Origin of the sequence: Paenibacillus algorifonticola (assembly GCF_050481745.1) — a bacterium.
In the GTDB taxonomy this organism is placed as follows: Bacteria; Bacillota; Bacilli; order Paenibacillales; family Paenibacillaceae; genus Pristimantibacillus; species Pristimantibacillus algorifonticola_A.
In genome coordinates, this window is the sequence record NZ_JBCNGR010000059.1 from 1 (window position 1) to 51,168 (window position 51,168).

Consider the following 51,168-nt stretch of genomic DNA (forward strand, 5'->3'; position numbering starts at 1 on the left):
GTTCTCAGACACGCCCTAGAGTAAAACAAGCATCACCTAGGTCAACTGCGGCAGACCATCCAGCTGCTGCTTGAGCGCCTCCACTTCCCCAGCGCTAAGATCAAGCTGCGGCGCTCGCATAAAGCCGGCATCTATGCCGCGAAGCTTGAGCGCCTCCTTGAAAAAGGACATATTCGCGCCGCTTCTCAGTACCTCGCAATATTGAATCGCGACGCGCTGCCATTCGCGTGCTTTATCCAAATCTTTCGCCTGGTAAGCGTTGTATACCGCCACAAACGGCTCCGGGTATACACACGACACACCGGATATTACACCGTCACAGCCCATAGCAAGCGCCGGCAGGAACAAACGATCAGCTCCTTGCATCACGGAGAAATCGCCGCCTTTTATGGACAGGTATTCATTCGTTCGCAGAAAATCCGGATAGCTGTATTTAACGCCGACTACGTTGCCGCAGCGCTCTGCTACTCTCTTTGCAACCTCCGTTTTGAGATCATTGGATGCGCATTGCGGAATATTGTACAAGTAGACGGGGAAATCAGCGGGCAAACTGGACGCCACCGTCACATAATATTGCTCCAGCTCTGCATCGTTTGCTCCAAGGAAAAACGGTGTGACTACACCAACACCGTCAGCCCCAATCTGATGGGCATGCTGTGCCAGCAAGATCGTATCAGCCTGCGTTGCCGCACCTGCATGAATAAATACGGTAACTCTTCCCCCCGCTGTCTTCACTACCGTTTCCGCAACTGCATTCCGCTCGTCAACCGACAGCCGCACCATTTCTCCGGTCGTCCCCAGCGGGAACAGGCAGTGCACGCCTTTGGAAATCAGAAACTCGGTCAGCGCTTCTACCTTCGCTAAATCGACATGTCCTTCTTTAGTGAATGGCGTCACCATCGCGGTCGTCACACCGTACAAACGTTTCATCGTGCCAATCCCTCTTTCTAATTATGGTTTAGTTAAGGCTGCAAGTTAACGAAGCAAATGAACAGGATCCTTGCCTGCAAAAATATCCAGCAGCGCTTGCGCCGTATCCAGGCCAACCCGATAATACGTCTCTGTCGTTTCCGCTGCGGTATGAGGCGTTGCAATCAGCTTCTCCAGCTCAAAAAGCTTATTGTCCGCCGCTACCGGCTCCTGCTCGTACACGTCGATTGCTGCTCCAGCGATGCTGCCCTTTTTCAATGCCTTGTACAGCGCCTGCTCATCTACGAGAGCCCCCCGCGCCGTATTGACGAAATAGGCAGCCGGCTTCATCCGTTCAAATTGCTGGTCGCTCATCATATGATACGTTTCCTTCAAACTAGGCAGATGCATGCTGACGACATCGCTCTGAGCGAGTACTTCATCGGAGGAAACAAGCTTGACCCCGAGCGCCTTCGCCTTCCCTTCATTCGGATATTTGTCGTAAGCGATGATCTCTACATCGAAGCCCTGCAGCTTCTTCGCTACCATCTGGGCAATGTTGCCGAAGCCAAGCAGCCCGACGGTACGCTCCGCCAGCTCTAAGCCGACGGTACGGTCCCAGTACCCGCGTCTTGCCGATCGCTCAAGCGTCGGAATGTTGCGCAGCATCGACAAAATCAGCCCAATCGTCAGCTCTGCAACCGCATTGGCGTTGCCGCCAGGCACATTCGCCACCTTGACACCGTATTCCTTCGCCTTCACCAGATCAATATTGTCAACGCCAACGCCGAAGCGGGCAATGCCCTTGAGCTTTGGCGCCAGCTTAAAAATCGCTTCGTCCCATGTATCTACGCCAGCCACGACTCCGTCGATATCTGCAACAAGCGGAGCCAGCTCCTCAAATGTATGGGGACGGCCAAGCTTGTTCTCGATAACTTCGCAGCCTGCCTCCTCAAGCATCTGTTTCGCATCGGCGCATAGCAGCGAATAGTTCGTCGCTGTCACTAGAACTTTATGCTTTGTGCTCATTATTTGACTCCTCCAACGGTCATCCCGCTAACCATATATTTTGATGTAAACAAATACATAATAATGACTGGAATGGAAGCGATAATCGAGCCGCCCATCAGCGGTCCCCAAGCGAATACATCGCCAACGATCATATCTGACAGACCAAGCGTAATCGTCTTGTCGCTCGATTTCGTCACAATGACGAGAGCATATAAATATTCACTCCAGCAAAGCGTGAAAGCAAAGATGAAGGTTGCAGCAAGCCCCGGGGCAGCAAGGGGAAAAATAACGCTCCACATCGTACGCGCCCGGCTGCAGCCGTCGATCATCGCCGCTTCCTCAATCTCACCCGGAATCGATTTAAAATAGGAGACGAGCATCCAAGTTGCATATGGAATTGTAATCGTAGGATATATAAGCATGAGGCCATAAATCGAATTGCTCAGCCCAATCGCATTCACCAGCATATAAAGCGGAATAAACAGCACCGCTCGCGGCATCAAGTAGGCGTACAAGATTCCTCTGGATATAAAGCCGCGGCCCTTGAACTGCAATTTGGAAATGGCATAAGCAGCCAGCATGCTGAACAAAATCGATAGAAAAGAAACGATCAGCGATACGTATAGACTATTTTTAATATTCGATAAAAATCCCTTCTCCGTAAGCAGCTTCTCATAAGCGGACCAACTGAACACTTGCGGCCAGAAGGACGGCGTCATATTATAGATTTCCCCCTGCGACTTGAAGGACGTATTCAGCATCCAATACAGGGGGAACAAAGCAAAAATCAATAAACACGCTAACGTTCCATAGACGAGAACCTGTTTGCCGATAGATTTATTTTCCATCCTTTATCACCTAATCTCTGGATGAAAGCGAGCGCTTCGTCACGTAGTTGATCAGCAGGATCAATGGCGGCATCGTCATAATGGCGATGGCAATCGCTTTCCCAAGGCTCATATTCAAAAATCCGATCGTATAGCTTAGCGTAGAAAGCACCTGTGTCGCATTGGCTGGGCCTCCACGCGTCAGCAGCCAAATAATTTCGAAATCGTTCAAGGTCCAAATCGTAGTCATCACTGCAGCAAGTATCGTTACTTCCTTCACCGATGGCAGCGTCATATGCCAGAAACGCTTGACCGCGCCAGCCCCGTCCAGCATAGCTGCTTCATACATTTCCTTCGATACGGTCTGAAGCCCAGCTAGTATTGCGATGCCCATAAAGGGGATGCCCCGCCATACGTTAACCAGAATGACCGAGAACATTGCAAGATCCGGCCTTGCCAGCCAGCCAAGCGGTTGATCGATCAGATGGACTTTCAATAGCAGGAAATTCAGCACTCCGCCAACATCGGAGTAAATCCACTGCCAGGTAAATACCGATACGATAGTCGGGATCGTCCAAGGTAAAAATAAGAGGACACGGAACGTATTGCGGAAAATGATCTTTTCATTAAGCACCAGCGCCATAATCATGCCGAATACTGTTTTGAATAACACGGCTACGCCGGTAAAAACAACGGTATTCCACGTCGCTTTCCAGAATGCCGAATCCTGCAGCAGCTCCAAATAATTGCCGAGCCCGATAAAAACCGCATCCGCTCCTACGACTTTATTCGTAAAGCTTAGATAAAGCGCCCAGCCAAATGGCAGCACCATAACCGCAAGCAGATAAATCAATACCGGGCTCATGAGGAAATAAGCCAGTTTATTGTTTTGGTTTGTATTCAAGCCTCATCCCGCCTTACTTAAAGGCATTGGAGGGCCAGATACTCTGGCCGTCCGCCGCCGAATTAATAACAGCTTACTTTACAAAAGCTTATTTGCTGTAAACCTCTTGAATTTTAGCCTGCATATCTGTGATAGCCGCTTCCGGCGTGTAGCTCGTTTCAAGCAGCAGCTTCTGGAACGTATCGTTGACGATGCGAAGATTGAACACTTCCCCCGCCTTCGCATTGTACTCGCCAGGATAGCCGAGGAAATTAAAGCCAGCAACGGATTCAACAAAGGCTTTGTTTTTCTCGTCTTGCCATACCGCTTCCTTCGCCAGCTCGTCATATACGGGAGCCGTCAGTGGAGCACCCTTCTCAATCCATGATTTATACCAGTCTTTATCCAGCATGTAGGAGATGAATTTTTTAGCCAAATCCTTGTTTTTCGAATCTTTGAAAATGCCGAGATTGTTGCTGATGCCTGGAATAAAGGTGCCTTTAGGACCGGCCGGATAAGGCGCGATACCGGTTTTTTCATACAAGTCCGGGTTGTCCTTCTTGATCGTCGCGAGCACGCTGCCCGTGTTAAAAATCATCGCTGCTTGTCCGCTCAAATAAGCTTTATTGTTGCCTGCATCATCCCAGCCGATTGCACTTGGCGGCGTGCTTTTATCCGTTAAGAAAATATCACGGATAAACGAAGCGGCCTGTACCGTTTCCGGCGAATCCGCAATGACCGTTTTGCCGTCCTGCGTATCGACAGATCCGCCGTAGGACCAAATAATGCCGCGAGTCAGAAACTCGGCGTCGGAGTTTCCTTTGCCATAGCCCATCCCGATGCCATATAGGCCTTTACTCGTATCTGTCAGCTTTTTGCCCATTTCCCTAAGCTCGTCCCATGTTTTTGGAGGCTCCGTATAGCCTGCATTAGCGAGCAAATCCTTGCGATAGTAAAGCACCTGCGTCTCGGTCCAGAAGGGCACACCATATTGCTTGCCGCTGAACGTTATCGCTTTTTTCGCATTTTCATTAATGGCGCTTTTGCCTTGCAGGCTGGCAACCACATCACTTACATCCTCCAAAACGTCTTTTCCGTAAAACTGGCCAATTTCCTGATAGCCGAAAAAGGATACATCCGGTACCGATTTGGATTCAATGGCCGCCGTCCACTTAGGATAAAAATCCTCGTAGGCAATCAGCTCCACATTTACATTCACATTGTTTTCTTCTCCAAATTGCTTAGCACGCTCTGTAATTAACGTGTTTTGATCATCAAACAGCTGCTTCTTCATCCAAAAGGTCAATGTAGGCTTCTCGCCGCTGCCCGATTGCGCCGTCGAACCGCTGTTATTCGCCGTTCCCTGATTGCCCGCATTACCGCAGCCTGCCACGACAACTGTCAATAATGAAACCGCCACTGCTTTTTTCAATCCGTTTTTCATAGAAATGCTGACCTCCCGTTTCGCTTTTTTTCACGTACAGCATCATCTTAGTTGAAGCGCTTTCATGCTTCTGTCCCTATCTTAATTCGAATGGTTAAAAGATAATATGACAACAATTTAATCGAATGATACAAAATTAACACGATTCCACTAAAGCCTTTTTACGGGGAAAAATAGTACAAAAAAACAGCACCGCTCCATCGCTCGGATTACGGCGCCGCTGTTATGGCATTCTCTATTTCGGCTACTTGCCGCCCTCCAGCCTTTGCCGGAACTCCTGGGGCGTCAGAGAATAATATTTTTTGAACACCTTATTGAAATAATTCGGGTTCTGATAACCAAGCTGGAGCGCGATTTCATAGCTTTTCAGGCTTGGGTTTGCCAGCATCGACGCTGCCAGCTCCATCTTGAGCCGCAGCACATAATCGCTCACATTTTCGCCCGTCGCAAGCTTGAAAATCCGCGATACATGAACCGGATGCATAAACAGATAATCGGCGATCGCTTGCAGCGTCACATCGGTGACGAGATTTTTCTCAATGTAGCTGCGGATTTTGCCTACCGTTATTTCACGGTCATTTCTCGTATCATTTTCCATGCTTTGCCGCAGCAGCCGGAAAGCGCCGTCTATCCAGCTTTTTAATGCCGTAATGGAGCGGCTTGGCAGCAGCCCGCTCATATCCGATAAACCGGAGCCGATCATCTCCGCCAGCTCCTGCCCGTTTTTGTGTGCGAAGGAGCTGAACGAGGAATAGATGGAGAAAAACACTTCCATCAGATGCTCCGGAGAATCCGGCCAGCCTTGGTTCAGCTCACTCCAGATGCCGCTGAGCTTCTGCTCAGCCATGTCCCAGCTGCCCGATTCCATTAAATGAATGAGCATCGGCGGCTCGTAAAGCCGCTGGAGTGAATGAACCGGCAACTGACGGGCGATATCGCTGGCGACATGGATAAACAGGCCGCTTTGGCTGCCAATCTGCCGACGCAGCGCCAGCAAGGCATCCTCATACCGCTGCTTGACATCATCCGGGAACAGTCCCCATTGGCTGACGAGTACAGAAACCTCACCTCTTAAATAATGATTGACGCTGAGCTGAAGCTGCGAGGCTTTGAGCTGGAGCTCTTCATCAAGAGCTTTGCCATCTTCTGATAAGCCGGACAGCGGCTCCCCATTCTCCTCTTGCTTTTCCCCAATAGGCGGCTCGTCAGTGCTTTCTGAAATTTCCGTAACGACGCCAACCAAGTAGCCGTGAATGGTTTTGCATGTCCAGAGGCGGAAGCGCTCCTCGAACAGCTCCTCCGCCATATTGCTGACGGCATATTCCATCAGGGACAGACTATAGAAATCCATCTCCGTCAGCTTGCCCTCCAGCCGTACGAGCATCAGCGCAAAGCGTTGTCCCATGGCAACCGGAATTTTGAGCGATTCCAGCTTTTCGGGCAGCCGCTCCGCCGAATATTTACGTCCCTCCAGCAATTCATTCAAGAGCTCGCCCTGAAGCTTCGGCAAATTCTCTTGAAAGGCTCTTGCTACGCGCTGATGGAAGCTCTTCTCGTCCAGCTCTTTTTTTAATGCCTGAACCGCCCCACTCACCTTTTCTAAAATGAGGTCGTCACTAATCGGCTTTAATAAATAGTCATACGTTGCATGGGCAATAGCCTGCTGCGCATAAGCAAACTCGGCATGACCGGACAACAAAATGCATTTAATCCGCTTCCAGCTTCTGCGCACCTGCTGGAGCAGCTCCAATCCGCTGATGCCCGGCATCCGTATATCGGTTATTAGAATATCGATCGTATTCGTATTTAAAATTTCCAGAGCCTCTACGCCGGAATAAGCCTTGAACACAGCCCCGATGCCGATTTGCTCCCATGGAAGCGTATCGGCAAGGCTGTCCACTACGCTCGCCTCATCGTCCACAAGCAATAGTCTAAATGCCAGCTGCTTCTCCATCACACTTCCTCCTTGTCCTCCCAAATGATTTCCGTACGAAAGCCGTCCAGCGGCGAAGGTGAAGCAGAGAACTGCAGTCCCGATTGTCCGCCATATAAATGGGCCAGCCGCTGATGCGTATTCCAGAGGCCGCATCCAGTGTGCTCATCCAACGGGAGAGCGAGCGACATTCGCAGCTTGACCATCTCCTCCTTCGTCAAGCCGCTGCCATTATCATCAATAATGAGCCGGTTCAAGCCGTTCTGGCGCAATCCTTTAATATGAACAATACCAAATTGCAGCTGGCTTTCAATTCCGTGGACAACCGAATTTTCCACAATGGGCTGAATGAGCAGCCGTGGTATTTGCAAATCCATCATCTCCTCAGGAACGTCGATTTCATAGTGCAGACGCTGGATACGGAGCTGCTGAATGATCAAATAGTTTTCCACCAGCTTAAGCTCCTCTCGAACCGTCGTCATGCTATTTTCCATCCGTGTCGTGTAGCGATAGTATTCGCCTAAATTCAGCGACATGGCCACGACTGCCTCCTTATCGCCGAGATTCGCCATATTTTTAATATAGAATAAACAGTTGTATAAAAAATGGGGGTTGATCTGCGATTGAAGCTGCTTCAGCGTCGCTTCCTTGGAGCGCAGCGTCTCCATGTACACCTTGTCGATCAGCTCCTGAATCTGCTCGGCCATCTCATTAAAGCTGCTGAACAGAAACTCAAACTCATTGTTGGGGCGCTGCTTCAGTCGGGTGGAAAATTGCCCGTCCTTGATACGCTGCACTCCCCGCACCAGCAGCACAATCGGACGCTGAACATTGCGGTACAGCAGCAGGGTAGACAGAACGCCGAGCGCCATTAGCAGGGCTATCGAAATATAAAACAGATTGCGGCTCGTATTAATCGGTGCGAATACGCTGGCAAGCGGCACAACATCGACCAAATACCAGCCGAGGCTTGACGATTGGATATAATTCACAATATATTGCTGGCGGTTAATTTCAAGATTGAGACTGCCGCTGCCCGCGAGCTGCAAGCTTTCCAGTTGCTCCATCGCCTGCGTAACAAGCCGGTAGTTGCCGTTAAAGCCCATGATCGGCGCTTCGCCGGGATGATAAAGAAAAGGCTCGCGCGCCTCATCCTGCTGGAGCGAATTGAGCATATTTTTTAAATTGGCATCGGTGAAGCGTACCTCCACATACAAATTCGGCATGTCCGACTGCTGCATGCGGCTGAACAGCATTTCCTTAATGCCGAACGTTGTCGCATATTCATGAACCCATTTGCCCATATCTCTGGCTTCGAGCTTCTGCTCATCATAATGGGCCGAATAATCCGTCGAGATCAGCTCCTTGGTGTCGCGCAAATATAAAATTATTTGGTTCGTCCAGGCACTCGTCGTCGTTTGCATATTCAGCATATCCACTAGGCGCAAGTGGCGCTGGAGCTGGATTAGCTCATCATTTTTCCCCCGGCCCTCCACATACTCCCGAATGCTGTAATCGCGGCTTGCCGAGGTGGAGTGCTTCACAAGCTGGTCTACCATCATATCGAGCTGGCTCATAAAAAAACCAAGACGGTTAAGATTCTGCTCCTTGATCGTCGTCTGCACCACATCTACGCTCACTTGGTTCGAATAGCCGTAAAGCAAAATAATCGGGATGAGCAGCGCAATAATCAAAGCTATCATTTTCCGAAATGTCGTCATCTTCATCGCTTTTCCTCCGCCTTATGTGATAAGTCCAGTCTCCTTGCCTGCTGCGGGTCACGGGAATCAACGCCATTCTACCATCATTTTCGGGTAAAAGAAAACGCTTACCTAATCTTGCATAAATAGAAAGGAAGGTTCACTTGAATAAAATCGCATATAAAAAAGGCATCTTCCGCACAAATAGCTTGTGCAAAAAATGCCTGTTTCCTTATTCATAATAAATGATTGCTGCTTATTATTTTAGCGCCGCTTGGATTTGGTCGAGCACCAAATTAATCGCTACCGGACCATAATAGGCAATCCACAAATTCGTATCCTCTTTGTAAACATGGCCGTTTTGGACGGCTTTCATGCTTTTCCAAATGGCCGAGCTTTCGAATTCCTTCGTCAGCTCCAAATTGCTGCTGTCCTCCATCAGAAAGAGATGGTCGGCCTCCAGCTCAGGAAGCTTCTCGAGCGACAGCGACACACTGCTGTTCTCTGCATCTACCGCCATTGCAGGCGGAGTCAGCCCCAGCTCATTGTACAAAAGCGCGGCTGTACGGTGGGACGTTGTATGCAGCCTCACAATATTGTCACGCGGTCTTAGCAGCGCAAACGTCTGTCCTTTGTATTTTTCGGACAGCTCGGTTTTCAGCCCGGTAATTTTGCTATTGTATTGATCCAGCACCTGCTGCGCTTCCTGCTCCTTGTCCATCATGAGGCCAAACGTCTGCAGCGTTGTCTGCCAATCCTCATTGCGTTCAAAAATAAGCGTCGGCGCGATTTTGGTCAATTGGTCGTATATTTTATCCTGAAACTCCGTACCAATAATAATGTCCGGCTCAAGAGCAATAATCGCTTCCACATTAGGCTCATCCTTCGTGCCGAGCGTAACGACATCTACCAGCTTGCCCGCCATGTAATCCGGAAATTGCGATTTTTCGGATTCTGTCACCACGCTGCCGGAAGGCTGCTCCCCAATGGCAATGAGCTGATCCATGAACTGGGTATCCAGCACAGCAATTCGTTGCGGCGTTTGCTCCAGCTTCAGCTCGCCCTTCATATGAGTAATGGTTCGCGGGGCACTTTCCTTCGAGCCCATGTCGGTTACGTTTGGCGACGCAGTTATGCTATTGGATGGAGCTGACGCTCCTCCTCCTGTGCTCGTGTTCGTGACTGCCGCGCCTGAGCATGCAGCCAGCAGCAAGGTTAGACTAAGCAGCAGACTGACCGTCCATCCTGCTTTAAAGCTTCTGTTTGTGTACATCGTCCCAGCACCCCTAAAATGGTATTGATAATGATTTTCATCACTACCTTTACCACTATACGGACGCCGCTTCCTTGCAGCAATTGCATATCGCGACAACCCGGATGGATTATGACGACTGTCCGCCACAGGCTCACCGGCGATTTTAAAGCTGCTCGGGGAGGAGCCCACATGCTTTTTGAAAATGCGGCTGAAATAATAGCTGTCCGGATAACCAACCGCAGCTGCTATTTCCTTCAATGAAGCATCTGTACCTAAAAGCAGCTCTCTCGCTTTCAGCATCCTCACTTGAATCAAATAATCGATAGGCCCCGCCTGATAGCGGGCTTTAAACAGGCGCTGCAGCTGCCTTGGGCTGCAATGAAGCAGCTCGGACAACAGCGCAAGCGTTACCGCCTCGCCATAATGCTCATCCAAATAACGGCTGGCCTGCACAGCGATATCCGGCACTGCCGCTGCAATCTCTTGGTGATGCAGCTGCCCCAGAAGCTCGCAAATGAGCTGGTAAAACAGCGATTTTGTCCGCAGCTTCTCCAAAGCGCCCGCTTGCTTCCATTCCTGCTCCATGCGGATGATTTTCAAATAAATAGCGGCATGATGCAGCGGCGCAAAGCCATATTGCATGTGAAACGGCTTGCTGCGCTCCAGCAGCTGCATAGACTCCTTACGTACAGGCAGCGGTAACGACGCTTTATAAAATATAAAATAATATTCGAGTGAACCGGAGGTTGGCTCCATATCAAGAAACGCCCCTTGCCTGCATGGCAAAGATAACAGGACTCGGCGCAGTGCTCCACTCCATCAAGCATGATCCGCCCCTGCCCCCGCGCGGTAAAAAGAAAAGCGCTCGCAGGCAGCTGATACGAGCGCAGCTCCTCACCTAGCTCCAGCACCGCATGCCGGATATCAAGCACCTTGAGGGAGGCTTGGTTCCACAAATGTATGTGTTCATTCAAATTCATCGCCTTTGTTCAACTCCTATGGATCAAATCGGTCAGACCGTAAAGCACCTCTCCCCATTATAGTGATAACAATTCTCAGAGTCGAATCTTAGATGTTAGGAATACAGCACAAAAAGCCGTCAAATCACTCATAGATTCGACGGCTTTTTATTAATTGGACGGTTTTTAATGGTTAAAAAAGTTGTTCTTGTTGTTCTTGTTGTTCTCTCTTCTTGTCTTGACTTTTCTTTAACTGCAGGCGGAAGTATGTTTGAGTTGATTGGACTTTTGGTAGTTCAGACGAATGTAACTCAGCCTATGGCTAGTTTACATGAGTGGAACGGACAACGGCCAGGCAACCAAGCATACTGGAGCATCAACCAAACATACTGGAGCATCAACCAATCATACTGTAGCGAATCATACTGCAGCAGCATCCCATTCTTGCTTGAGACCCATAGGCTCCTCTTGGAACAGCCTTGCATCCATCAGCTTGAGCTCCGGTGCAATAAGCGGCTCAAACGCCAGCAAATCAAGAATATCCCGCTGCAAATCGATTCCCGGGGCAATCTCGCAAAGCATCAGACCGCGTGCCGTAAGCTGGAACACCGCTCGCTCCGTAATAAAAATAACTTCCTTGCCATTTTGCGCCGCCTCGGCGCCGTTGAAAGAAATGTCAGCGAGCGCGGGCACGATTTTGCGGAAGCGTCCTTCCTTTGCAATGTCGACCTTGCCGTCATTTACTTGAACAGAGAGGCCGCCAGCGGTAAAGGTACCGCTGAACACGACTTTTTTTGAGTTTTGGGCAATGTCGATAAAACCGCCCACGCCCATAATTTTCCCATTGAACTTATGAACGTTCACATTGCCTGCTTGGTCTATTTCAGCAAAGCTCAGGAAGCTGACATCCAAACCGCCGCCATCATAAAAATCGAACTGGTACGGCTGGTCAAGCACCGCCCGAGGGCTGATCGTCGCGCCAAAAATAATGCCCTTCGCTGGCGTGCCGCCAATCGGACCCAACTCCACCGTAAACGTCAGCGCTTCGCCAACGCCCTCCTCGGCTGCTACATATCCAACACCATCGGAAATGCCGACACCCAGATTGGCTACGGCTCCAGGGAATGCCTCCATGAGCGCTCGCCTTGCGATAATTTTGCGTTCGGTTAGCTGCAGTGGCTCGATGCCACCCTGCGCGGCAAGCAAATCGCCGCTCATATAGCGGTTGCTTTCCGTCTGGTACGTCTGCATTTGCTCTGGAACGACGACGACGGCGTCGACCAGGAAGCCGGGAATTTTAATCGTTTTCGGATGCTGCGAACGAGCTTGAACCATTCGCTGCACTTGTACGATGACGATGCCGCCGCTATTTTTCGTAGCCTGTGCAATGCTGAGCACATCCAGAAATGTCGGTTCATCCTCCATCGTAATATAACCGTCTGTATCGGCCGTCGTGCCGCGAATAATCGCAACATCCGGCTTAATCGACGGATAGAACAGCCATTCCTTGCCGTCGATTTCCATCAGGCGGACAAGCTCCTTCGTCGTGCGCTCGTTAAGCTTGCCGCCTTGCTGGCGAGGGTCAACGAATGAGCCAAGTCCAACATGGCTTATAATACCAGGATGCCCCGCTGCCGTGGAACGGAACAGCTGTGTAATGACACCTTGCGGGAAGCAATACGCTTCAATTTGGTTCCTCTCAGCCAGCTCCGACATCCGCGGCGACTGCCCCCAATGCCCGCCAATCGCTTTGGCGCATAAGCCTGCAATCGCAATCGGGCTCATCCCTCTATCTGCCCGGTCACCGAGACCGGTTGTGTGAAGATAAGTCAGCCCGCTTGGCTGCTGTTCTTTATGATAGCGATCAGCGAGTGCTTCAATAACAGCAGTCGCCTCGACAATTCCGCCGCCGGCGCCGCTAAAGGCGACCGTAGCTCCGTCAGGAATGAGGCGCACGGCCTCATCGGCGGTCAAAATGGGAACCGGACCCGTTCTTTTTTTCAAAGTTGCATTAGACATGATGGAATTCTCCTTCTTCGGCTGCTTTCGTCTGTGCTGCTGTATAGGTCGAGCAAATCAGCGGTTAGAATGTTACACTTTTTGGACTGTATCGGCTGCAAAAACAGGAGGACGCTTCTCGAAGAAGGCCTGCATGCCTTCCTTAAAATCTTCGCTTTCCGCTACCTTTTGCGAAATATCGAGCTGCGTTAAATCAAGCCATGACTGCTCTGGCATAAAAATGCGGGTAATCGCTTCCTTTACAGCGCGTACGGCCGAGCCGGATTTTGCGGCAATTTCCTCTGCCCAGCGATAGGCCAGCTCATAAGCGGTTCCTTCGTTTGCAATCTCGTTGACTACGCCCAAGCTAAGCGCTTCCTGCGCACTCATCGGCTTGGCAAGCAGCATAAACTGCATCGCTCTTCCTGCTCCGATGAGACGAGTGATGCGGTAGGCGCTGCCACTTCCCGGGAATGACCCAATGTTTACCTCTGGTAGTGACAATACAACATGAGGTGCAGCTACCCGCATATCGCAGCTAAGCGCCCAGTCGAAACCGCCGCCATAGGCAGAGCCGTCCAGCGCGGCAATCGTTGGTATCGGAAGGACGGATAGGCGGGTGCGCAGCCGGATCTCGCTTTCCATTTTGTCGCTGACATACGTATCTTTTTCCAAATGCTGCTGTATTTCATTCATGTCCGAGCCCGCCGAGAAAACTTTGCCATTATGGGTAAGCACGACTGCGCGCAGCTCCCCATCCGACTCAATGTCGGCTAAAATCTTCTCAAGCAGGGCAAGCCCGTTATTCGTCCCCAAGTTCAGCGGAGGGTTGTTGAAGCGGATAATTCCGATACGGCCTTCCTTGTGAAATTCAATTCCCGGATTTGCTGACATGACAAAAACCACCTTAATATGAGATTATTAATTATATTTTGCTGTCCATTTGAACAGCTGCCGTTCGTCATTAGATCGATCTAATCTTTCCATTGATTATAAAAAAACGGCATCCCCCCTGTCAACAGCTGGATAGGGAATCTATAGTCATTCCATAAGCTGCGATTATGTACTATAATTTTCACTAATGAAAGAGGTGTGACTGATTGTGGGCGATAAAAAAGAAAAACGCGTAACGCTTCAGGATGTCGCGAAGGATGCAGGCGTATCACGCGCCACGGCATCGCTCGTCGTCCGAGGCAGTACGTCCATTACTGAGCAGACGAAACAGAAGGTTCTTGCATCGATGAATAAGCTCGGTTATGTCTATGATCGCGTCGCAGCAAGCTTTCGCTCCAGACGCTCTTCTACTGTGGGCATCATTATTACGGATATCGGTAATCCCTTCTTCTCTGAGCTGCTCGCCAACTTGCAGGACCGGCTCGATGAACTCGGTTATACAACGCTGCTCGGCATGACCTTTGAGTCGGAAAGCAAGCAGGAGCGCATACTGGAGACGATGCTGGAGCATCATGTTTGCGGCATTATTATGGCTCCCGTTGCGGGGACAAACCCTGCTGTATTTGCCCGGCTGAAGCAACTAAACGTCCCCTGCGTCCTGATCGGCCGTGAAATTTCCGGGGCACGCGTTGATTATATCGGCACCGATTTCCAATGGGGTACGAAGATGGCTGTCCGGCATTTGGCCGACCAAGGGCATAAGCACATTGCTTTGCTTGGCGGTACGCCTCATACATCTGCATATAACGAGCGGCTCGCCGGCTATCTGGAAGGACTTGAGGAGTCACGCATTCCTACCGATCAGCGTCATATTATTCCTGGCCCGCCTACGCGCGAGAGTGGCGCTGTCATTATTAATCAGCTGATCCGGCAGGACAAGCTGCCTACAGCGGCGCTGTGCCATAACGATATTGTCGCGCTTGGCGTCATCGTTGGCCTTAGGGAAAATCGGCTTGTTGCCGGCAAAGACATGGCTCTCGTAGGTTTTGATGATATTAAAGAAGCCGCTACTGCAAATCCCGGCCTGACTACCGTTGCCGTTGGCTCCGGCCAGTGGGGAATCGAGGCAGCGAACCTGCTGCACCAACGAATCAGCAGCGAGACGCAAGCACCGCAGGAGACGGCTAGAATTATTTTGCCGCCAAAGCTTGTTATTCGCGAATCCTCCACACATTTTATGGGCGTGCATTAATCGATGCACCCCTGTCATTTAGCTGGCGAAAAGGTCATTGACATTCAATTTTTAACTTGCTATAATTCCAACAAAACTAATAGGAAATAGACGTTGCGCGTTTATTTGCTAATAGAATCAAGCGCGAACGGTTACGCTGGCTACAGCAACACCCGGACACGTTTGAATGATATTAGATCGATCTACTAAGAGGAGGCTTTTGTCAATATGTTTGGAAAAAAAAGTGTGGTCTTATTATTGCTTGCCATGACGTTAGTACTGGGAGCATGCGGGTCGAAAACGACTAATGATTCTGAAAGCGCTAGCTCCGGCAACAAAGCAGAAAGCAAAGAATTAAATCTGGCTACGTTCGGCGTCAGCATTGGTTTCTCCAAGAAAGACGGAGACAAGCTGGAAGGTTATGATATTGCCGTAGCAGAAGCTGTTGCCAAATATTTGGGCTACACGAAAGTAAACTGGACGACTGCTGATATGGCTGGCATGTTCGGCATGCTGGACGCTGGCAAAATCGACACGATCGCCAACCAAGTGGAAGCTAATGAAAAACGTAAAGAAAAATATATTTTCTCCAGCACTTATATTTATTCCGGAGCACAGCTAATTGTCCGCGCTGATGATGATTCCATCAAATCGCTGGCTGATTTGAAAGGCAAGAAGATCGGTGTTGACGTTGGTACAAGTAAAGAAGCTTACTTGCGCGCCAATGATCCTAACAACGAGCTGAACATTACAACCTATGAAGATCCAAGCGTCATTCTCAACGATGTTGCGCTGAAACGGATCGATGCTTATATTATGGACCGCGCCGGTGCACAGCTGCTAATCGACAACTCAGGCCTTGCTTTGAAAAAAGCGGGAGACCCGGTTTACACTTATGAGGAAGCATTCCCGTTCCCTAACACCGAAGAAGGCAAGAAGCTGCGTGATTCTTTCAATGAAGCGCTTGAGGCTCTTGCAAAAGACGGTACACTGACGAAGCTGTCCAATGAACATTTGAAACAAGACATCAGCAAGGCTAGCTAATCGATGAATTTCGATACAGCGTTTATATTCGAAGCGATACCCAAGCTGCTGAAGTATTTGCCGATGACGCTGATGCTGGCGGTCGGCTCGATGCTTCTCGCTTGTCTTATGGGTATTGTGCTGGCGCTCATTATTAACAATAAAGTTTTTATTTTGTCACCGGTGGCGAAGGTATATATTTCCTTCTTCCGCTCGGTGCCTACTCTTGTTACGTTGTTTATCTTTTATGTGGGAATCCCGCAGATTTTTCCGGAATTCACCTTTATTGATGCGATTACCGCAACGATCATTGCCCTAAGCTTTAAAAATGCCGCCTATTTGGCGGAAGAATTCCGCGGGGCGCTGAATGCGGTCGACAGCGGGCAAATGGAAGCCTGCCTGTCTGTCGGCATGACCAAATGGCAGGGCTTCCGCCGAGTCATTTTGCCGCAAGCGCTGCGGGTTGCCGTTCCGAGTCTAGGCAACTATTTGATTATGCTGGTCAAGGAGTCCTCGCTCGCCTTTACAGTTGGTGTGACCGACATTTTCGCGCAAACGAAAATTTTGGCCAGCAACTCCTTCCGTTTTTTGGAGAGCTATATCGCCGTTGCCCTCATTTATTGGGCCGTAACGATCGTGCTGACCATGCTGCAGGGAAAATTGGAAAAGGCAATGAGCAAGCCTTATCGATAGGAGTTCTGTTATGCTAAAAGTGAGCGGGTTAAGCAAGCATTTCGGTGATAACGAGGTGCTGAAGCAAATCAATCTGGAAGTGAAGCGCCGCGAGGTTGTTGCAATTATTGGACCATCTGGTTCGGGCAAGTCCACGCTGCTTCGCTGCCTCAACCTGCTGGAAACGCCGGATGCCGGCCATATTGAAATCGATGGCTTTGAGGTCGATGCGAGAAGGCTGAAGAAATCGGATGCCTACGCCCTGAGACAAAAATCAGCGATGGTTTTCCAGCATTATAATTTATTCAAAAATAAAACGGCGCTGCAAAACGTCATTGAAGCGCTCATTGTCACCAAAAAGATGAACAAGCCCGATGCCGAAGCACTCGGCCTCAAGCTGCTCGATCAAGTAGGGCTGGCAAGCAAGGCGAACAGCTATCCTGCCATGCTGTCCGGCGGACAGCAGCAGCGCGTAGCGATTGCTCGTGCACTGGCCGTCAATCCTGCGGTGATTTTACTCGATGAGCCAACCTCGGCACTAGACCCCGAGCTTGTAGGGGAAGTTCTGCAGGTCATCCGCTCGATCGTGGATACAGACACAACGATGCTGATTGTGACCCATGAAATGTCCTTCGCTCGGGAAATTGCTGACCGCGTCATCTTTATGGCGGACGGCTCGATAATCGAGGAAGGCGATCCGCAAAGCCTGTTCGGACAACCGCAGCAGGAGCGGACGAAGAAATTTTTAGGAACGGTCTTTTCCAAAAACTGACGACAGGGGAAGAGGCAAATGATGACTCGCACACATAATTTTAGCGTACAGCTCGATCGACGTCATACCGATTCACAAATGCACACTCTATTTCCGGAAGATGTGCTGCCCATGCATCTGGCAGAAACCGATTTTACAACGGCGCAGCCCATTATTGATGCGCTCGCTGCACGGGTAGACCATGGCATGTTTGGCTACGTGGCCGAAAGCGAGGGACTGGCGAATGCTGTCCAGCATTGGATGGCAAGCCGCTTTCAATTTAAGATAGAGCCGAAATGGGTCGAGTATTCTCCCTCTGTTGGCTCTTCCCTCGTATTTGCCGTGCAAGCTTTCACGCAGCCTGGTGACCGGGTATTGATTCAGACACCTGTCTATCATGCTTTCCACAGCTTGATTGATAATAGCGGACGCATTAAAGCGGAAAACAAGCTCAAGCTGCACAATGGACGCTACGAGATCGATTTTGAGGATTTGGAGCGCCAGCTCAGCAACCCACGTACGAAGCTGATGCTGCTTTGCAATCCGCATAATCCGGTCGGACGCTGCTGGACAAAGCTTGAGCTGACCAGAATCGCTGAGCTTTGCCTGCGCTACCATGTATTCGTCATCGCAGACGAAGTACATGCTGATCTGGCTTACGAGGCGTTTACCCACATTCCGCTGCCAGCCATTTCGGAAGATATCGCTCAGCAATGCATGGTCACCGTCAATCCGAGTAAAACGTTCAACCTCGCGGGCATGCGCGCATCTGCCGCTATCATTCCTAATGAGCGCTGGCGTGAAGCTTTCCGCATTGCCCTCATCAACAACAAAGCGATTGACCGTCCCGTGTTCGGCATAGTGGCACTGGAGGCTGCCTATTGGCATGGCGGCTACTATGTAGATCAACTCGTTGCATACCTGGAGGAAAATGTACGGTTTGTAGGGGAATATTTGCGGGAGCACATTCCGCAAATCAAGCTCATTCAGCCGGAAGCCACCTATTTATTATGGCTTGATGCTCGTGAGCTGGGCCTTCCGCCAGAGCAGCTTGCTCCTTATTTTATGCGGGAGGCAAAAATTGCGTTCAGGGATGGCTCCTCCTGCGGCAATGGCGAAGGCTTTCTTCGCATGAGTGTCGGCTTCCCGAAGGCTGTGCTGGAACGAGCGCTTTACCAAATGAAGCTAGCTGTTTCCAAGCTTGGATAACCCCACACTTGTCGGGTATAGGCTGTTCGTGAAGCTGCGCTGTTTGGCTTTCGCGATAGTGTAGTGTTCAGCCTGCACAACACAAGCAAATAGCCGTCCTGCATGGCAGCCACTAGGCTGAGCAGGACGGCTATTTTTGTATTTATTTCCGTATTTAATTCCTTATTTATTCCCTTATTCATATCTTTTCTACACTAATCAGGCGTGCGACCGTGCGATCGTACGACCGTACGATCGCAGCTTACAACTTAAAGCTGCCTACTTTATTTTGCAGCTCGGAAGCAATTTCCGATAGGCCGACTGCCGATGATGAAATGCCCTCCATTGCATCAAGCTGCTGATTGCCAGCTTGCGTCACTTGGCGGAATGATTGTGACGACTCATTCGCAATGCCCGAAACCTCGTGAATCGACGCCGCTACTTCCTCGGCACTTGCCGACATCTCCTCCGTTACCGCCGATACATCATGAATTTGCTGGACAATCAGCCTCGTGGATTGTTCAATGCTTGCCAGCGCCTGCCCCGCTTCCTCCGTTATGCGCAGTCCTCCCCGCATATCCTCGGAAACTTTATATTTCATCATATCGTAAGTAGCTGCAACCAGCTTCGTCATCTGGCCAATCGTCTCCAATATTTGATCGGCTGTCGTCTTCGTCTGGTCTGCCAGCTTCTGCACTTCCTGTGCAACGACAGCAAAGCCTTTGCCGTGATCGCCCGCCCGTGAAGCTTCAATAGCCGCATTAAGCGACAAAAGATTCGTCTGCTTGGCAATGCCTGCAATCGCTGTACTCATCTGCGTCACCTGCGCGCTCAGATCATGCAGCTGCTCAATCTGCTCGGAGGATCGGTCGATCGATTCACCGATCTTTCTCATTTGAACGGTTACTTCCTGTACTTTATCGCTGCCTTCCGCGACATTCTGCTCCGTCTCTTTCGACGATTGCACAATTTCGGACGATGCCTCAGCAATTCTCGTAATGCCGATCGCCATTTCCTCCATCGTTCTGCGCGTTTCGTCCGTCATGCGCGCTTGATTGTCCGCCCCTTGAGCTGCTCCGCCAATAAGTTCCGATACTAGCTCCACCGTCTTCGTATTTTCTGTCGTGCTTGCGCTAAGCTGCTGGCTGGCAGCGGCCAGCTGATTCGACGAATCTGCCACTTCCATTACAATACCGCGCAGTGAATCGACCATCGCGTTGAAATTTCCAGCTAGCTCCCCGATTTCATCCCGGCGCTTCGTCTCGACTTTTTCCTGCAAATAGCCTTCGCTTACCCGTCTAGCTGCACGGTTCAATTGCTCAATAGGCCTTGTAATCGCCCGGATAATAAAGAACAAAATGACGAATGCGGCAACCAGCGATATGACCATGACGAGGAACGAATTAAGCAAAATAGGAAGTGCGGCCTCATTAAACTCCTCGGTTGGCAGAGCGCCGACCAATTTTAATCCGGTATCCTTATTCGTGATGTAGAAAGCTTTGCGTTCCACATTGTTAATCGGATCATTGTAAAAGAGCTCCCCGCTATCTTGCTCCAGAATAGTCTGGATACCTTCGTTACTAATCGGTGTTCCTACTTCAATTGTAGGATGCGCTAAAATAACGCCCTGCTGATCCATCAAATAAACAAAGCCCTCTGAACCGATTTTAACGTTTTGAATTAATTGCCCGATTGCCTCTACGCTCAAAGCAACCGTAACGCCGCCCTGGCCATCGGCAAACGTTTGAGATACGGTAATCGTATACTTATTGGTCGTTGCTGATAAGCCCGGCTGCGATACGACAACTTCTCCTGGGGCCGCCATAATCGCCTTGTACCAAGAGCGCTCCCGCGGATCATAATCCTCCTGCCCCGGATTCGGCGATTTCATCCAGCTGCCATTCGCATTGCCAAGCGTTACAATTTCCACCTCAGGATGGCTTGCGGTAAAATTATCAATAAGCGCCTGAGTAGTGTTCGCTTTTTCGTCTACGGCTGCTGCTGAGAGAAAATAGGCTAATTGCTTCACATTGGCTTTCTCTAGCCCGACGATTTGATCGATCGCCATATTAAGCGAGGATACGGTGGAAGCTGCTGTTTGTCCCATTTTATCTTGAAGCTGAATTTTAGCATTGGTATAAGAAAAGAATGTAGAAACGAGCAGTGAAAAGATCAGCATCAGGGAAATGTAGAGAAGAAGCCTTCCTCTGAGCCTCCTCATATAAAACTTTTGCTTCCATTGCGGTTTTTTCTTCATCTCTCTCTTCTCCTTCATGATGTAATGTCCCCAGCTTGTATTTATTGTATATGTAATATAGTCGACAGACCTCATTTGAAAATTGATAGATTTTTCATTGCAAATGTAACAAATTTTCAACAAAAAAATGAATGTTTCAGTCTGAGCGCTGCTTCATAATATAACAGGATGCTAAATCATTCCATTCTAGAGCGTTATTCCCTTTCTATTCCTTATCACGTAATTAAAATAAAGAAAGAGGAGCAGTATTTGCCCCTCTAACCATTCCATATTCATTCATTCATTTATGTTTGGATCGTTCGCTATAATGGCAGTGCCACGCGCTTGCTGTTATCGCTCATTCCGCACATTAAGGTAAACGCTTCTCATAGCGATGCTTCTCGCCCGTTGGATCGGTAATGACAATGGTCATATCCCATATATCGCCGACCGCAGGCACCGGGGCCTTCGACAAATACGTATATTTGTCAAAGCCTTCATAGCCGTAAGGATCAGGCCCCCCCTTATTAAACGCAAAAGGAATGTCCTGCACCTCTCCCTGCCCACTATCACCTTTCGCCTGTACTTCGATAAGCGTTGGAGCGCCCATGCCAGTTGGCAGCCACACATCAAGCTGATAGGCCTGCTCTTCAGGCTTAATTCGCATGGACATATGGGCTTTATCGCCCATCACATGCCAGTAGACGGGTTCAGCATAGGCTGGCTGCTCTGGCGGCGCGGTGGAAGACAGCATGCCAGCCACGATAAAAGCGGCAAGCGCCAGCAGCGCTTCTATACGCACCGCCTGAACAAATGGACGAGCAAAGCTGCTGTCTGCTGCTCCTTTTCCCATCCCTTGTGCCATACGCGGCATTAGGGCAAAGCGGTGGTAAGCGCCAATGCCGATAACGGCAACCAGCAGCAGTGTTTTTAGCAGAACCAAGCGGCCATAACTGCTGCCTGCAAGCTCCGTCCAAGCGTTAAGCCGCTGCAAGGACAAGATGATGCCTGTAGCTGCCAGCAAAATAATAATCGGCAGCGCGGCCCGCGAAAATCGCTTGATCATCCCGTGCAGCGCCTGCTGCTGTTCCTCGACAATCGGAAAACTATTTTTCAAGGTGGCGCTAATAATGGCCATCAGACCGCCAAACCAAATCGCCGCCGTCCAAATATGCACAATATGCGACAAAACCGCTGCCGAAAACAACGGGGAGGCATTGGCATGGCCCGTTAATGGGTAAAGCACCGTTAGCAGCAAGGCCATGAGCCATTTCAGCGGCGCTACCCAGCGTTCATCGCGCTGCGGCGCATAAGCCAGCAGCAGCATAAGCGCCGCCAATGCCGGCCGCAGCCACGCTGCGCGTCCCACCATCGTCGCGGATAAAATCTTTTGGTACAACGTGCTGCCGCTGCTCATTTCGAATGTGCTTAGCTGCTCCGCCAACAGCCATACGTGGAAAAATCCTGTGGCGCCAAGCGCTATTGCCGCACCTATAAACAAGAGTCGCTCGCTTCGCTTGCTAAGCAGCTTTGGAATCGCTGATTCGTCAGCGCGTGACCAAAGCACATATCTGGCATATAAAAAAGCGACCATGCAAGCTGCTGCAATGACCTCAACAATCCGCAGCAGCGTGTAAATAACCGTCCGCCAATCGCTCTGATGCTCGGCATCGTGGTCGCCCGAATGGCCAATCATATTGCCGTCCGCATCCATTTCCATGTCGGAATCGACTCCATGAACGGCTGATCCATGTTCGCCAGACATGGAATGCTCATGCGATGCATCCGCTGCTTGCACTGTCTTGCCAGAGGTTGAATCCCCTTCCGTCGCAGCAGGCGAATCGGTTGCAGTGTTAGACGATTCAAGACCCGCTGCAGCTTGCTGCTCGCCGTTTGCCGATTCCCCATCGCTATTTTTAGAAGAGCCTGCTACCTCTTCACTTCCTGCGGATGCTTTGCCGCTCCCGGCTCCAGCCGAGCTATTGCCTCCAACTGTACTGCCAGTGCCTGTTTGGCCAGAGATGGCTGAACCTTCGGCTGCTATAGCCCCTGATTTCGCCTCGCTTCCAGTTGCTCCGCCGTCTCCTGCACCAGCACTTGATGCTGTGCTCGTCGAGCTGCTGCCGCCATTCGTCTTGCCTCCTGAGGAACTGCCACTACCCGCTGTTCCGCCAGACGCCGTGCCTCCCGCACTGCTGCCGTTAGCGGCACCCCCACTCTGTGAGCTGCCGCCTTTACCTCCTGCGGCGCTATTGCCACTGCCGGAGCTTCCGCTGCCCGGCTGTCCAGCTGCTCCAGATGAAGCGTCGTTGCCCTTGCCAGAGCTCCCACTTCCGGCACCACTCGGTGAGGCTGATGCGCTTGGCTTCGCCGTTGCAGTTGGTGACGGCGAAGCATTGCTGGCGCCTCCATCGAGCGAGATCGTATCGCTCGGCTTCGTCGACGCGAGCGGCACGCCTACCGCAAAGCGGAAGGAACCGTCCGTGACATGTGTGTCCACGGACAGCACCTGCCATTTCACCTTATAAATACCGGGCGACAGCTGCGGAATCGTATAAACGAGCCATCTGTCCTTCTCCGCAGAAAGCTTGCCTTTAATCGCATTGCCAGCCTCATCCTCCAGTACAATTCGGCTTAAATCCGGATCAAACTCTTCCGTATACTGGATGCGAATCGATGAAGGCGATTCGCTGAGCTCGGCATCCTGGAGCGGAGTCGAACGCTCCATATTCGCATGCGCGTCCGCAAGAGCCGGGCTGCAAAGCATGAACAGCAGCAGCGCCGCCAGCGCTAGCAGGTTTATTTTCAACTTATGAGGAACCATTTCTCTCTCCTTCCTTCTCATGCAAACAGAGCCGCCTAATGATGGCGACCCCGCTATGCGTGAGCAGTGCTGCGCGTTTCGCGCAGCTGCTTTCATTTGATGTTCCATGGCGGGCAAAGCACTGGGGCTTGCTGCCGCTTAAAGCCTTCTATTTTTTCGTATAAATCAGCACAGCTGCGCGGGTGTCGCCTACTGCTGGCAAAAACTCGACAACCGCTCCCGCTTTCTCTGCCGTTTGACGCAAGGAAGCGGCGTTTTTGCTGCTGTAGCTTGGATCAATATACTGTTTAAGGAAATCAGCGCTGGCATTCGTTAAACCTTTTACTACGGTCAGGCTGTCGCTGGATACGAGCTTGCCATCGACGTAGACATAAGGAATCGGGCTGACTTTGCCTGCCGGCAGCTTAACGCCTGCATTTTGCACCGTGTAGGTCATCGTTGCCGTATAATTAACCTTCGTATATTCGCCCTCTTTGCTCTCATCCGTAGACGTCGAAGCACGCAGCAAATAATAGTCAGCTGCTCTCGTTTTATAAGTCACTATGCCATTCTCATCCGTAGTCAGCGTCTGTCCTTCGGAGTTGCTGCGGCGAATAAGCGACACTTCGGCATCTGCTACCGGCTTGCCTTTCAGCAGCATTTGCACCTTCACTTCCTGCCCTGGCAGGGCAGCTGCCGGATTAAATTGCGGAACGAATTCCGCTCGGTCAAGGCTCACCGGATTTGCAAAACCTTTCAGCGCGCTGACCCGCGCAATAAGAGGAAGATCGCTGATCGCGACAAACGATTTCGCGCTGCGCATCGAGCGACTGAGCGAGGTCGTACTCACGCTGTCCGATTCGCCCGTCACGATGTAAGCTCCGGGAGATGCCGCCGAGAAGGAAGCGACAAAACCATTGTTTACGGCTGGCTCCGTCTCAGTAGCTGCTTCACCTGTGTAAAAACGCGTAGACGTAATGTCCGTCTTCACGCCAGCTGGAGAAGTTACATAAACCTTTGAGCTGTCTACGCCCCATTGTCCGGTAATGCGATAGCTTTTGTGATCATTCGAGTGGTTGCCAAAAAGCAAATCCACGTACGCAACCTCACCCTGCGCAATAATCGGCGCATTCGTCTGCGTCCAGCCGTCATGGGCGAACGCGGTCGCCGATACACTGAATGTTAATACGGCGGCAAGCGCTGCGGCTGCCAGTTTCTTTTTCCAAACGATCATTAAAATAGCCCCCTGAGCATCGATATTGGATAACTAAATCCTATTATATCGACCTGCCCTAAGGGAAAGAATGACTACAAAGGGCTATTTCCGCACCAGCTTTGCGGCCAAGCTGTGAACCTTTGATGACGGATCGCTGGCACTGTTCAAGCATTAGCCCCTCATTAGAAGACTATAGCTCATCAGAAGACTACAAGCGCATCGCATGAGCTGAGCTCTAGTCCCGCAAATACCCTTGCTCGAACGCATATTTCGCCAGCTGCACACGGTTGTCCAGATGGAGCTTTTGCAAAATGTTTTTCAAATGATTTTTCACGGTATGCTCCGAAATCATCAGCATGCCGGCAATGTCCCGATTGGCTGCGCCCTGCGCCACACAGCGCAAAATTTCCTGTTCACGCGCCGTGAGCGGACTTTCCTCGGCCTGCTGTCTGCCCGCACCTGCAAGTGCGAACTCCTGCAAAATCCGCTGCGCCAGCTCCCGTGACAAAGGTGCTTCGTCCAGTGCAATGGCCAACAAATATTCGCGCCAGGCGCCGGGATTTAAATTTTTGAGCAAATAGCCCTGCGCGCCCTTCTTAAGCGCCTCGAACAAATGCGTAATATCATCCGATACGGTTATAATCACGATTTTCACATAGGGGTAACGGGCTTTGATTTCCTTCGTCGCTTCGAGCCCGTCCATCTCCTTCATATTAATATCCATCAAAATCAAATCCGGCATCAGCTGCTCCGTAAGAACAAGCGCTTCAATCCCGCTGCAGCCCTCACCGACTACCTCAAACAAAGGCTCCGCCTGCAAAATCGCACGAATGCCCTCCCGAGCATGATGATGGTCATCCACAATCAATATTCGAACCGGCTGGGTCATGCCCCATCCCTCTTTTCTCATTCTGTCCAGCTTTGCGCCACTGCCGTACTTTTTTACTTATATATTGTACACCTTTATTGTCGCTGAAAATAACCCGATTGAACATGGCTCGAACGGGCTATGCCATTCTTTGTGAAAAAGTTCACAATTCCGACCTTGTTTTCAGGCATCGAATGTTTTATGATAATACCAACAACACATTGTGAATCATTTCACATTAAACATTATGGTTGTGAAAACATTCACATATACTCGAGGAGGCCCCACTATGAAGGTTACCGTTATTGGATGTACACATGCAGGAACTGCCGCTATTAATCAAATGATCAAGCTCTACCCTGAGGCGGAAATTACCGTTTTCGAGAAAAATGACAACATTTCCTTCCTGTCGTGCGGCATCGCCCTTCATGTCGGAGGCGTCGTCAAAGATCCGACCAAGCTCTTCTATGCTTCGCCTGAGCAGCTTGCCGTCATGGGCGTTCAAACGCATATGCAGCATGAGGTGCTGAACGTCGATACCGATGCAAAAACCGTCACCGTCCGCAATCTGCTGACGAATGAAACGTTTGAAAACAGCTTTGACAAGCTCGTCGTGACAACGGGCTCGTGGCCGATTATTCCAAAGCTCGAAGGCATGGAGCTTGAAAATATACTGTTATGCAAAAACTACAATCACGCCCAAACGATTATTGAAAAAGCGAAATATGCGGGCCGCATTGCCGTCATCGGCGCGGGCTACATCGGCATCGAGCTGGTGGAAGCGTTCGAGCAGCTTGGCAAGCAGGTGACGCTGATTGATAATATGGATCGCATTTTGTACAAATATTTGGATCAGGAATACACCGATGTGATCGAAACGGATCTCGTCGCGCATGGCATTGAGCTTGCGCTTGACCAGACCGTGACGGGCTTCAAGGGTACAAACGGAGCAGTGAAACAGATTTTGACGACCAAAGGCGAATACGAAGCCGATCTTGTCATTATGTGCATAGGCTTCCGTCCTAATACAGAGCTGCTGAAAGGCCAAGTCGATATGCTGCCAAATGGCGCGATTATCGTCGACGAATATATGCGTACCAGCAAGCCTGATGTGTTCGCTGCCGGAGACAGCTGTGCCGTTATGTACAATCCAACTGGCCAGCATGCCTACATTCCGCTCGCAACGAATGCGGTCCGGATGGGAACACTTATCGGCAAAAACCTGCTGCAGCCGCGCGTGAAATATTTAGGCACGCAAGGAACGTCGGCCATTAAGCTTTTTGACTACAACATTGCATCGACGGGGTTGACTGAAACAGCTGCACTTGCTGCTGAAATGAATGTGAAAACTGTCACAATCGTTGAAAACTACCGTCCGGAATTTATGCCAACGTTTGAGGAGGTCACGCTGAAATTCGTCTATGAAGCGGACAGCGAGCGCGTCGTCGGTGCACAAATTTTATCGAAAGCGGATTTGACGCAAATGATGAATACGATGTCGGTGTGCATCCAAAACCGCATGACGATTGATGAGGTCGGTTTCGTCGACTTCTTCTTCCAGCCGCATTACAATAAGCCGTGGAGCTTGCTTAACCAGGCAGCTCTTCAAGCAGCAGCGCTTGCCCCTGCTGATAATGTGGATACGCAAGGTCAGCCAGCACGTGAGGCAAACCAAGCCGCTGCGGGAACACCGACAGCACCCGTCACTCCGGTGAAATAACCATTCGTACTGCTATCTTGCGCTCAGCCCTCCATTTTCCTGTAGGATGCAGCAAGGGATGTCCCCGCGCCTAATGGTCGGAGACATCCCTTTTCACCTTCACCATTATGTTAATTGAACAAGCTGTACCTTGCTCCTAAACAGGAAAAAACTTAACCATAAAATTTTCACGTTGACTTGAAGGTACCTCGCAAATATAAAACGTATTTGAATCATAATAATCTAATCTAGAGCCATTTTTGACGTCATTATATTTCATAATATCGTTGCCATTATTAATATCAATAGCCATGCTAAATTTAATATCATTGTTGATTTTACCATTTACGCTCACTTCAACCTCCATATATTTACATGAGCCAAACCATTTCGTCGAAAAATTGCCGCTTGTGCGACTTCTTTGATCACTTATAACTGAATTACTGGATACAACAACAGCGATTGGTCTGCTCATGATTCACACTCCTAAATTTAATGGGCTATCTTCATAAAAATTCATTTTGAATGATTTAATTGACATAGGGTTTAAATGTAATCATAAAATTTTTATTCGCTGGACATCTAACCTCACAAATGTATAATGAGTTGCTTCCTATATATCCCACTTGATCGTTATTCTTCACATCACGAGCTCTAACAGGATCACTGCCACTTTTATCTTCAGCAATACTGAAAGTTATCGTATTATCAATTTGACCATCGACTGTTACTTCAACCAACATGACATGGGCACCTCCAAACCATTCCGTAGAGAAGTTTCCACTTGAACGACTACCTTGCCCTGCTAAAGCATGTGGTTCTGACACAATAATCCCAATAGGCCTTTCCATAAACACAATCCCTCCTAGTTATAAGCTTGAAACTATTAAATGTAATTAACACTATAAATACCATATCAATACCAAATGGCATATACACCCAGATTATGATAATGGTATCCAAAAATAGAACTGGAAGTCCTTTTTTGGACATCATTTCATCAAGACTCCAGCGAACGGCTGCTACTGATGCAGTAGAGACACAGGCTGCTCCGGCTGCCAAAACGATCAAACAACGTGAGATGCTTATGATTAAAATACAGCAAGGGCTACTCCTGGAACTAAACGTTCCGGGGATAGCCCCTGTTTTATGCTTTAGGCAGCATACGGAAGGATAACGGTTGATGATTGTTGTTATCCCTTATTCCAAACCAGTTTATTATGAATTTTGAAGGGAATAAATACTAGAAAAATACCTGCTAATACGAATGCAGCTCCATAAATAACAAGCGATTGTGTATTTAGAGGGACATCAATACCTAATTCATTAATAACCATATTTTCACTTCTTGTCGGCAAAAGCATCAATTTTATACCTCGATAGCCAATATATAAGCCGACGATACATGCAATCATTTTAATATAAAGCCAGGATCTTCGCAGCTGCGCTGATTTAATTTCATCGATGTACAGCCAATAACCAATTACATTGAATAAAGTAAAGATGATTATCCATTTCCATTTCTTTTGAGTATGATTGACATACAAATTCGTAGTTGCCCAGACGATAAAGAGCAGCCAATATAAAATAAGCAATCCACGACCCATTAAATAAAATTTAAATGGAAATTTCCATAGCATCACATCAACAGCAATATCTGCATGGTCATTCTTGCCCTGAGACTGCAATGAATATTTATAGTTATTCGTAAACCAAATGCCGTTCGGAGAAGGATTTTCAAATTCCCCATAAGAATCGATAGGGGTACTCGCTGGATATACATATTCATAAGGATACTCTAAACTTGCTTTGCCGGCAGGAACCCGTTTAAAGCCGATTGCCGAAATGCTCGCATTATTTTTTAAAATCCCGGCTAGAAGCTCCTCTGACATTTCCTTATCACTATTAGCGTATATTTTAAACTCATCAAAAACTTGATTTACTTTGTTTTGCGATATATTGTCGTTCCATATGCTATATAGGAGCAAAATTGCGGAGCCTAAAACACCAAGTATAACAATGAGCGCTAAAAATCTCCTTGCTCTCGTTCGGCGAATCACATCATTTTCGGTTAATTCCTTCTTCAGTTTATCTACATCGCCGAATTTATCAAAGGCCGTTTGAATGCTCTCTTCCAAAGAAAGACCCTGGCTTTGCAATTCATCTATGGACTCCAACAAGTGGACTCGCATTTCTTCCTTAAGCTCTCTCACATGAGCGGTATCCCGTACATTTTGGTATAGCTCATCAATAAACACATCGACTTGCTTCATTATTCGACCCCTTCCAAAAAAGTGGAAAGCACTTGATTAATTTCAATCCACTCCTGTTTTTTCTGCCTCAATCGATCTACGCCCTCGGAAAGAATTTTATAATACTTCCTTCTGCTGCCCCCCGACTCGCTATCATTCCAATACGATTCTATAAGCCCATTTTTCTCCATTCTTTTCAAAGACAAATACATCGTTCCTTCTTTTAATTCAAATTGTGATTTGTGATGAGCCATTTTAGCCATCTCGTAACCGTACATATCTTTTTCAAACAGCAGCGAAAGAATAATAATATCGATATACCCCTTCAAAATCTCTTTCTCAATTGGCAAAAGGTGTCACCTCCTAAACTGCATTATATATTTATATACATTGCTATGCAAGGTAGTTAGTCAAAATAGGCACACATTCTGTTCATCCTTTGAGCAGCAAGAGAAAAAGCACCCCTCCCCTCTCATGGAGAGAGGCAAGGGATGCTTCGATTAAGGTTGGTAATACGCTCTAAAGTAAGCTCCTGAGTCGGTTGTGAGGTGGACTGGATCACGGTATTTTTTCAGATAGGTGCCAAAGGTCCAAAAGCGTCTGACGCTATCCTTAGTAAAATAAGTGGAAGTAGCCATCGGAACGGTAGTCAGCCCGTTTTTGTCCATCGTTTCGGGAGCGAGACGGCTGAATTTAAAAAATCCGTTCCCATTCCCATTGCCAATGGCGTTGTAGAAGCCCATAAGATCCATTTTCTCCGCATGCGTCTGGATCGTCATTTCCGTGAAGGCCATGTAAACACTATTATCGAGCTTGCGCCAAGTTGCAATGGAATCGGCAAAATAGTTCGCATAAACTCCCTTCGCTTCCCCCTTGCCCGTCACGGGAACATCGACGAAAATCATTCGGTGAAGCTTGACCGTAGCGACCTTCTTGGCCTTGATAGGGCTGTCGACCACATCAGCAAAGGAGGTAAACGGCATCCTGCTCCCCTCAACCTTCAAAGTAGCATCCTCGTGTGACAATATCAAATTCAAATCCTTCTGGCTAAGCTTGCTCGGATCCTCTACCCCAAGATGCGGCATATATCCTGTGTCATATGCATCTGCTATCGCATCCTTCAGGCTCATCCCCAGCTCCTCCAGCCTAACGAATTTGTAGCGCTTGCTATACCCATTTACAAAATGGTGATAATCCAATCCTATGCCCGGAATGCGCAGATAGGGCTCCAAGGTGCTGACATCAATGTGCTGCTCCAGGTCAATCCCCGCGCTTGCAACAGCTTCAGGCTTGTAGGTTCCGTCATTGTTAAAATAGGTTACTCTTTCGTATTTGAATTTCGTAATGCTGCTCAGGTTGCTGCCGGTTAATCCCACTTCACGCAGCTCATTTAAAGCCTGATAACCTTCAGCTTTGGTGCCCTCCACTCGCTTATAGCGGAGCAGACTGGCTGCCAGCTCAGCCTTCGAAATGGGATCAGCAGGCCGAAACGTGCCATCCTGCAGCCCTGTAATAATGCCCGTTCCTCGAATAACGGCGATGTACGGAATTTGCTTGTCCGCAATGCCGCCTTTATAAGTCTCAGGAGTAGGCAGCAGCGTATTCACCGTATCCGCCAGCGCTTGCTTGAAGCTTTCGTCGGACGCCGCAAGTCCGCTAGCCATCCATTTCATGATCTCAAAACGGGTCACCGCCTTGTCAGGCTGGAAGCCATTGGGGTAGTCATTTTTCGCAATCATTCCAAGGGCAACGAGCTTGCGCACATCGCTGCGGCTGCTATGCTTGTCCAGATCAGGAAATACCGACGCGGCATCCGCCATGTCGGGCTTTGGCAATTGGGTAACCCGGCTCAGCATGCTCGCCGCCTCAGCTCGTGTAAGGGCATTATCCGTCTTAACGGCTGAGCTTGCGGCGAACTCTTGAATAACCGCTCTCGCCGACACCACTTGCTCCCTAGGCAAATAAAAGAGTGACATAAGCAGAATAATCAAGCCTGTTACACCGATACGATAATAAAATTTAAAAATGATGATTCAACCCTCTCAACTTTATAATGTTATAAAAATAAATAATAAGCATAACCCCAAAATGATTTTCCTCTAGTTCTTTATACCCTTCATATTCATTTCACTCGTCCAATTCTACCACTATATAGGTGTTTTTTATAGTTTAAAAGCAGGACAAAACGCAAATTAATAATCATCTATTAGCCCATAATTAATGTCACTTTATATAACATTAATATGCCACAAACTAAAGCTGAGCTAGTAAAAAAGACAAGCTTCTACACACAAAAACATTGAAACCAGCTAAAAATTTGAAAATCACTCCTAAAAATCATCCTTTCATCCCATTCAAAAATAACTATTGACTTGTAAAGTACTTTTAATTTACTATTCATGTTATAAAACATAACAAACACTTTCATTCGACTGATCCACCTATAGAAAGGAGAGGTTCCCAGTGGGGGTAGCAAATGAACTTGATATTTATATAGCCATTAAAGATGCCATTATTCAGCAAAAGCTGCGCCCTAGCATGCAGCTCGTCGAGGAGGTTATTGCCGAATCGTTCGGCGTCAGCCGCACGCCTGTACGCAATGTGCTGCGCAAGCTGGCAGGCGAGAAGCTTGTGACGGTTATTCCATACAAGGGAACATTCGTTGCATGCCCTACGGTCGATGAGGCCAAGGAGGTTTTCGAAATGCGCAGAGTCATAGAAGCTTCCAGCGTGAGAAAAGTAAGTGGAAAGCTGACCGCCGATCAGCTCGGACAGTTAAGCAGGCTGCTTGATGAAGAGCATCAAGCTCATCACAACGGCGATCCTTTGCTCGCCTTGCGGCTCTCGGGCAACTTCCATCTCAAAATCGCCGAGTTCACGGGCAATAATTATTATTACCGCTATTTGGAGGAGCTTATATCGCTCACCTACGTGATCATCGCCCTATATGGCATGAGCAAGCATATGCATTGCAGCGATCATCGGCGATTAGTGCTTTTAATCGAGCAAGGCGACGCGGAGCAGGCGGAACGTTTGATGATCGAGCATTTAAAGGAAATTGAAGATACGCTCCAGTTCGAAGAAAAGGGAACGGCCCCTCAGTCCTTAAGCGAGGTTTTCCGCTTCGCAAACGGTCATTACGCCAGTGCGAAAAGCTGAGACGGCAGGCCGATCATTTTTTTTGCACAGGATTGTATCCAATCTTGGATTTCATGTTGGATGGGATACCTTCATAAATGGGATACAACAAGGGACATGTTTGGTAGAAAGCGAGGGATAGCGATGAAGTTGATGGTGCGAAATGCAGGAAAGCGTTTTGGTGAACGGACGATATTGAAAAATGTCGATTTGACGGTGGATGCTCATGAGTTCGTATGCATTCTCGGACATAGCGGCTGCGGCAAATCTACGCTGCTTAATATGATCGCCGGCTATTTGCTGCCTGATGAAGGGGAACTGCTCGTAGATGGCGAGCTGATTCGCGGACCTTCCAAAGCTCGCGGCATGGTTTTTCAAGATCACGCTCTGTTCCCTTGGTACACGGTGCTTGAAAATATAAGCTTTGGGCCGGAAGTCCAAGGTGCGGGAAAAGCAGAGGCTAAGAAAGTTGGCAGACAGTTTTTAAGCCTGGTTGGCTTGGAGAAATATGCGGATCAATACCCAGCCGAATTGTCAGGCGGGATGAAGCAGCGGGTAGGCATTGCCCGGGCGCTTGCAAGCTCCCCCGATATTTTGCTGATGGATGAGCCTTTCGGAGCTCTGGATATATTGACCCGCGACATGATGCGCAGAGAGCTGCGCCGCATTTGCGAGAAGCTAAAGCCCACTACTTTGTTCGTGACACACAGCATAAGCGAAGCGATTTATTTGGCTGACCGGGTTGTCGTTATGAAAAATGGTGTCATTGCTGATGAATTTAAAGTCGACATTCCGCATCCCCGCACCTTCGATATGCCCGGCTTCGGCGAGGCTATGCAGCGAATCGAGCACGTATTGATGGAGAATGAACGGGAGGAGGCCGTACAATGAGCGAGACATCAGGTTCTTTCACAGCCGAGGGAGCGCAAGCGGGCAAGCTTGGGGCACATCAGGCCATACGCAGGTTGAAGGCTAAGCCTAGCTCCAGCTTTATGCGAACATCGAATTTCATTCCTTATCTGGCCTTTTTCATACTATGGGAAGTATTTTCTCAAATAAATATGAAAGCGGCCCTGTTTAATCCGCTTTTTCTCCCACCCCCTTCACTCGTTATTATTGATGCTTGGGCACTTGCGCAAACAGGCCTTCTCTTTGACAGCTTGCTGTCCAGCACTTTGCGTATTGCCGCCGGTTTTGTAATCGGCTGTGTGCTTGCCGTTTTTATCGGCGTATTAATGAGCAAGTTTCGTCAGGTAGAGCGCTGGATGTCTCCTCTGCTGAATTTAGTAGGTCCGATTCCGGCACTCGCCCTGCTCCCTCTGATTATTATCTGGTTTGGAATCGGCGAATTTCCGAAGGTGCTGCTCATTGCCTGGACGACGTTCCTTCCGGTATTGGTGTATACGGTAGACGGGTTCAAAACCGTCCCATCCACCCTTATCCGTTCGGCGATGAGCCTTGGCGCTTCGGAGCGGCAAATTTTCAGAAGAGTGCTGCTTCCCTCCGCCATTCCGAGTTTCATTGTGGGGGCCAGAGTCAGCCTTGGCTTATCCTTCTCCGCACTAATCGTCTCCGAGATGATGGGAGCCAAATCCGGACTCGGCTATATTATCGTAGATGCGCGGAATTATTTTAAAATTTCCAATATGTTCGTCGCCATTATTTGTATTGGCTTGATTTATAGCATTTTCTCGGCGCTGCTTAAGCTGCTGGAGAACAAAGTTCTTAGCTGGCGTAAAGGAGGGATGAACGAGGCGGTTGAGAAGTAGCATGCACACCTAGGGGAGCTTGACTCGCTTTATGCAGCTGGCAGCATCATGAAATTAAAACTTGGAATTTAGAGACAAAAAACAATGGGTATAGGGAGAGATTACGATGGCTAATCAGAAAAAATGGGTTCAACAATTTTTGGTCGTTTCCGCTCTGGCATTGGCGTTGACGGCATGCGGAACGAAAGAAGAAGCTACGAGCGCAAGCGGAAACGTAAGCTCTGCCCCTACTGCCGCGGCTGCAGAAACAAGCTCGCCTGAGGCTGCTGCCGATAACACTCCCGAGACGACAACCGTTACACTCGTCGGCGTACGCGACGCCCAAATTTCCTCCCAGCAAATTATTGCCGATAAGCTTGGCTACTTCAAGGAAGCAGGCCTCGATGTAACAAGCCAGCTCATTGAAAGCGGCCCGGATATTGCTCCTTTGGTTGCGGGGGGCAGCGCTCCTGTCAGCATACAGACGAACTTTATGGATATTATTTTGAAATCCTCCAATATTCCCGTGAAAATTGTAGCCCCGCTAGCCCAAATTGCCGGTACACAAGCAGTCGTTGGCTCCAGCAAGCTGGAATTGAAAAGCGCTAAGGATCTGGAAGGCAAAACAATCGGTATTCCAAGCGGAGCAGATGTCAAGTTCGCCATCGATAATATGGGCAAGGAGCTTGGCGTTGACGTAAGCAAAATCAAATACGTCAACCTTGCGCCGAGTGACGCCGTTGTCGCTTTACAAAACGGGTCTATCGATGCGATGGCCGCTTGGGAGCCGTTCATTACGAAGGCGATTCAAGGTGGCGGCAAGTTTCTGTTCAGCGGCACAAAAAGCGAGCTTCCTGATAAAACGGGCGCTGTGAACTGGATGAGCGTGCATACGACGGTACAGGTAACCGACGATTATTTGAAGGAAAACCCGAACACGATTAAAGCAATGCTTGGTGCTCTAGAGAAAGCGACAGCTTACATTAATAACAATCGGGAAGAAGCGATTAAAATATTGGCGCCAGAGCTGCACTTAACCGAAGATGAGCTTAGGGAGATTATGAACCGCAACGTATATGCCATGGAAGTAAACGATACTTACATTAACGGGAGCAACGGCCAGGCCGTAGGCGAATATTTGAAAAGTGTAGGAAATATTAAAAGCATCCCTGATTTCGCTTCGTACCATGATCTGAGCTTGCTCAAAGCGCTTGATCCTGCGCTAGTAACCGAGTAACAGAGTAGCTGAGTAGATATAAAAATAAGAGGAACATAAAGGGAAGGGAAGGCTGAGCCCTTGTGGTTCTGCCTTCTATGTTTATAACCTCCTGATCGGACAGAGGTGAGCTTATGAAGGAACCATTGGATTTAATCATCCGGGACGGCTCGGTTGTCCTAAGCCATGATGTTCGCCAAATGGATATTGGTATCCACAATGGGCGAATTGTACAGCTGGCTGAGCGGCTGACGACTCCTGCCAAGCAGACGGTTCAGGCAACCGGCATGATTGTAATGCCCGGCATGATCGACGCCCATGTCCATTTGAACGAGCCGGGACTTGGGGATTGGGAAGGCTTCGCCAGCGGCTCCGCAGCTCTTGCGGCAGGCGGCTGCACCACCTATATAGATATGCCGCTAAATGGCATTCCTCCGACCGTTACCGTTGCTGCATTGGAGCAAAAGCTGGCCGCTGCGCAAGGAAAATCTGTTGTGGATTATGCGTTATGGGGCGGGCTTGTGCCGGGGCATCTCGATGACTTGCAAGCGTTGGATGAGGCTGGCGTCATTGGCTTCAAGGCCTTTATGTCTTCTCCCGGAGATCCGTCGGAGGATGCCTTTCGCGAGGTGGATGATGCGACGCTGCTGGCAGGGATGAAGGTTATCGCGGAGCTTGGACATGTGTTGGCGCTTCATGCGGAAAGCGAGCCCATCGTCTCTGCATTGACGAAAGAAAAGCTGGCCAAGGGCGAAATAGGTGCGGCAGATTATACCGCCTCGCGTCCGGTGCAAGCTGAACTTGAGGCGGTTGAACGGGCTCTCCTGTTCGCAGAGCAGACGGGATGCGCTTTGCATTTTGTCCATATTAGCAGCGCCGATGCCGTCCAGACGATAGCCAATGCTAAGAAGCGCGGTATGGATGTGACCTTGGAAACTTGCCCACATTATTTGGTGCTCACAGACCGTGATTTGGAGCTGATTGGTCCAGCAGCCAAATGCGCCCCTCCATTACGGAGCAAATCCGAGCAGGAAAGGCTGTGGGCGATGCTTGCTGCTGGACATATCGATATGATCGCCTCCGACCATTCCCCCTGCCCGAGCGAATTGAAGCAATCGGACAATTATTTTACGGCGTGGGGTGGCATAGCGGGAGCGCAAAATTCGCTGGAGCTGATGATTGATGAAGGCTACGCGAAGAGAGCGATTCCACTCCCGGTGCTTAGTCGGATGCTGTCATTCGCGCCCGCCACAAGGTTTGGCCTCAGCGATACGAAGGGCGAAATACGGCTCGGAGCGGATGCGGACCTTGTTATGGTTCAGCTCAATGCTCCATATACCCTTGAAGCCGAGCATCTCTATCATCGTCATAAGCATAATCCTTATATCGGCAGAAAATTCGGCTGCCGTGTCATGGCTACTTGGAGCCGAGGCAATTTGGTATATGAGGTTAAAAGTGGCATTGCACAGCCGTTTGCAGGGCAATGGAAGAGCGGTGCTCCCGCTTGTGCTAAGCAGCAGGTGTGATCTCTCACGTATTCGCACTATTTTTAGCTGATAAAATGAAGCAGCCCTTCAATTTCTCTCTAATGAGAACTGAAGGGCTGTTTTCACTTATAGAGGAACTTAAATAGCTGTCGAAGAAGCAGCAAATCGTTCTTGGTGCTGCCGCTACCGTGCCAACGCTCAGATGGGCGAAGCGGATCGACGGCGCCTAGCCGTTCGATGCTGCAGCAGCTGTATGAAAGGAAGCGACCGCCTCTCCTCCTTGCTTCTAAGTTAGGTTTTAGCTTGAATGTTCACGACGAAGGGGACGATAAACGTCTTCCCGCCGCGCTGAAATTGTCCCCATATTTTATATACACCAGGCTCTGGAAACTCGGTGGCAAAAACAGCATCTGGACCCTTTGCAGACTCATCCAGCGGATGCACATGCAAATATTTTGCCAAATCTCCGCTAATAATGACGACATGGCCCACAGCGCCCAAATAAGGCTCTAAATCTGTAACCGGCTCACCCGTCGCTGCATCCTCAAGGGTGTACGTGAGCTTAGCTTCCTCGCCCGCTTTCGTCGTTGACAGCGCGAGCTTCACCTGCTGTCCTTCCACCGTCTTCACAAGCTCTTGGTCTGCCTTAAGCTCGACTTTAGCAGCAGCTTGCCCCGTAACTTCCACCTCTGTACTCATCGTCTGCTGCGCGGCACCTGTTGGAATAAAATCGGCAAACAGCTTGTATGCGCCAGCGGCCGGGAACGTTTCCTTCACTGTAAATTTGCCGCCACTTTCATAATTCGGGTGTATATGTGAAAAATAGTTCAAGTCGCTGCTTACGGCAATCAAATGCATAAGCTTCTCATGGTTCAAATCAAACTTCTCGATTGGCCCACCCGCAGCATCCGTGACATTAAGCTCAATGACTTCTTCCGCGCCTGCTGCTGGCTGTCCACTCTGGAAGCTCCACAACACGTCGGCATTTGCCTGTTCATGCTCCATACCGTCCATATCTCCATGGCCGCTATGACCGTTATTGCTTTCTGCCTGCTCGCTCCCATCATGCCCATTGTGTGCGCCTGACTCCGCAGCTTCCGGTGCAGCTGCCGGACTGGACTGCTCATGCCCTTCATGACCGCCTGCACTTGTGCCGCTAGTGTTTGCGCTATTCGAACCGCATGCTGCCAGCATGCCCGCAAGCGCGATCATCGTCATATAGAGCGCCGCTTTACTTTTTGCCATTTTCCTTTTCCCAACTCCTTTTTTAAAAAACACAAAAAGCCGCTCCTTCTCCAAAGACCAAACCATCTTGCTATGTTCGCTTCGGAAAAAGAGGGCTCTGCAAGCTTAGCTTATGCCCCGTGTTATACGACGTCGAAACCGGTGTTTTCAATCGCTTCTTTAATGGAAGCCAGTGATACTTTCTTTGCATCAAACTCCACCGCTACTTGTCCAGCTGCTAAATCGACTTTACCGCTTGCTCCCGCTTCATTTACAGCCTTCTCCACTGTGCTCACGCAATGTCCACAGGACATGCCTTCTACTTTAAGTGTTACATTTTCCATCTTTATAGCCTCCTTGAGTGATGTTTTATTATTTCATTAATTTCTTTACGGTAATCAACAGCTCGTCAATAACTTCATGCTCGCCTGCCTGAATGCGATCGACAATACAGCTTTTCATATGCCCTTCCAGCAGCAGCTTGCCTACCCCGTTTAATGCCGATTGCGCAGCTGCTATCTGAGTGAGCACATCATCGCAATACGTATCCTTCTCAATCATCGCCTTCACGCCGCGGATTTGACCTTCCACCTTGTTTAGACGCCTGATCAAATTCGCTTTCGTTTCATCGGAATGGTGGCTCAGACGCTCCATGGACTGGCCGTCGCCTGCACCGCCTGAATCCATATGCTGATGCAAACAAGCCGATTTCGTTTTTTTGTCCATTTCAATACCTCCAGGGGGTATAGCATAAGCTTATTTTTATATTAGCATACCCCTACAGGGTATGTAAAGCCGTATAAAAGGCTAGATGCATAGAATCAAAAAAACAGCAGCTCCAGACCATAAATGCGTGTCCTGAACTGCTGCTTTTGGGAAAAATAAGATCATATAGGGTCGGGCATGAGTTCGTTTAGTGAATTTCTTTCTTGCTAAAGTTGCCGCCGCTCACATCAGATACATGCTCAATGGCAACGAATGCGCGGGGATCAATGTCATGGACGATGGATTTAAGCTTCGCCACTTCCAGACGGTTGACTACGCAGTAGATCATTTGCGTTTCTTCTCTGGAATAGCCGCCTCTTGCCTGAATATAAGTTGTGCTTCTGCCCAAGCGGCTCATAACAGCTTCAGAAATTTCCTCGTATTCGGCAGAAATAATGGTAACCGATTTGGATTCATCGAGACCCTCCACCACAATATCCATCACTTTCGTCGCGATATAATACGTGAACATCGAATACATGGCGGAATCCCATTTGAAGACGAAGCCTGCCAAAATGAAGATGAACACGTTGACGATCATAATAAATTGTCCAACCGGCATGGAAAACTTCTTCGAGGCTAAAATCGCCAAAATTTCCGTGCCATCCAGCGATCCGCCAAAACGGATAACGAGACCGATACCACCGCCGAGAATAATACCGCCGAACAATACAGCAAGCAGCTTATCCTCTGTAAAAGCGTCAACGTGATGCAGCATTTGCGTCGTTACGGACATGACCACGATACCGTATAAAGTAGATATCGCAAACGTTTTACCAATTTGCTTGAAGCCGATGAACAGGAATGGCAGGTTCAAGAGGAAAATAAAAATACCCAGAGGCTTGTCAGTCAGGTGAGAGATCATAATCGAAATACCGGTAATTCCTCCGTCGATGACGCTATTTGGGACGAGGAACAATTCCAGTGCGACGCCCATGAGGACGGCTCCGATTGTAATAAACAGCGTTCGTTTCAAAATTTCAAGCTTTGAGAGCTTCTTATGCGCTTTTGCCATACTTTGCCTCCGACTATTTTCTTTTAAGACTAGCATAGAAATGGATATTTTTCAAAACAACGGCTGGAAATATTGCAAGAATGTCGTCAGTCGCATATAATTAGACCGATCAGTCGGTCTATCAGGAGGGACAGCAAATGGTCAAGGGACGTTCAGATGGTGAAGAAACCAAACGCCGCATCGCCTCCACGGCAAAGCAGCTTTTTGTCCAGAAAGGCTATGGCGCCGTTTCCATGAACGAGGTATGCGAGAGCAGCAAGGTCAGCAAAGGCAGCCTATATCATCATTTCCCGAGCAAGGAACAGCTTTTCCTTGCAGTGGTTGAGGAAGACAGTGAGCAATGGCGCTTGGCATGGGATCGTAAACGAGAGATGCTGACTACTGTTGAGGAACAGCTTTATGCACTTGCCGAGCATTACGCCCATGATTTTCAAAATCCGCTTATGAAAGCCATGGAGGAATTTTCGCGCAGCCAGGCGTTCACACAGGAGGAAATCTTCAATCGCCTCCTCCAGATCATGAATAACGCATCGCAAGCCTGCCGCGACCTTATTCGCGAGGGGCAAGCCAGTGGCCTATTTGTTGCTTGTGAGGAGGAAGAGCTTGTTTTGATTGTCAGCAGCATGATGGAGGGCCTTGGAAAAGTGTATTATACGATTGACAGGGAGCAGGAACCGGATCGGGTCTCTAAGCTGTTTCATCTGGCAGCCAAGCTGCTGTTGAATGGTATACGCGCTAAGTGAAGGATAGCTGGCGCTTTTTTTTAGCTATTAATTAGACCGGTTGGTCGGTCTATAATCGAAGGGAATGAATACCATGTTATATCAGAACCGTACTTTTCGCATTATTCTTTTTTCTGATGTATTGCAGCAGCTGGCGATTTGGATTCGCAATATGGCACTCCTCTTTTTTGTCATGGAGCAGACAAATGGCAATAAGGTAGCCGTATCCCTGCTGTCGATTTTGGAATACGCGCCGATTCTTATCTTTTCCATCGTTGGCGGCGTGCTTGCCGACCGCTGGAATCCGAAGCGCACGATGATTGCGAGCGACCTGCTCAGTGCCGTGTCAATTGGCGTTATTTTGCTCATGCTCGCCAACGATTGGTGGGGCGCGCTTTATGCATCGGTATTCGTGTCGGCAATACTAAGCCAATTTTCACAGCCTTCGTCGGCAAAGGTGTTCAAGCGGCATATTCCAGAGGATCAGGTTCCCGCCGCAATTGGCCTTTCGCAAAGTCTGTCGTCGTTGTTTCTTATTCTTGGCCCGATTGTAGGAACGGCGATTTATCAATGGGCAGGAATCACTACATCGCTGCTTGTGCTGCCTGTGTTATTTCTATTGTCAGCCGCCGCGCTCACACTGCTGCCTAAGGAAAACAAATCACAGGAACGTTCAAACGTTTCCTTTAAAAATGATTTAACTGCCGGCTACCGTTTCGTAATGGCTGAGAAAAGCTTATTGCGATTATTTTTAACCTTCGCCTTCATCGGTCTAGCTGCAGGGCTCGTTCAACCGCTAGAAATATTTATAGTGACCGAAAGGCTTGGCCTTAGCAAGGAAAATGTGCAGTGGTTTGCCACCGTCGACGGCATTGGCCTGCTGCTGGGCTCGCTGCTTGCAGCGCTGTTGCCCAAGCTGCTTCAAGCTAAATTTTTGCTGCCGCTCGCGCTCGCCTTTCTTGGCTTTACGTTTATAGTGGAAGGGTCCTCTATCTGGCCGCTGGTGACTGGAGCATTTCGCTTCGCCAATGGCATGCTGCTCGCCGTTCTTAATACGGCAGTTGCCAGCTTTGTCATTGCAAAAATTCCCGATGAAATGGTCGGCAAGGTCAATGGTCTGATGACCCCATTGTTCACAGGGGCAACCCTGCTTGGCACAGCCGTATCCGGACTGCTCTCGACTTCGATCGGCTTGGTTCCTGTCTACCTTATAGCGGCAGCCGTGTGTTTGATATCCGTGCTTCCCTCGCTCAAGGTGCATTTTCAGAAAAGAGACGCAGCCGCCTTTGTAGATGAGCAAGCACTATAGACAGACGATCATCGCGTTTCCTTCCGGATCTGCGGCAAAAAAATGATGCTCCTGCTCGATTCCTTGAAGGATTCGGGCTTGTTTGCCCTGCATGAATGGGTACGCAGCTTGTATATTCGAGGCACGCAGCATAAAGGTAGGGAATCGGTCCCAATCAGGATGGCTGCGATTATCATCAAGCAAAATCCCTGGGCCTTTTTCTAAATCAAACCAATAGACCGGCCCTCCATCCTGGCGTTCAGAGCTAATCGCTTGGCCTAACAGACGGGCATACCACTTCGTTGCCCTTTCCACATCTTGAACAGGCACTACAATGGAGGGAATGAGCAGGCTTATAGGAGATTCAGCAGGTTCGGCTAAATTAGGCGCTGGAGGTATCCACTCCGAATAAACGATCAACAGCCGATTGCCTTCTGAATCGGTTATCTCAAAGCAGGCTAGTCCATCATGAACATGTTGGATTGGAAGTTAATCACATCGTTTTTCTTTTGTCATATAATCTCGACCAGAAGCGCTTCCTCCGAGCATGATCGTGAACTCCCAGCCTGTCAGCCTTCCAGCCACTCGCTCGCCTCCAGCTCCAGCATCGCCCATTCGCAAAAAGCTAAGGACGTCCGCGTATCCATCTTTCGTTTGCTAAGCAGCAAATATCGCCCAAGCAGCCGTGCATTTTTCTTGCGTGCATTCTCCCCGCTTACCCGCCTCTCCTCTAGAGCACGCATAAGCCCTTCGTAACGTACCAGCTCACTCCTGCAAAACGCTTCGCGCGTAGCAAGGAGCTCCTTCGCCTTTTCCGGCTCTGACAGCCATAAGCCATACAGCTTAAAATGCAGCTCGTCCCGCAGCACAGGATTTTCCGCAGGCAGCTCCACCCATCTTCCCAGCTCCGTTAGCCCTTTATCGGTAATGGAATATTCCTTCTTGTCCGGCTTTTCCTGCTGCTCGATCCGCTCAAAAGTGATGTAGCCGTTTTGCTCCAGCGCGGCAAGCAGCGGGTAAATTTGACTGTGGCCCGCCTGCCACAGCGGCTTTATTTTTTGCGCTAAATCATAGCCTGTCAGTGGACTGGCGCTTAGCAAAGCAAGCAATCCGTAGGATAAAGTGTTTAATCGCATCGTATAACGGCCTCCCACTATGTCAATATTGACATATAAAATGCATAAGTGTAACATAGATAACACAGAATATTATATGTAAAAGTAGACATATAAGCAATGACAGGAGGACATTTGTTTTGGAGGAGCAGACGACTACGGTACGATTTTGGCCAATTATGATTGCGATTTTCTTCGGAACGTTCCTTTCCGTGCTCAGCACAACGACGATTAATATTGCGCTTCCGCTGCTGATCGAGCATTTCCATTCGGAGCTTTCAACGATGCAGTGGATGGTGACGGGCTTCATGCTGGCAACCGGGGTCATATCGCCACTCGTCGGGTATTTAGGAGGACGATTCAGTTATAAACGATTATATTTATACGCGCTGGTCGGCTTTACGCTATTTTCGTTATTGTGCGCAGCCGCATGGGATACGACGTCGCTGATCGTATTTCGAATGCTGCAAGGGGCATGCAGCGGGCTTATTATGTCCTGTACGATGACGATTATATTTCAGGTTGTGCCGAAGGAGCGCCGGGCATTTGCGGTAAGCCTATGGTCGCTGTCGGCGATGGTCGCGCCTGCGATTGGCCCGACTTTCAGCGGCTGGCTGCTGCAGCAGGCAAGCTGGCATTGGCTGTTTTTGTTCAATGTGCCGATCGGGCTGATTGCGATTATTTTGACCCAAAAGCTAATTCCTTATTATCGGATGAACATCCCCAAATCGCTTGATATTCCAGGCGTCATGACCGTTATTCTTGGCAGCCTGGCACTGCTCGTAGCTTTCAGTGAGGGCAACAGCTGGGGCTGGAGCTCATGGCAAACGCTGCTGCTTATGGCTGCAGGCGTCGCTTTGCTGGGCCTCTTTATTTGGCGGGAGCTGACGGCCAAGGAGCCGCTGCTGAATTTGCGGGTATTCCGCATTCGCCGCTTTACCGTTATGCTGAGCATCTACGGTATGGTGACGGTCGCGCTGTACACGGGGACGTATTTGACTCCGCTGTTTTTGCAGCAGGTACAGCTCGAAAGCCCCCTTGCAACAGGGCTGATTTTGCTGCCCTCCTCCGTCATATTGGCGCTTCTAAGTCCAATTGCCGGAAAGCTGTATCCGAAGCTTGGAGCGGTGAAAATGATCAGCATCGGCATCGTATTTATTTTTGCAGGGCTGTTTATGCTGAGCTGGCTGCATATGGATACGGCGTATAGCTTCGTACTGTGGGGAATGATCATTCGCAATATCGGGCTTGGCTTTGCTTCCGTTCCGAGCAGTACCGCCTCCATGGAAGAAATTCCGCCTGAGTGGTCCGGTCATGCCGCTTCCATCAGCAACTGGATTCGCAATGTGCTCAGTTCCTTCGCTATTGCAGTGTTTACGGGACTCATCTCCAGCCGTTCCGCCATCCATAGCAGCGAGCTGATCCAGTCTGGCGCTACTGATACGAATACGATTCGCCTAATGTCGTTTACAATGAGCATTAATGATGTGTTTGTGGTCGGTGCCATTACAGTGCTGGCCGGCTTCCCTCTCTTGCTGCTGCTTAAACAGCGGAAGGGGCGGGCGGCGGTTTTGCAGCCAAGCAGGTTATGAATGATGGGTTAATGAGATTATGAACACCAAAGCACCCAACACCAATACAACAAAGCACCAATGAAATGGGCAATTGCGCCTGCTTCATTGGTGCTTTTCGATTTGAAGCCTATTTTATTCTGATGCTTTACAGCTCCAGCAGCTCGCGTTTTTGGGCTTCAGGGTCAGCAATTACTTGAATGCTATGGTTGAAAATGAGCGTCGAACGCTCCGGCTTGCTGTATGCAGGCCAAGTGACATTTTCAACATTAGGCGCGCCTTGTTTGGCGAAAGCAAGCCACGCATCCTGCATGCGCCAAGCTAACTGCCTCATGGACTCATCGGGTGTAACGCCCATGTTCTGCATTTGCTCCAGCGTATTGAACACAAAGAAGATTTCAATGGCGTGAATCGCTTTATTCAGCAGCGGGTGCTCCGGAAGCACCCAGTCAAAACGATACATCCATACAGGCGCATGCTCGCTTTGTGCGGTGGCGAACTGCAGGGACGAACGCCAGAAAAAGGCTTCGGTCATCATTTGCGCTTGTCCGTCTGACGTTTGCGGATAAGCAGCCGCGGCTGTGGCCGCGTTTTTGATATCCGGCGCCATAAAAGCCAACGCTTTGGTCATATCAAGATTATCATCAAAAGGCATATCGGGCCGGATGAAAAAATGCCCCTCATTCAAATTCGTCCCGATTAGCAGAGGAATGTCCGCCGCTGCCCCTTCCTGAATGGCCTCAAGCGGCGTCTGCGGAAGCGTCGCCTCGTCGGGCACCGGTTGAAACAGCAGCGCAAATCGGTCTCCCGCCTGCTCCTTCAGCTTTTCTCCTGCTGCAAAAATCTGCTCCGCCGGCACGCTCCTTAGCTTATCCAACTCAGATGGGCTAATGCCGAGAGCTTGAAGCAGGCCTGCCCGGATGGCATCCGCTTGCTGAGGCGCAATGGACTGTGAGGCACCGCTTTGCATAATGGCACGATTGTACAAGCCTTTCGCCTTCGGCATAGCCAGCAGTGCTGCAATGCTCATGCTGCCTGCTGATTCGCCAAAAATGGTGACGGCAGCGGGATCGCCGCCGAACGCCGCGATATTATTTTTCACCCATTCCAGTGCTGCTATTTGATCTAGAAGTCCTGCATTCGATACGAAGGAGCCGCCAAGCGGCGCGAGATGCAGAAACCCGAACGGCCCTAGACGATAATTGATCGTTACGACGATCACATTTCCTCGCTTCACCAGCTCTGATCCATCATAGAGAGGCAAGCTTCCTGCTCCAGTCAAGAAAGAGCCGCCATGAATCCATACCATAACTGGAAGCGGCGCGGCTGCATTTTCAGTAACGGCTGCTTCCGGTGCCCATACATTCAAATAAAGGCAATCTTCAGATTCGTGGAACGTACCTGCGGCAAACTCCGCTGACGTCCCATTGTGTCTCGGCTGTATATTTTCAGGGCCAAAATGGAAAGCTTCTCTGACGCCTTCCCACTGCTCAGGCGGAACAGGCGCTGCAAATCGCAGCTCATCTACCGGCGGCTTGGCAAAGGGAATTCCCTTCCAAACGGAAACTCCGTTCAACTGCTGCCCTTTAACCGCGCCATCCTTCGTATTTACCTCGATCGTTGACATGCTTCACTCTCCCTCATTGCCCATAATAGAACGCAAAAAATGTTGAAAACAAACGAAATGACCGATTTGTTTTTTCGGTCAGTCCCTTATTATTTATGATAGCAAATGGGCGTCCGCTTATCAATTTTATGCCTTTTTAACTTCTAATTTCCTGATCCTAAGGGGCTTCTAGTTCCATCCATAATCCATTTAATGATGAGCTGTTTTTACTAAAGGAAATATACTTGGTTGCAGACGAATAAGGATTTATTTTAAAAATGCAAAAAGCCGTCCCCGCCATTTTACTGACGGATGGACAGCCCTGTTATTATTGCAGATTGTATACTCCCGCTAAAATTACGCCGCTTTCTGACTTCCCTTCTGATCCTTGCGCTCCAGCGCCATGCTCCACCCACTCAGCAGCACCGCTCCCAGCACCATCAACGCGCCGATCCAGGTCGTATGAATAAGCCCGATGGAAGCAGCAATGATGCCGCCAAGATAAGCACCGATAGCAATTCCTGCATTAAAGGCAGCAATATTAATCGCCGAGGCCACATCAACTGCACGCGGCACAAACCGTTCGGCCAGCATCACAACGTACACCTGCAAACCCGGCACGTTCATAAAATGCAGCAGTCCCATCGCAATAATCGTCACTAGACCGATGATTTTGAAAGGCGCCGTAAATGTCAGGATAACGAGCACAACGGCCTGTACCATAAACATATAAAACAAAGCAACAATCGGGTTGCGGTTGGCAAGCTTTCCGCCAATCATATTACCGAGCGCAATCGCAATACCGTATACGAGCAAAATAACCGTGACCGTTCCCGATTTAAATCCGGTTATTTGCTGCAATAGCGGGGATAAATAAGTGAATACGACAAATGTGCCACCGTAGCCCAAGGCGGTGATGGCGAACAGCAGCAATAGCCGGCCATTTTTGACCAATTGCAATTGATCTTTAAAGGAAGAACGGGCTCCTTTGCGCAAATCGCCTGGAATGAGCAGCAGGTTCGCGATAAACGCAAGAACGCCGACAATTACAATAGCGACAAAAGCCGTTCGCCAGCCCCACAGCTGGCCGATAAATGTACCGAGCGGCACACCGGTTACCGTCGCAACGGTCAATCCGCTGAACATAATCGAAATCGCGCTGGCACGGCGGTTCGCCGGAACAAGGTCTGCCGCAATCGTCGAGCCAATCGACATAAATAGGCCATGCGAAAAAGCCGAAACGACGCGCGCGATCAGCAGCACCTCAATGCTAGCCGATGCTGCCGCTAAGCTGTTGCCGATAATGAAGATGAGCATAATCCACATGAGCAGCGTTTTGCGTGACAAGCTGGACGTTAGGGAGGTAAGGATGGGAGCGCCAATCGTTACACCCAGTGCATAAAGCGAAACAGTCAGCCCCGCTGACCGAAGCGATACCTGCAAGTCCTCTGAAATCAGCGGCAGCAGCCCGACGCTTATAAATTCCGTGGTACCAATGGCAAATGCGCTAACGGCGAGAGCCAGCAGTGCCAATGTGCTTCTTTTTTGATTAATAGTCATGTTATATTGCCTCCTATTCTGTCGTGTATCTATTGGGTACGGTTCACTTCGCGAGTAGCCGCAATGGATCGATAAATGCTATGATAGGTTATATCTATCCAAAAGAATAGTACGTACTTTTCAGTACTGTAGGCACTAAAAAGTACCTATAAATACCGATCAGCAAGGAGGAGCAGCATGACAAAGAAGAAATACAATATTTCCGTAGAAGCGACGCTTGAGGTAATCGGAGGAAAATGGAAATGCGTCATTCTGTGCCATCTCACCCACGGCAAGAAGCGGACTAGCGAGCTGAAACGGCTCATGCCAGGCATTACGCAAAAAATGCTCACTCAGCAGCTCCGCGAGCTGGAGGACGATGGAATCGTGAACCGGATTACGTATAATCAAGTGCCGCCTAAAGTCGAATACGAGCTGACCGAATACGGACTCAGCCTCGACAGCATTTTGAGCGCCCTCTGCAACTGGGGAGAAGAGCATATTATCCGGATTTATGGCGATAAGTATTCGATGCTGGAGGATAGTGTTTTGAATAAATAAGCACAGTCTGCTGCTTAGTAGCATGGCGATGTAGTTGTAGAGGTAGAGGTAATATTGGAGTTTGTGTTTCGCGGGGCTTTTCTAAAGCTATTCTAAAAAAAGGCTTATTCCTCCTTGAAGTCCAAGTGGAACGAGCCTCTTCCATATGCTATCTAAAATGCTCTCTCCTTTTTTTAGTTTCTAAATCGGCTAGTCTTACAGGTATAGGCAGTCTGCTTTCTTTATTAATTAACGCCAGCGTGATGGCTGTCGCTGTATCTATATCGATCCAATTGCCGCATGAAATAAAAATAGGCTTCACATCTTTATGCGTTCTAAGCGCTCGTCCATAAACGATGTTGTTGATTACAATATTGGTGAACGCCCCTGCTTCATTCGCCGGCATATCAAAATCAACCGAATCGATTTTTAAATAAGTTTTCGCCATACCTATCGTCGGTTTATTCAGATGGAAGGACGCATGTGTGGCGATTCCCATATTTCTAGGATGCAAATATCCATTGCCATCAAACATGATCATATCCGGATCACTAGTCAACAGCTTAAACGTATCAATAATTAAAGGCAATTCTCTAAAAGATAAATAGCCCGGTATATAAGGCACCTTAATTTCAGCTTTTAAAGACTGTATCTCTACAACCTCTTTCGTTAGAAAATCTACGACACATATGCAGCACACTGCAATTGTCTTCTCAGCTTCCTCCCAGTACGCTAAATCCACTCCGGCAATGAGCTTAATGTCTTCTATTTTAAAATGTTTTTCTAACTTAATTTGCTGAACTAAATCCTGTTGAATGGCATCATAGCTTCCGGTTATTTTATTTTCCATTTTGTTTGGACCTTTCGTTATATGTATTCATGACTAAAACTGCGACTTTATCAGGGGATACAGCCTGAGGTGGCATCATCGTCAGTAGTCCACAGCATGATCATACCTTTTATAGCTGTTTTAAGATTTGTTCTCTAACACCTTTATCGAACTTAGCCCCTTCTATGTTAGCCCCTTTCCAAATCACATCTTCAAGTTTAGCATTTGTAAAGTCAGCTGCTTGAAAATGACCATTCCATAGTGTAGCTCCAGTTAAATCAGCTCCTGAGAAATTCGCATTCCTAGCTTGTACTTCGGATAAATTGGCCTTGATGAAATCAGATCCTTCAAAGTTTCCATCTATGAGAATAGCACCAGCAAAGACGGCTTCATCAAAATAGGCCTCGATTGCAGTAATTCCCGTTAGATTCGCCTGGCGAAATGTAGCCTCATTGAAAGTCGTTCCAGATAAATGGCCATGGTAAAAATCCACCTCGTCAAAACAAGTCTCTATACACGTACTTATTTTTATCTGCGCATACTTCATCTGAGCTTTACGCAGGTTCGCCTCGCTTAATACACAATCAGCGATATCGGCTTCCTCCAAATTACAGCTTTCCAGATTAGCCTTGTCAAATTCACAATCACGCAAAGAGACACTTAATAGCTCAGAGCCACGCATGTTCGTACCATGAGCCATAATTCGATCTGCCCTTAGCTCTGATAAGTCTGAAAAAGATAGATCCAGCCCGCCTATCTCTAAGTAATCCAGTATACTTTCTTCTAATCGAACTCTATTAATCGTCTCCATAATTTTTGCTAAATCATTCGACTGCTCTCCCATTTCAACACCTGCCTTATAAAAATTAGCTTTTTAAATACTGTTACTGTAGATACTCCTGCAATTTCGACTTTCATAGAAAAAAGAACAGCTTGCAGCCTGTGCTGCAAAACTGTTCTTCTCCCACTCATTTTTGCCTCTCATCCACAGGATTGAATGTTCCTGTTATTCAGCAAATAAAGAGTGGCTGCTTTTTTACTCTCTATCTTTAAAAAAATCCTCTTCTAGATAGGGGTAGTTCAGTAGTTCTAAATCTTCCTTAGCCAAATAACTCGTTTGATATTCATCTAAATGGGTGTTGATCAGTAAACTCCCTTTAACCCTTTTTATTAATGGATAGGAGGTATCATCTTCAACAAGCATATCCTTATCGTTCAACTGCAGTATTTTCCCAATAACTTCAAGCATCTTTAACCACCCAATATCAAAAGTACGCGATATAAATTGAATACTAATAGGAACATTTGTATCCACCCCATGATCTTCGAGATTCATCTCTCGAAAGCGTTTAATATAGTCTTCTTCTTCATCTAAATCTATACTTAGTGAAAAATAAGTGCAACCAATACTCACTTGCTGAGCACCAGATCGATCCCTTACTTCCACTTCATAATTAATTAATTCTACAAAAAACACTTCGCATATCATATCGTAAAGTATCTTTCGCAAGGCTTCTCTAGGCAAATCAGAACCAATAGATACCCTAAAATCCATTTTAATCAAACCTCCAATACCCTCTTGTTACTTGACGACCTGGAGTTGTCAAGAAAAG

45 protein-coding genes are annotated in these 51,168 nt (G+C 48.8%); 15 read left to right on the forward strand and 30 right to left on the reverse strand.

Annotated elements, in window-relative coordinates; genetic code table 11:
• Positions 1–36: 36 nt before the first annotated feature.
• The 10 genes from ABEW34_RS30860 to ABEW34_RS30905 form a co-directional block, all read right to left on the reverse strand.
• On the reverse strand, positions 37–930 hold the full coding sequence (locus tag ABEW34_RS30860) for a dihydrodipicolinate synthase family protein (protein ID WP_430165349.1): 894 nt from the start codon (positions 928–930) through the stop codon (positions 37–39).
• A 45-nt stretch (positions 931–975) separates the two neighbouring features.
• Positions 976–1,938 (reverse strand): phosphoglycerate dehydrogenase, encoded by a 963-nt coding sequence (locus tag ABEW34_RS30865; protein ID WP_430165351.1) that lies wholly within the window; start codon positions 1,936–1,938, stop codon positions 976–978.
• Positions 1,938–2,768, reverse strand: coding sequence for a carbohydrate ABC transporter permease (locus ABEW34_RS30870; protein ID WP_430165354.1), 831 nt, complete (start codon positions 2,766–2,768; stop codon positions 1,938–1,940). The genes ABEW34_RS30865 and ABEW34_RS30870 overlap by 1 nt, the downstream gene beginning before the upstream one ends.
• 10 nt (positions 2,769–2,778) lie before the next feature.
• The gene (locus ABEW34_RS30875; RefSeq protein WP_056037300.1) at positions 2,779–3,651 is read right to left on the reverse strand and encodes a carbohydrate ABC transporter permease; all 873 of its coding nucleotides are present in this window, start codon (positions 3,649–3,651) and stop codon (positions 2,779–2,781) included.
• 88 nt (positions 3,652–3,739) lie between these two features.
• On the reverse strand, positions 3,740–5,074 hold the full coding sequence (locus ABEW34_RS30880) for an ABC transporter substrate-binding protein (RefSeq protein WP_430165358.1): 1,335 nt from the start codon (positions 5,072–5,074) through the stop codon (positions 3,740–3,742).
• Positions 5,075–5,318: 244 nt separating this feature from the next.
• Positions 5,319–7,028, reverse strand: a complete 1,710-nt coding sequence (locus ABEW34_RS30885; RefSeq protein ID WP_430165361.1) for a response regulator transcription factor — start codon at positions 7,026–7,028, stop codon at positions 5,319–5,321.
• Positions 7,028–8,734, reverse strand: a complete 1,707-nt coding sequence (locus tag ABEW34_RS30890; RefSeq protein ID WP_430165364.1) for a sensor histidine kinase — start codon at positions 8,732–8,734, stop codon at positions 7,028–7,030. Before ABEW34_RS30890 ends, ABEW34_RS30885 begins: the two co-directional genes overlap by 1 nt.
• Before the next feature lie 232 nt (positions 8,735–8,966).
• A complete protein-coding gene (locus ABEW34_RS30895) occupies positions 8,967–10,718 on the reverse strand; it encodes an ABC transporter substrate-binding protein (RefSeq protein WP_430165367.1) in 1,752 nt (583 codons plus the stop codon).
• 623 nt (positions 10,719–11,341) lie between these two features.
• On the reverse strand, positions 11,342–12,940 hold the full coding sequence (locus tag ABEW34_RS30900; RefSeq protein WP_430165370.1) for an acyl CoA:acetate/3-ketoacid CoA transferase: 1,599 nt from the start codon (positions 12,938–12,940) through the stop codon (positions 11,342–11,344).
• Positions 12,941–13,012: 72 nt separating this feature from the next.
• Positions 13,013–13,813, reverse strand: coding sequence for an enoyl-CoA hydratase/isomerase family protein (locus ABEW34_RS30905; protein WP_430165373.1), 801 nt, complete (start codon positions 13,811–13,813; stop codon positions 13,013–13,015).
• A gap of 208 nt (positions 13,814–14,021) precedes the next feature.
• Between ABEW34_RS30905 and ABEW34_RS30910 the strand changes: the two genes are divergently transcribed.
• From ABEW34_RS30910 to ABEW34_RS30930, 5 genes are all read left to right on the forward strand, one after another.
• On the forward strand, positions 14,022–15,065 hold the full coding sequence (locus ABEW34_RS30910; protein WP_430165376.1) for a LacI family DNA-binding transcriptional regulator: 1,044 nt from the start codon (positions 14,022–14,024) through the stop codon (positions 15,063–15,065).
• Between the two features lie 207 nt (positions 15,066–15,272).
• Complete coding sequence (locus ABEW34_RS30915; RefSeq protein WP_430165379.1) at positions 15,273–16,088, forward strand: transporter substrate-binding domain-containing protein; 816 nt, start codon at positions 15,273–15,275, stop codon at positions 16,086–16,088.
• 3 nt (positions 16,089–16,091) lie between these two features.
• Positions 16,092–16,760, forward strand: a complete 669-nt coding sequence (locus ABEW34_RS30920; RefSeq protein ID WP_430165382.1) for an amino acid ABC transporter permease — start codon at positions 16,092–16,094, stop codon at positions 16,758–16,760.
• A gap of 10 nt (positions 16,761–16,770) precedes the next feature.
• Positions 16,771–17,511, forward strand: a complete 741-nt coding sequence (locus ABEW34_RS30925) for an amino acid ABC transporter ATP-binding protein (protein ID WP_430165385.1) — start codon at positions 16,771–16,773, stop codon at positions 17,509–17,511.
• A gap of 18 nt (positions 17,512–17,529) precedes the next feature.
• Entirely contained in the window at positions 17,530–18,699 is a 1,170-nt protein-coding gene (locus tag ABEW34_RS30930; protein ID WP_430165387.1) for a MalY/PatB family protein, read from the forward strand.
• A 241-nt stretch (positions 18,700–18,940) separates the two neighbouring features.
• On the opposite strand, the gene ABEW34_RS30935 is transcribed toward ABEW34_RS30930, so the two are convergent.
• The 4 genes from ABEW34_RS30935 to ABEW34_RS30950 form a co-directional block, all read right to left on the reverse strand.
• Entirely contained in the window at positions 18,941–20,935 is a 1,995-nt protein-coding gene (locus ABEW34_RS30935) for a methyl-accepting chemotaxis protein (protein ID WP_430165390.1), read from the reverse strand.
• A gap of 349 nt (positions 20,936–21,284) precedes the next feature.
• Positions 21,285–23,759, reverse strand: a complete 2,475-nt coding sequence (locus ABEW34_RS30940) for a CopD family protein (protein WP_430165393.1) — start codon at positions 23,757–23,759, stop codon at positions 21,285–21,287.
• Positions 23,760–23,886: 127 nt separating this feature from the next.
• Positions 23,887–24,951 (reverse strand): DUF4198 domain-containing protein, encoded by a 1,065-nt coding sequence (locus ABEW34_RS30945; RefSeq protein ID WP_430165396.1) that lies wholly within the window; start codon positions 24,949–24,951, stop codon positions 23,887–23,889.
• A gap of 217 nt (positions 24,952–25,168) precedes the next feature.
• On the reverse strand, positions 25,169–25,822 hold the full coding sequence (locus tag ABEW34_RS30950) for a response regulator (RefSeq protein WP_430165399.1): 654 nt from the start codon (positions 25,820–25,822) through the stop codon (positions 25,169–25,171).
• Between the two features lie 268 nt (positions 25,823–26,090).
• Between ABEW34_RS30950 and ABEW34_RS30955 the strand changes: the two genes are divergently transcribed.
• Positions 26,091–27,521 (forward strand): FAD-dependent oxidoreductase, encoded by a 1,431-nt coding sequence (locus tag ABEW34_RS30955; RefSeq protein ID WP_430165402.1) that lies wholly within the window; start codon positions 26,091–26,093, stop codon positions 27,519–27,521.
• Between the two features lie 136 nt (positions 27,522–27,657).
• On the opposite strand, the gene ABEW34_RS30960 is transcribed toward ABEW34_RS30955, so the two are convergent.
• From ABEW34_RS30960 to ABEW34_RS30980, 5 genes are all read right to left on the reverse strand, one after another.
• Entirely contained in the window at positions 27,658–27,975 is a 318-nt protein-coding gene (locus ABEW34_RS30960; RefSeq protein ID WP_430165405.1) for a hypothetical protein, read from the reverse strand.
• 55 nt (positions 27,976–28,030) lie between these two features.
• Positions 28,031–28,351 (reverse strand): hypothetical protein, encoded by a 321-nt coding sequence (locus tag ABEW34_RS30965; RefSeq protein WP_430165408.1) that lies wholly within the window; start codon positions 28,349–28,351, stop codon positions 28,031–28,033.
• A 342-nt stretch (positions 28,352–28,693) separates the two neighbouring features.
• Complete coding sequence (locus tag ABEW34_RS30970; protein ID WP_430165411.1) at positions 28,694–29,773, reverse strand: permease prefix domain 1-containing protein; 1,080 nt, start codon at positions 29,771–29,773, stop codon at positions 28,694–28,696.
• Positions 29,773–30,102: a PadR family transcriptional regulator gene (locus ABEW34_RS30975; RefSeq protein WP_430165414.1), complete on the reverse strand. Its 330-nt coding sequence runs from the start codon at positions 30,100–30,102 to the stop codon at positions 29,773–29,775. Before ABEW34_RS30975 ends, ABEW34_RS30970 begins: the two co-directional genes overlap by 1 nt.
• Before the next feature lie 150 nt (positions 30,103–30,252).
• A complete protein-coding gene (locus ABEW34_RS30980; RefSeq protein WP_430165417.1) occupies positions 30,253–31,743 on the reverse strand; it encodes an S-layer homology domain-containing protein in 1,491 nt (496 codons plus the stop codon).
• Positions 31,744–32,215: 472 nt separating this feature from the next.
• On the opposite strand from ABEW34_RS30980, the gene ABEW34_RS30985 reads away from it, so the two are divergent.
• The 5 genes from ABEW34_RS30985 (at position 32,216) to ABEW34_RS31005 (ending at position 37,380) form a co-directional block, all read left to right on the forward strand.
• On the forward strand, positions 32,216–32,911 hold the full coding sequence (locus ABEW34_RS30985) for a GntR family transcriptional regulator (RefSeq protein ID WP_430165420.1): 696 nt from the start codon (positions 32,216–32,218) through the stop codon (positions 32,909–32,911).
• Positions 32,912–33,034: 123 nt separating this feature from the next.
• Complete coding sequence (locus ABEW34_RS30990) at positions 33,035–33,781, forward strand: ABC transporter ATP-binding protein (protein ID WP_430165423.1); 747 nt, start codon at positions 33,035–33,037, stop codon at positions 33,779–33,781.
• Complete coding sequence (locus ABEW34_RS30995; protein ID WP_430165426.1) at positions 33,778–34,659, forward strand: ABC transporter permease; 882 nt, start codon at positions 33,778–33,780, stop codon at positions 34,657–34,659. Before ABEW34_RS30990 ends, ABEW34_RS30995 begins: the two co-directional genes overlap by 4 nt.
• 106 nt (positions 34,660–34,765) lie before the next feature.
• Positions 34,766–35,875: an ABC transporter substrate-binding protein gene (locus tag ABEW34_RS31000; RefSeq protein WP_430165429.1), complete on the forward strand. Its 1,110-nt coding sequence runs from the start codon at positions 34,766–34,768 to the stop codon at positions 35,873–35,875.
• Between the two features lie 113 nt (positions 35,876–35,988).
• Positions 35,989–37,380: an allantoinase gene (locus ABEW34_RS31005; RefSeq protein WP_430165433.1), complete on the forward strand. Its 1,392-nt coding sequence runs from the start codon at positions 35,989–35,991 to the stop codon at positions 37,378–37,380.
• Between the two features lie 252 nt (positions 37,381–37,632).
• Here the strand turns inward: ABEW34_RS31005 and ABEW34_RS31010 are convergent, their stop codons facing one another.
• From ABEW34_RS31010 to ABEW34_RS31025, 4 genes are all read right to left on the reverse strand, one after another.
• Positions 37,633–38,586, reverse strand: coding sequence for a hypothetical protein (locus ABEW34_RS31010; protein WP_430165436.1), 954 nt, complete (start codon positions 38,584–38,586; stop codon positions 37,633–37,635).
• Positions 38,587–38,708: 122 nt separating this feature from the next.
• A complete protein-coding gene (locus tag ABEW34_RS31015) occupies positions 38,709–38,909 on the reverse strand; it encodes a copper ion binding protein (RefSeq protein ID WP_430165439.1) in 201 nt (66 codons plus the stop codon).
• A gap of 28 nt (positions 38,910–38,937) precedes the next feature.
• Positions 38,938–39,252: a metal-sensitive transcriptional regulator gene (locus tag ABEW34_RS31020; protein WP_430165471.1), complete on the reverse strand. Its 315-nt coding sequence runs from the start codon at positions 39,250–39,252 to the stop codon at positions 38,938–38,940.
• Between the two features lie 226 nt (positions 39,253–39,478).
• Positions 39,479–40,345: a YitT family protein gene (locus ABEW34_RS31025; RefSeq protein WP_056037378.1), complete on the reverse strand. Its 867-nt coding sequence runs from the start codon at positions 40,343–40,345 to the stop codon at positions 39,479–39,481.
• Between the two features lie 137 nt (positions 40,346–40,482).
• On the opposite strand from ABEW34_RS31025, the gene ABEW34_RS31030 reads away from it, so the two are divergent.
• Together ABEW34_RS31030 and ABEW34_RS31035 are read left to right on the forward strand one after the other, a co-directional pair.
• The gene (locus ABEW34_RS31030; protein WP_430165442.1) at positions 40,483–41,088 is read left to right on the forward strand and encodes a TetR/AcrR family transcriptional regulator; all 606 of its coding nucleotides are present in this window, start codon (positions 40,483–40,485) and stop codon (positions 41,086–41,088) included.
• 73 nt (positions 41,089–41,161) lie between these two features.
• Complete coding sequence (locus ABEW34_RS31035; RefSeq protein WP_430165445.1) at positions 41,162–42,376, forward strand: MFS transporter; 1,215 nt, start codon at positions 41,162–41,164, stop codon at positions 42,374–42,376.
• Here ABEW34_RS31035 and ABEW34_RS31040 read toward each other — a convergent pair.
• Together ABEW34_RS31040 and ABEW34_RS31045 are read right to left on the reverse strand one after the other, a co-directional pair.
• On the reverse strand, positions 42,371–42,775 hold the full coding sequence (locus ABEW34_RS31040; RefSeq protein WP_430165447.1) for a VOC family protein: 405 nt from the start codon (positions 42,773–42,775) through the stop codon (positions 42,371–42,373). The two genes, ABEW34_RS31035 and ABEW34_RS31040, sit on opposite strands and share 6 nt — an antisense overlap.
• A 149-nt stretch (positions 42,776–42,924) precedes the next feature.
• A complete protein-coding gene (locus ABEW34_RS31045; protein ID WP_430165450.1) occupies positions 42,925–43,491 on the reverse strand; it encodes a PadR family transcriptional regulator in 567 nt (188 codons plus the stop codon).
• A 119-nt stretch (positions 43,492–43,610) separates the two neighbouring features.
• Between ABEW34_RS31045 and ABEW34_RS31050 the strand changes: the two genes are divergently transcribed.
• Positions 43,611–45,062, forward strand: a complete 1,452-nt coding sequence (locus ABEW34_RS31050) for a DHA2 family efflux MFS transporter permease subunit (protein WP_430165453.1) — start codon at positions 43,611–43,613, stop codon at positions 45,060–45,062.
• Between the two features lie 127 nt (positions 45,063–45,189).
• On the opposite strand, the gene ABEW34_RS31055 is transcribed toward ABEW34_RS31050, so the two are convergent.
• Positions 45,190–46,668: a carboxylesterase/lipase family protein gene (locus tag ABEW34_RS31055; protein WP_430165456.1), complete on the reverse strand. Its 1,479-nt coding sequence runs from the start codon at positions 46,666–46,668 to the stop codon at positions 45,190–45,192.
• A gap of 336 nt (positions 46,669–47,004) precedes the next feature.
• Positions 47,005–48,207: an MFS transporter gene (locus tag ABEW34_RS31060; protein ID WP_430165459.1), complete on the reverse strand. Its 1,203-nt coding sequence runs from the start codon at positions 48,205–48,207 to the stop codon at positions 47,005–47,007.
• 177 nt (positions 48,208–48,384) lie between these two features.
• On the opposite strand from ABEW34_RS31060, the gene ABEW34_RS31065 reads away from it, so the two are divergent.
• Positions 48,385–48,747, forward strand: coding sequence for a winged helix-turn-helix transcriptional regulator (locus tag ABEW34_RS31065; protein ID WP_099518597.1), 363 nt, complete (start codon positions 48,385–48,387; stop codon positions 48,745–48,747).
• 148 nt (positions 48,748–48,895) lie between these two features.
• Here ABEW34_RS31065 and ABEW34_RS31070 read toward each other — a convergent pair whose 3' ends face one another.
• The 3 genes from ABEW34_RS31070 to ABEW34_RS31080 form a co-directional block, all read right to left on the reverse strand.
• Entirely contained in the window at positions 48,896–49,576 is a 681-nt protein-coding gene (locus ABEW34_RS31070) for an endonuclease V (RefSeq protein ID WP_430165463.1), read from the reverse strand.
• A gap of 109 nt (positions 49,577–49,685) precedes the next feature.
• On the reverse strand, positions 49,686–50,399 hold the full coding sequence (locus ABEW34_RS31075; protein ID WP_430165466.1) for a pentapeptide repeat-containing protein: 714 nt from the start codon (positions 50,397–50,399) through the stop codon (positions 49,686–49,688).
• Between the two features lie 192 nt (positions 50,400–50,591).
• Positions 50,592–51,110, reverse strand: coding sequence for a hypothetical protein (locus ABEW34_RS31080; RefSeq protein WP_430165469.1), 519 nt, complete (start codon positions 51,108–51,110; stop codon positions 50,592–50,594).
• Positions 51,111–51,168: the final 58 nt, after the last annotated feature.

Coding starts and splice junctions, on each gene's coding strand:
- ABEW34_RS30860 (WP_430165349.1), bottom strand. CDS start 930: ATGAAACGTTTGTACGGTGTGACGACCGCGATGGTGACGCCATTCACT.
- ABEW34_RS30865 (WP_430165351.1), bottom strand. CDS start 1,938: ATGAGCACAAAGCATAAAGTTCTAGTGACAGCGACGAACTATTCGCTG.
- ABEW34_RS30870 (WP_430165354.1), bottom strand. CDS start 2,768: ATGGAAAATAAATCTATCGGCAAACAGGTTCTCGTCTATGGAACGTTA.
- ABEW34_RS30880 (WP_430165358.1), bottom strand. CDS start 5,074: ATGAAAAACGGATTGAAAAAAGCAGTGGCGGTTTCATTATTGACAGTT.
- ABEW34_RS30885 (WP_430165361.1), bottom strand. CDS start 7,028: ATGGAGAAGCAGCTGGCATTTAGACTATTGCTTGTGGACGATGAGGCG.
- ABEW34_RS30890 (WP_430165364.1), bottom strand. CDS start 8,734: ATGAAGATGACGACATTTCGGAAAATGATAGCTTTGATTATTGCGCTG.
- ABEW34_RS30895 (WP_430165367.1), bottom strand. CDS start 10,718: ATGGAGCCAACCTCCGGTTCACTCGAATATTATTTTATATTTTATAAA.
- ABEW34_RS30900 (WP_430165370.1), bottom strand. CDS start 12,940: ATGTCTAATGCAACTTTGAAAAAAAGAACGGGTCCGGTTCCCATTTTG.
- ABEW34_RS30905 (WP_430165373.1), bottom strand. CDS start 13,813: ATGTCAGCAAATCCGGGAATTGAATTTCACAAGGAAGGCCGTATCGGA.
- ABEW34_RS30915 (WP_430165379.1), top strand. CDS start 15,273: ATGTTTGGAAAAAAAAGTGTGGTCTTATTATTGCTTGCCATGACGTTA.
- ABEW34_RS30920 (WP_430165382.1), top strand. CDS start 16,092: ATGAATTTCGATACAGCGTTTATATTCGAAGCGATACCCAAGCTGCTG.
- ABEW34_RS30925 (WP_430165385.1), top strand. CDS start 16,771: ATGCTAAAAGTGAGCGGGTTAAGCAAGCATTTCGGTGATAACGAGGTG.
- ABEW34_RS30930 (WP_430165387.1), top strand. CDS start 17,530: ATGATGACTCGCACACATAATTTTAGCGTACAGCTCGATCGACGTCAT.
- ABEW34_RS30935 (WP_430165390.1), bottom strand. CDS start 20,935: ATGAAGAAAAAACCGCAATGGAAGCAAAAGTTTTATATGAGGAGGCTC.
- ABEW34_RS30940 (WP_430165393.1), bottom strand. CDS start 23,759: ATGAGAAGGAAGGAGAGAGAAATGGTTCCTCATAAGTTGAAAATAAAC.
- ABEW34_RS30945 (WP_430165396.1), bottom strand. CDS start 24,951: ATGATCGTTTGGAAAAAGAAACTGGCAGCCGCAGCGCTTGCCGCCGTA.
- ABEW34_RS30950 (WP_430165399.1), bottom strand. CDS start 25,822: ATGACCCAGCCGGTTCGAATATTGATTGTGGATGACCATCATCATGCT.
- ABEW34_RS30955 (WP_430165402.1), top strand. CDS start 26,091: ATGAAGGTTACCGTTATTGGATGTACACATGCAGGAACTGCCGCTATT.
- ABEW34_RS30960 (WP_430165405.1), bottom strand. CDS start 27,975: ATGAGCAGACCAATCGCTGTTGTTGTATCCAGTAATTCAGTTATAAGT.
- ABEW34_RS30965 (WP_430165408.1), bottom strand. CDS start 28,351: ATGGAAAGGCCTATTGGGATTATTGTGTCAGAACCACATGCTTTAGCA.
- ABEW34_RS30970 (WP_430165411.1), bottom strand. CDS start 29,773: ATGAAGCAAGTCGATGTGTTTATTGATGAGCTATACCAAAATGTACGG.
- ABEW34_RS30990 (WP_430165423.1), top strand. CDS start 33,035: ATGAAGTTGATGGTGCGAAATGCAGGAAAGCGTTTTGGTGAACGGACG.
- ABEW34_RS30995 (WP_430165426.1), top strand. CDS start 33,778: ATGAGCGAGACATCAGGTTCTTTCACAGCCGAGGGAGCGCAAGCGGGC.
- ABEW34_RS31000 (WP_430165429.1), top strand. CDS start 34,766: ATGGCTAATCAGAAAAAATGGGTTCAACAATTTTTGGTCGTTTCCGCT.
- ABEW34_RS31005 (WP_430165433.1), top strand. CDS start 35,989: ATGAAGGAACCATTGGATTTAATCATCCGGGACGGCTCGGTTGTCCTA.
- ABEW34_RS31010 (WP_430165436.1), bottom strand. CDS start 38,586: ATGGCAAAAAGTAAAGCGGCGCTCTATATGACGATGATCGCGCTTGCG.
- ABEW34_RS31015 (WP_430165439.1), bottom strand. CDS start 38,909: ATGGAAAATGTAACACTTAAAGTAGAAGGCATGTCCTGTGGACATTGC.
- ABEW34_RS31020 (WP_430165471.1), bottom strand. CDS start 39,252: ATGGATTCAGGCGGTGCAGGCGACGGCCAGTCCATGGAGCGTCTGAGC.
- ABEW34_RS31025 (WP_056037378.1), bottom strand. CDS start 40,345: ATGGCAAAAGCGCATAAGAAGCTCTCAAAGCTTGAAATTTTGAAACGA.
- ABEW34_RS31030 (WP_430165442.1), top strand. CDS start 40,483: ATGGTCAAGGGACGTTCAGATGGTGAAGAAACCAAACGCCGCATCGCC.
- ABEW34_RS31035 (WP_430165445.1), top strand. CDS start 41,162: ATGTTATATCAGAACCGTACTTTTCGCATTATTCTTTTTTCTGATGTA.
- ABEW34_RS31045 (WP_430165450.1), bottom strand. CDS start 43,491: ATGCGATTAAACACTTTATCCTACGGATTGCTTGCTTTGCTAAGCGCC.
- ABEW34_RS31055 (WP_430165456.1), bottom strand. CDS start 46,668: ATGTCAACGATCGAGGTAAATACGAAGGATGGCGCGGTTAAAGGGCAG.
- ABEW34_RS31060 (WP_430165459.1), bottom strand. CDS start 48,207: ATGACTATTAATCAAAAAAGAAGCACATTGGCACTGCTGGCTCTCGCC.
- ABEW34_RS31065 (WP_099518597.1), top strand. CDS start 48,385: ATGACAAAGAAGAAATACAATATTTCCGTAGAAGCGACGCTTGAGGTA.
- ABEW34_RS31070 (WP_430165463.1), bottom strand. CDS start 49,576: ATGGAAAATAAAATAACCGGAAGCTATGATGCCATTCAACAGGATTTA.
- ABEW34_RS31075 (WP_430165466.1), bottom strand. CDS start 50,399: ATGGGAGAGCAGTCGAATGATTTAGCAAAAATTATGGAGACGATTAAT.
- ABEW34_RS31080 (WP_430165469.1), bottom strand. CDS start 51,110: ATGGATTTTAGGGTATCTATTGGTTCTGATTTGCCTAGAGAAGCCTTG.